Origin of the sequence: Mesorhizobium sp. M1399 (genome assembly GCF_040317735.1) — a bacterium.
In the GTDB taxonomy this organism is placed as follows: Bacteria; Pseudomonadota; Alphaproteobacteria; order Rhizobiales; family Rhizobiaceae; genus Mesorhizobium.
The window spans coordinates 394761-451196 of record NZ_JAMYKZ010000003.1 but is presented as its reverse complement, the minus strand read 5'-3'; the positions used below and the strand labels follow the sequence as shown (position 1 = coordinate 451196).

55 protein-coding genes and 2 tRNA genes (2 of these 57 running past the window's edge) are annotated in these 56436 nt (G+C 61.9%); 27 read left to right on the top strand and 30 right to left on the bottom strand.

What is annotated here, in order from left to right; translation table 11 throughout:
• From NKH05_RS07035 to hflX, 7 genes are all read left to right on the top strand, one after another.
• A protein-coding gene (locus tag NKH05_RS07035) for a two-component system sensor histidine kinase NtrB (protein WP_352496544.1) crosses the window boundary here: on the top strand, window positions 1–333 show its 3' end. Its footprint begins 807 nt before the window's first position; the window shows 333 of its 1140 coding nt (coding positions 808–1140); the start codon falls outside the window, past its left edge; it ends in the stop codon at window positions 331–333.
• On the top strand, window positions 330–1790 hold the full coding sequence (gene ntrC, locus NKH05_RS07030) for a nitrogen regulation protein NR(I) (protein ID WP_023717576.1): 1461 nt from the start codon (window positions 330–332) through the stop codon (window positions 1788–1790). Before NKH05_RS07035 ends, ntrC begins: the two co-directional genes overlap by 4 nt.
• A 127-nt stretch (window positions 1791–1917) precedes the next feature.
• Window positions 1918–4203 carry a sensor histidine kinase NtrY-like gene (locus NKH05_RS07025; RefSeq protein WP_352587533.1) on the top strand — a complete coding sequence of 762 codons (2286 nt, stop codon included), beginning with the start codon at window positions 1918–1920 and terminating at the stop codon, window positions 4201–4203.
• Window positions 4193–5554 carry a nitrogen assimilation response regulator NtrX gene (gene ntrX / locus NKH05_RS07020; RefSeq protein WP_352482545.1) on the top strand — a complete coding sequence of 454 codons (1362 nt, stop codon included), beginning with the start codon at window positions 4193–4195 and terminating at the stop codon, window positions 5552–5554. The genes NKH05_RS07025 and ntrX overlap by 11 nt, the downstream gene beginning before the upstream one ends.
• A gap of 188 nt (window positions 5555–5742) precedes the next feature.
• The gene (locus NKH05_RS07015; RefSeq protein WP_023717579.1) at window positions 5743–6606 is read left to right on the top strand and encodes a D-amino-acid transaminase; all 864 of its coding nucleotides are present in this window, start codon (window positions 5743–5745) and stop codon (window positions 6604–6606) included.
• Window positions 6607–6751: 145 nt separating this feature from the next.
• A complete protein-coding gene (gene hfq, locus NKH05_RS07010) occupies window positions 6752–6997 on the top strand; it encodes an RNA chaperone Hfq (RefSeq protein WP_006202172.1) in 246 nt (81 codons plus the stop codon).
• Entirely contained in the window at window positions 6998–8389 is a 1392-nt protein-coding gene (hflX, locus tag NKH05_RS07005; protein WP_023717580.1) for a GTPase HflX, read from the top strand.
• A 5-nt stretch (window positions 8390–8394) separates the two neighbouring features.
• On the opposite strand, the gene mazG is transcribed toward hflX, so the two are convergent.
• Window positions 8395–9219, bottom strand: a complete 825-nt coding sequence (mazG, locus tag NKH05_RS07000) for a nucleoside triphosphate pyrophosphohydrolase (RefSeq protein WP_023717581.1) — start codon at window positions 9217–9219, stop codon at window positions 8395–8397.
• Window positions 9220–9354: 135 nt separating this feature from the next.
• Complete coding sequence (locus NKH05_RS06995) at window positions 9355–10539, bottom strand: amino acid aminotransferase (protein ID WP_352587530.1); 1185 nt, start codon at window positions 10537–10539, stop codon at window positions 9355–9357.
• A gap of 215 nt (window positions 10540–10754) precedes the next feature.
• Here NKH05_RS06995 and NKH05_RS06990 point away from each other — a divergent pair, with 215 nt between their 5' ends.
• The 4 genes from NKH05_RS06990 to NKH05_RS06975 are packed head-to-tail and all read left to right on the top strand — an operon-like array spanning window position 10755 to window position 13379.
• A complete protein-coding gene (locus NKH05_RS06990; protein ID WP_023717583.1) occupies window positions 10755–11288 on the top strand; it encodes a sigma-70 family RNA polymerase sigma factor in 534 nt (177 codons plus the stop codon).
• Window positions 11285–12058, top strand: coding sequence for an anti-sigma factor family protein (locus tag NKH05_RS06985; RefSeq protein WP_023717584.1), 774 nt, complete (start codon window positions 11285–11287; stop codon window positions 12056–12058). The genes NKH05_RS06990 and NKH05_RS06985 overlap by 4 nt, the downstream gene beginning before the upstream one ends.
• A gap of 27 nt (window positions 12059–12085) precedes the next feature.
• Complete coding sequence (locus tag NKH05_RS06980; protein WP_023717585.1) at window positions 12086–12793, top strand: Bax inhibitor-1/YccA family protein; 708 nt, start codon at window positions 12086–12088, stop codon at window positions 12791–12793.
• Window positions 12794–12824: 31 nt separating this feature from the next.
• Window positions 12825–13379 (top strand): DUF2076 domain-containing protein, encoded by a 555-nt coding sequence (locus NKH05_RS06975; protein WP_352587527.1) that lies wholly within the window; start codon window positions 12825–12827, stop codon window positions 13377–13379.
• A 90-nt stretch (window positions 13380–13469) separates the two neighbouring features.
• Here the strand turns inward: NKH05_RS06975 and NKH05_RS06970 are convergent, their stop codons facing one another.
• From NKH05_RS06970 to NKH05_RS06930, 9 genes are all read right to left on the bottom strand, one after another.
• Window positions 13470–14054, bottom strand: a complete 585-nt coding sequence (locus NKH05_RS06970; protein WP_352587524.1) for a hypothetical protein — start codon at window positions 14052–14054, stop codon at window positions 13470–13472.
• 206 nt (window positions 14055–14260) lie between these two features.
• A complete protein-coding gene (locus NKH05_RS06965; protein WP_023717587.1) occupies window positions 14261–15079 on the bottom strand; it encodes an MBL fold metallo-hydrolase in 819 nt (272 codons plus the stop codon).
• Between the two features lie 3 nt (window positions 15080–15082).
• Complete coding sequence (locus tag NKH05_RS06960; RefSeq protein WP_352494666.1) at window positions 15083–15877, bottom strand: TatD family hydrolase; 795 nt, start codon at window positions 15875–15877, stop codon at window positions 15083–15085.
• Window positions 15877–17463, bottom strand: a complete 1587-nt coding sequence (metG, locus tag NKH05_RS06955) for a methionine--tRNA ligase (protein ID WP_352856001.1) — start codon at window positions 17461–17463, stop codon at window positions 15877–15879. The genes NKH05_RS06960 and metG overlap by 1 nt, the downstream gene beginning before the upstream one ends.
• Window positions 17464–17583: 120 nt before the next feature.
• Window positions 17584–18639 (bottom strand): DNA polymerase III subunit delta', encoded by a 1056-nt coding sequence (locus tag NKH05_RS06950; protein WP_352855989.1) that lies wholly within the window; start codon window positions 18637–18639, stop codon window positions 17584–17586.
• On the bottom strand, window positions 18636–19310 hold the full coding sequence (tmk, locus tag NKH05_RS06945) for a dTMP kinase (protein ID WP_352482558.1): 675 nt from the start codon (window positions 19308–19310) through the stop codon (window positions 18636–18638). Before tmk ends, NKH05_RS06950 begins: the two co-directional genes overlap by 4 nt.
• A gap of 64 nt (window positions 19311–19374) precedes the next feature.
• A complete protein-coding gene (locus tag NKH05_RS06940) occupies window positions 19375–20505 on the bottom strand; it encodes a D-alanyl-D-alanine carboxypeptidase family protein (RefSeq protein ID WP_036244342.1) in 1131 nt (376 codons plus the stop codon).
• Between the two features lie 132 nt (window positions 20506–20637).
• Window positions 20638–21855, bottom strand: a complete 1218-nt coding sequence (locus tag NKH05_RS06935; protein ID WP_352789988.1) for a septal ring lytic transglycosylase RlpA family protein — start codon at window positions 21853–21855, stop codon at window positions 20638–20640.
• 275 nt (window positions 21856–22130) lie between these two features.
• Entirely contained in the window at window positions 22131–22877 is a 747-nt protein-coding gene (locus NKH05_RS06930) for a hypothetical protein (RefSeq protein ID WP_353025184.1), read from the bottom strand.
• A 447-nt stretch (window positions 22878–23324) separates the two neighbouring features.
• On the opposite strand from NKH05_RS06930, the gene NKH05_RS06925 reads away from it, so the two are divergent.
• The 4 genes from NKH05_RS06925 (at window position 23325) to rimO (ending at window position 26225) form a co-directional block, all read left to right on the top strand.
• Window positions 23325–23414: transfer RNA gene (locus NKH05_RS06925), tRNA-Ser, on the top strand.
• Between the two features lie 90 nt (window positions 23415–23504).
• Window positions 23505–23912, top strand: coding sequence for a DUF930 domain-containing protein (locus NKH05_RS06920; RefSeq protein WP_352482561.1), 408 nt, complete (start codon window positions 23505–23507; stop codon window positions 23910–23912).
• A 193-nt stretch (window positions 23913–24105) separates the two neighbouring features.
• Complete coding sequence (locus NKH05_RS06915) at window positions 24106–24765, top strand: TerC family protein (protein WP_023717595.1); 660 nt, start codon at window positions 24106–24108, stop codon at window positions 24763–24765.
• Between the two features lie 146 nt (window positions 24766–24911).
• Entirely contained in the window at window positions 24912–26225 is a 1314-nt protein-coding gene (gene rimO / locus NKH05_RS06910; RefSeq protein ID WP_352641841.1) for a 30S ribosomal protein S12 methylthiotransferase RimO, read from the top strand.
• Window positions 26226–26291: 66 nt separating this feature from the next.
• On the opposite strand, the gene NKH05_RS06905 is transcribed toward rimO, so the two are convergent.
• The 8 genes from NKH05_RS06905 to NKH05_RS06870 form a co-directional block, all read right to left on the bottom strand.
• Complete coding sequence (locus NKH05_RS06905; protein ID WP_352482565.1) at window positions 26292–27359, bottom strand: BMP family ABC transporter substrate-binding protein; 1068 nt, start codon at window positions 27357–27359, stop codon at window positions 26292–26294.
• A gap of 47 nt (window positions 27360–27406) precedes the next feature.
• Window positions 27407–28327: an ABC transporter permease gene (locus tag NKH05_RS06900; RefSeq protein WP_352482567.1), complete on the bottom strand. Its 921-nt coding sequence runs from the start codon at window positions 28325–28327 to the stop codon at window positions 27407–27409.
• On the bottom strand, window positions 28327–29439 hold the full coding sequence (locus tag NKH05_RS06895; RefSeq protein ID WP_352855986.1) for an ABC transporter permease: 1113 nt from the start codon (window positions 29437–29439) through the stop codon (window positions 28327–28329). The genes NKH05_RS06900 and NKH05_RS06895 overlap by 1 nt, the downstream gene beginning before the upstream one ends.
• Window positions 29436–31001: an ABC transporter ATP-binding protein gene (locus NKH05_RS06890; RefSeq protein ID WP_352494661.1), complete on the bottom strand. Its 1566-nt coding sequence runs from the start codon at window positions 30999–31001 to the stop codon at window positions 29436–29438. The genes NKH05_RS06895 and NKH05_RS06890 overlap by 4 nt, the downstream gene beginning before the upstream one ends.
• Window positions 31002–31180: 179 nt before the next feature.
• The gene (locus NKH05_RS06885) at window positions 31181–32158 is read right to left on the bottom strand and encodes a quinone oxidoreductase family protein (RefSeq protein WP_352494660.1); all 978 of its coding nucleotides are present in this window, start codon (window positions 32156–32158) and stop codon (window positions 31181–31183) included.
• A gap of 18 nt (window positions 32159–32176) precedes the next feature.
• Window positions 32177–32992, bottom strand: a complete 816-nt coding sequence (pcsA, locus tag NKH05_RS06880; RefSeq protein ID WP_352716674.1) for a phosphatidylcholine synthase — start codon at window positions 32990–32992, stop codon at window positions 32177–32179.
• Complete coding sequence (locus NKH05_RS06875) at window positions 32989–33603, bottom strand: DUF1326 domain-containing protein (protein ID WP_352494658.1); 615 nt, start codon at window positions 33601–33603, stop codon at window positions 32989–32991. The genes pcsA and NKH05_RS06875 overlap by 4 nt, the downstream gene beginning before the upstream one ends.
• 13 nt (window positions 33604–33616) lie before the next feature.
• Window positions 33617–34318 (bottom strand): DUF2182 domain-containing protein, encoded by a 702-nt coding sequence (locus NKH05_RS06870; protein WP_352494657.1) that lies wholly within the window; start codon window positions 34316–34318, stop codon window positions 33617–33619.
• A gap of 299 nt (window positions 34319–34617) precedes the next feature.
• Between NKH05_RS06870 and NKH05_RS06865 the strand changes: the two genes are divergently transcribed.
• A complete protein-coding gene (locus NKH05_RS06865; RefSeq protein WP_352515827.1) occupies window positions 34618–35829 on the top strand; it encodes a UbiH/UbiF family hydroxylase in 1212 nt (403 codons plus the stop codon).
• A 220-nt stretch (window positions 35830–36049) separates the two neighbouring features.
• Entirely contained in the window at window positions 36050–36373 is a 324-nt protein-coding gene (hspQ, locus tag NKH05_RS06860; RefSeq protein WP_023717606.1) for a heat shock protein HspQ, read from the top strand.
• 123 nt (window positions 36374–36496) lie between these two features.
• Here the strand turns inward: hspQ and NKH05_RS06855 are convergent, their stop codons facing one another.
• Window positions 36497–37126, bottom strand: a complete 630-nt coding sequence (locus NKH05_RS06855) for an invasion associated locus B family protein (protein WP_353025181.1) — start codon at window positions 37124–37126, stop codon at window positions 36497–36499.
• A 230-nt stretch (window positions 37127–37356) separates the two neighbouring features.
• Between NKH05_RS06855 and NKH05_RS06850 the strand changes: the two genes are divergently transcribed.
• Both NKH05_RS06850 and NKH05_RS06845 read left to right on the top strand, forming a co-directional pair.
• Entirely contained in the window at window positions 37357–39177 is a 1821-nt protein-coding gene (locus NKH05_RS06850) for an extracellular solute-binding protein (protein WP_353025179.1), read from the top strand.
• Between the two features lie 23 nt (window positions 39178–39200).
• The gene (locus tag NKH05_RS06845) at window positions 39201–39878 is read left to right on the top strand and encodes a DsbA family oxidoreductase (RefSeq protein ID WP_352494654.1); all 678 of its coding nucleotides are present in this window, start codon (window positions 39201–39203) and stop codon (window positions 39876–39878) included.
• 6 nt (window positions 39879–39884) lie between these two features.
• On the opposite strand, the gene NKH05_RS06840 is transcribed toward NKH05_RS06845, so the two are convergent.
• Window positions 39885–40319 carry a hypothetical protein gene (locus NKH05_RS06840; RefSeq protein WP_352494653.1) on the bottom strand — a complete coding sequence of 145 codons (435 nt, stop codon included), beginning with the start codon at window positions 40317–40319 and terminating at the stop codon, window positions 39885–39887.
• A 642-nt stretch (window positions 40320–40961) separates the two neighbouring features.
• Between NKH05_RS06840 and NKH05_RS06835 the strand changes: the two genes are divergently transcribed.
• Together NKH05_RS06835 and mgtE are read left to right on the top strand one after the other, a co-directional pair.
• The gene (locus NKH05_RS06835) at window positions 40962–42851 is read left to right on the top strand and encodes an ABC transporter ATP-binding protein/permease (protein WP_353025177.1); all 1890 of its coding nucleotides are present in this window, start codon (window positions 40962–40964) and stop codon (window positions 42849–42851) included.
• Between the two features lie 272 nt (window positions 42852–43123).
• Entirely contained in the window at window positions 43124–44488 is a 1365-nt protein-coding gene (gene mgtE / locus NKH05_RS06830) for a magnesium transporter (RefSeq protein WP_352494652.1), read from the top strand.
• Between the two features lie 57 nt (window positions 44489–44545).
• Here mgtE and gor read toward each other — a convergent pair whose 3' ends face one another.
• From gor to rpiA, 3 genes are all read right to left on the bottom strand, one after another.
• Window positions 44546–45934: a glutathione-disulfide reductase gene (gor, locus tag NKH05_RS06825; RefSeq protein ID WP_352494651.1), complete on the bottom strand. Its 1389-nt coding sequence runs from the start codon at window positions 45932–45934 to the stop codon at window positions 44546–44548.
• A gap of 118 nt (window positions 45935–46052) precedes the next feature.
• Complete coding sequence (locus tag NKH05_RS06820; protein ID WP_352494650.1) at window positions 46053–46631, bottom strand: DUF2059 domain-containing protein; 579 nt, start codon at window positions 46629–46631, stop codon at window positions 46053–46055.
• Window positions 46618–47349: a ribose-5-phosphate isomerase RpiA gene (gene rpiA, locus NKH05_RS06815; RefSeq protein WP_353025175.1), complete on the bottom strand. Its 732-nt coding sequence runs from the start codon at window positions 47347–47349 to the stop codon at window positions 46618–46620. Before rpiA ends, NKH05_RS06820 begins: the two co-directional genes overlap by 14 nt.
• 144 nt (window positions 47350–47493) lie before the next feature.
• On the opposite strand from rpiA, the gene NKH05_RS06810 reads away from it, so the two are divergent.
• Both NKH05_RS06810 and NKH05_RS06805 read left to right on the top strand, forming a co-directional pair.
• Window positions 47494–48177, top strand: a complete 684-nt coding sequence (locus tag NKH05_RS06810) for a phosphoglycolate phosphatase (protein WP_352482587.1) — start codon at window positions 47494–47496, stop codon at window positions 48175–48177.
• Window positions 48178–48279: 102 nt separating this feature from the next.
• Window positions 48280–48354: transfer RNA gene (locus NKH05_RS06805), tRNA-Val, on the top strand.
• A 278-nt stretch (window positions 48355–48632) separates the two neighbouring features.
• Here the strand turns inward: NKH05_RS06805 and NKH05_RS06800 are convergent.
• Together NKH05_RS06800 and NKH05_RS06795 are read right to left on the bottom strand one after the other, a co-directional pair.
• Entirely contained in the window at window positions 48633–49298 is a 666-nt protein-coding gene (locus NKH05_RS06800; protein ID WP_156948025.1) for a hypothetical protein, read from the bottom strand.
• 175 nt (window positions 49299–49473) lie between these two features.
• Window positions 49474–49746 carry a hypothetical protein gene (locus NKH05_RS06795; protein WP_051409612.1) on the bottom strand — a complete coding sequence of 91 codons (273 nt, stop codon included), beginning with the start codon at window positions 49744–49746 and terminating at the stop codon, window positions 49474–49476.
• A 198-nt stretch (window positions 49747–49944) separates the two neighbouring features.
• On the opposite strand from NKH05_RS06795, the gene NKH05_RS06790 reads away from it, so the two are divergent.
• Window positions 49945–50196, top strand: coding sequence for a PepSY domain-containing protein (locus NKH05_RS06790; protein WP_023717619.1), 252 nt, complete (start codon window positions 49945–49947; stop codon window positions 50194–50196).
• A gap of 127 nt (window positions 50197–50323) precedes the next feature.
• The gene (locus NKH05_RS06785) at window positions 50324–50800 is read left to right on the top strand and encodes a hypothetical protein (RefSeq protein ID WP_023717620.1); all 477 of its coding nucleotides are present in this window, start codon (window positions 50324–50326) and stop codon (window positions 50798–50800) included.
• A gap of 11 nt (window positions 50801–50811) precedes the next feature.
• Here NKH05_RS06785 and NKH05_RS06780 read toward each other — a convergent pair whose 3' ends face one another.
• Together NKH05_RS06780 and NKH05_RS06775 are read right to left on the bottom strand one after the other, a co-directional pair.
• Entirely contained in the window at window positions 50812–52713 is a 1902-nt protein-coding gene (locus tag NKH05_RS06780) for a L,D-transpeptidase family protein (protein ID WP_353025173.1), read from the bottom strand.
• 221 nt (window positions 52714–52934) lie between these two features.
• Entirely contained in the window at window positions 52935–53681 is a 747-nt protein-coding gene (locus NKH05_RS06775) for a 3-oxoacyl-ACP reductase family protein (protein WP_352494645.1), read from the bottom strand.
• A gap of 98 nt (window positions 53682–53779) precedes the next feature.
• Between NKH05_RS06775 and NKH05_RS06770 the strand changes: the two genes are divergently transcribed.
• The gene (locus NKH05_RS06770; RefSeq protein ID WP_352494644.1) at window positions 53780–54394 is read left to right on the top strand and encodes a TetR/AcrR family transcriptional regulator; all 615 of its coding nucleotides are present in this window, start codon (window positions 53780–53782) and stop codon (window positions 54392–54394) included.
• Window positions 54395–54429: 35 nt separating this feature from the next.
• On the opposite strand, the gene NKH05_RS06765 is transcribed toward NKH05_RS06770, so the two are convergent.
• Entirely contained in the window at window positions 54430–55338 is a 909-nt protein-coding gene (locus NKH05_RS06765) for an alpha/beta hydrolase (RefSeq protein ID WP_352494643.1), read from the bottom strand.
• A gap of 47 nt (window positions 55339–55385) precedes the next feature.
• On the opposite strand from NKH05_RS06765, the gene NKH05_RS06760 reads away from it, so the two are divergent.
• Complete coding sequence (locus tag NKH05_RS06760; RefSeq protein ID WP_352790025.1) at window positions 55386–55838, top strand: MarR family winged helix-turn-helix transcriptional regulator; 453 nt, start codon at window positions 55386–55388, stop codon at window positions 55836–55838.
• Between the two features lie 44 nt (window positions 55839–55882).
• Here NKH05_RS06760 and NKH05_RS06755 read toward each other — a convergent pair whose 3' ends face one another.
• Window positions 55883–56436 carry the 3' portion of a pyridoxamine 5'-phosphate oxidase family protein gene (locus tag NKH05_RS06755; RefSeq protein ID WP_352640841.1) on the bottom strand. 58 nt of this gene lie beyond the right edge of the window, so the window shows 554 of its 612 coding nt (coding positions 59–612); its start codon lies beyond the right edge, outside the window; its stop codon occupies window positions 55883–55885.

Genomic DNA, 56436 nt, shown 5'->3' with positions numbered 1-56436 from the left:
GGCGAGATCATGCTGTCGACTGCCTTCCGCCCGGGCATCCGTGTTTCCGTGCCCGGAACGCAGGACCGGGTGTCGCTGCCATTGGAATTCTGCGTGCGCGACAACGGTTCGGGTGTCTCCGAGGATATCCTGCCGATCCTGTTCGATCCCTTCATCACCACCAAGCCGAACGGCTCCGGTCTCGGTCTGGCGCTGGTCGCAAAGATCGTCGGCGAGCATGGCGGCATCATTGAATGCGAATCGACGCCGCGCGGGACCACCTTCCGCATCCTGATGCCGGCGTGGAAAGAAACCCAGTTTGCCGACGACGACGGTGAAGGAGACCGCAAATGACCATTCGCGGCAATATTCTCGTCGCCGACGACGATGCGGCCATCCGCACTGTCCTCAACCAGGCGCTTTCGCGCGTCGGTCACGACGTGCGCGTCACCTCCAATGCCTCGACGCTGTGGCGCTGGGTGGCCGCGGGCGAGGGGGATCTGGTCATCACCGACGTTGTCATGCCTGACGAGAACGCCTTCGACATGCTGCCGCGCATCAAGAAGGCGCGACCGGAACTGCCGGTCATCGTCATGAGTGCGCAGAACACGTTCATGACGGCGATCCGGGCCTCCGAAACCGGAGCCTATGAATATCTGCCAAAACCGTTCGACCTGACGGAGCTGCTCAACATCGTCAATCGGGCGCTTTCCGAGCCGCGGCGGCCCAAGATCGATACGCGTGCCGACGAGCCGCCTGAAACGATGCCGCTGGTCGGCCGCTCGGCGGCCATGCAGGACATCTACCGCATGCTGGCGCGGATGATGCAGACCGACCTGACGGTGATGATCTCAGGCGAATCGGGTACCGGCAAGGAACTGGTGGCGCGCGCGCTGCATGAATATGGCCGCCGCCGAGGCGGTCCTTTCGTCGCCATCAACATGGCGGCGATCCCGCGCGACCTGATCGAATCGGAACTATTCGGGCACGAGAAGGGCGCCTTTACCGGCGCACAGAGCCGCTCCACTGGCCGTTTCGAGCAGGCCGAAGGCGGCACGCTGTTCCTCGACGAGATCGGCGATATGCCGATGGAAGCGCAGACGCGGCTTCTGCGTGTGTTGCAGCAGGGCGAATACACCACGGTCGGCGGCCGCACGCCGATCAAGACCGACGTGCGCATCGTCGCTGCCACCAACAAGGACCTGCGCACGCTGATCAATCAGGGGCTTTTCCGCGAGGACCTGTTCTACCGCTTGAACGTTGTGCCGCTCAGGCTGCCGGCGCTGCGCGAGCGATCGGAGGACATTCCGGACCTCGTCCGGCACTTCTTCAAGCTCGGCGCCAGTGAAGGCCTGCAGACCAAGCGCATTTCCACCGGCGGCATCGAGCTGATGAAGCGCTACCCATGGCCTGGCAACGTGCGCGAACTCGAAAACCTCATCCGCAGGCTGGCTGCACTGTATTCGCAGGACGAGATATCCGCCGAGATCATCGAGGCGGAGTTGAAGACTGGCGAAAGGCCTGTCGTTCCAGGTGGCGGCAACCTCATTCCCGACGACCTTTCCATCGGCCAGGCGGTGGAGCATTTCCTGCAGCGCTATTTTGCCTCGTTTGCCGGCGACTTGCCGCCGGCCGGCCTCTATCAGCGAATCCTCTCCGAGGTCGAGTATCCACTGGTCCTCGCCTCGATGACCGCAACGCGCGGTAACCAGATCAAGGCCGCCGAATTGCTAGGACTCAACCGCAACACGCTGCGCAAGAAGATTCGCGAACTCGGCGTCAACGTCTACAAGTCCTCCAGGCAGGTCTAGACGAACCCCTTACGAGCGCTTTCCAGGGGATCGATCGCCGAAAGATTTCCGTCTCGGCCACACTTGTTGCATAATCGCCACAATGCGTTGCATACATCCGACGCAATCACTGGCTCTAGACGGCGACATGGCTCTGCACGCACCGACACTGAGCAAACCGCATTTCAGCACTACCGGCGCGCGAGACGGTCGCCGGCTGCTTGCGCTGCCCGGCGTGGTCGCCATTGCCGGTGCGCTGGTGACGGCGGCGATCTCCTTCGCCATTCTGGTTGGCGCCACGCCGATCACGCCCGACGCGCGGACGACGCTGGCGCTGATCGCGCTTAACGCCGCGTTCGTCCTGTTTCTGATCTTGCTGGTCGGCCGCGAAGTGCATCGCATCCTGATGGCACGCCGGCACGGCAAGGCTGCGTCGCGCCTGCATGTGCGCATCGTGGCGATGTTTGCGCTGGTCGCCGCCATCCCCGCGATCATGGTGGCGATCATCGCGTCGATCACGCTCGACATCGGCCTCGACCGCTGGTTCGAGATCCGCACCAAGACGATCGTCAATTCGTCGTTGTCGATCGCCGACGCCTATGTGCAGGAAAACGCACGAAATCTTCAGGGCACGACGTTGTCGATGGCTTACGACCTCGACGCTTCGCGCACGCTTTACGGCCTCGATCGGACCGGCTTCCTTGACCTCATGAACAAGGAGGCGGTTGGACGCTCCCTGGCACACGCAGCACTCATCAAGCCCGATGGTTCCTTCGTCATGAGCGCCAAGACCGACGCGGACTTTGCCATGCCGGAGCCGCCGGAGGGCGCTGTGGCAAGCGCTGCCAACGGCAAGCCGGTGCTGATCGAGCCGCGCACCCGTAACATCATGGGGGCCATCGTCAAGCTGCGCGAGATCGACGGGCTCTATCTCTACACCATTCGCCTCGTCGATCCCGAGGTGATCAAGGCACGACAGATCGTCAAATCCAACACCGCAGAATATCGCGGTCTCGAAGACAATCGCCGCACCTCGCAAGTGGCTTTCGCGCTTCCCTATCTGTCGCTGACGCTGATCATCATCCTGTCCGCCATCTGGACCGGCATTGCGGTGGCCGACCGCCTGGTGCGGCCGATTCGTCAGCTCATCGGCGCGGCCGACGAGGTCGCTACCGGCAATCTCGATGTGGCCGTGCCAGTCCGCCCCTCCGATGGCGACGTCGCCTCGCTCGGCGACACCTTCAACAAGATGCTGATGGAGCTGAAATCGCAGCGCAACGAGATCCTGTCGGCCAAGGATCTGATCGACGAGCGGCGGCGCTTTTCGGAGGCTGTGCTTGCCGGCGTCACCGCCGGGGTCATCGGCGTCGATCCATATGGCATCGTCACCATCGTCAATCGTTCCGCCGAAACGATGCTGGCCATATCCGCCACCGCGGCGCTTGGGCAGAACCTTTCCGCCGTGCTACCGCATGTCGGCCGCGTCTTCGAGATCGGCCGCAAGTCGGGCAAGCCGGTCTATCGCGAACAGGTCACCTTCTATCGTGCCGGCACCGAACGGACCTTCAACGTGCAGATCACGATTGAAGCCGGCGACGACGGTTCGGAGGATAAATCCTACGTCGTGACAGTCGACGACATTACCGATCTGGTCCAGGCACAGCGTTCCTCTGCATGGGCCGACGTGGCGCGGCGCATCGCCCACGAGATCAAGAACCCGCTGACGCCGATCCAGCTTTCGGCCGAGCGTATCAAGCGCCGTTACGGCAAGGTCATCACCGAGGACCGTGAGGTTTTCGATCAATGCACCGACACCATCATCCGGCAAGTGGAGGACATCGGCCGCATGGTCGACGAGTTCTCAGCGTTCGCCCGCATGCCGAAACCAGAAATGAAGGCCATCGATCTGCGCGATTCGTTGCGGGAGGCCTCGTTCCTGGTCGAAGTGAGCCGCGCCGACATCATCTTCGAGCGCGTCTTCGGCAATGAGCCGCTCAAAGGCACGTTCGACAGCCGCCTGATGGCGCAGGCTTTCGGCAACGTCATCAAGAATGCTGCCGAAGCTATCGACGGACTTGATGCAGAGGATCGTCCGCACGGCATAATCCGGATTCAAGCCGGGCGTCAGAATGGCGCGATTCGAATTGACGTCATCGACAACGGCAGGGGCTTGCCGCGCGAAAACCGGCAGCGCTTGCTCGAGCCTTACATGACGACACGCGAGAAAGGCACCGGGCTTGGCCTCGCTATCGTCAAGAAGATCGTGGAGGACCATGGCGGGCGACTCGAATTGCACGATGCACCAGCGGAATTCCACGATGGGCGGGGTGCGATGATCAGCATCATCCTGCCGGTTGCCGCCACCGTTCCGATACGCGGCGAAAGCAAGACGGAACACGAAAAAGAAACTGAAAAGGTCGGTAATGGCGTCTGATATTCTCATCGTCGACGACGAGGAAGACATCCGCGAACTCGTCGCCGGTATCCTGAGCGACGAAGGTCACGAAACCCGCACGGCGTTTGACGCCGACAGCGCGCTGGCGGTGGTTGCCGACCGGGCACCCAGGCTGATCTTCCTCGACATCTGGCTGCAGGGTTCGCGGCTCGATGGCCTCGCTTTGCTGGACGAGATCAAGACGATGCACCCGAACCTGCCGGTGGTGATGATCTCGGGCCACGGCAATATCGAAACGGCAGTCTCGGCCATCCGCCGCGGCGCCTATGATTTTATCGAAAAGCCGTTCAAGGCCGACAGGCTGATCCTTATTGCCGAACGGGCGCTTGAAACGTCCAAATTGAGACGCGAGGTTTCGGATCTCAAGCTGCGCAGCGGCGAGACTTTTGACCTCATCGGCATGTCGTCGGCAATGAGCCAATTGCGCCAGACCATCGAGCGCGTCGCGCCGACCAACAGCCGCGTCATGATTATCGGCCCCTCCGGCTCGGGCAAGGAACTGGCGGCGCGCGCCATCCACGCACTGTCGGCGCGCAAGAGTGCACCGTTTGTGACGCTGAGTGCCGCCAACATCACGCCTGAGCGTATGGAGATCGAGTTGTTCGGCACCGAATCGAACGGCGTCGAACGCAAGGTCGGTGCGCTGGAGGAGGCCCATCGCGGCATTCTCTACATCGATGAAGTGGCCGACATGCCGCGTGAGACGCAAAACAAGATCCTGCGCGTGCTGGTCGAACAGCAGTTCGAGCGGGTAGGGGGCACCAAGCGGGTCAAGGTCGACGTACGCATCATCTCGTCGACCTCGCAGAACCTGGAAGCCATGATCGCCGACGGCCGTTTCCGTGAGGACCTTTATCATCGCCTGGCCGTGGTTCCGGTCATGGTGCCGGGACTGGCCGAGCGTCGCGAGGACATTCCTTATCTGGTCGACAATTTCATGAAGCAGATCGCTCGCCAGGCCGGCATCAAGCCGCGCCGCATCGGCGACGACGCGCTGGCGGTGCTGCAGGCGCACAACTGGCCGGGCAACGTTCGGCAGTTGCGCAACAATGTCGAGCGCCTGATGATCCTGGCGCGCGGCGACGATGTCGATGCGCCGATCACCGCCGACCTCCTGCCAGCCGAGATCGGCGACGTCATGCCGCGCACTCCAACCAAGTCCGATCAGCACATAATGGCACTGCCGCTGCGTGAAGCACGCGAACAATTCGAGAAGGACTATCTGATCGCCCAGATCAACCGTTTTGGCGGCAACATCTCGAAGACGGCAGAGTTTATCGGCATGGAACGCTCTGCACTGCACCGCAAGCTGAAGTCGCTGGGCGTCTGAGAGCCAAACCAGCCGTGGCCCACGCAATTACCGGTTACGGCGGTCGTGGAATCGCATAAGAGCACTGCAGCGCCGCGCGTCTTTGGGACGCACAAAGGAGGCTGTAGCATTTTGATTTTTGCGCATGATCCTTTCCGAAATCGATTCCGATTTTCGGGCTCATGCGCTGACTTCTCCAAGGGTTATCCATGCCGCGCATTGCCTATGTGAACGGACGCTATGTCGCTCACGCCGAAGCTTCCGTGCACATCGAGGACCGTGGCTATCAATTCGCCGACGGCGTCTACGAGGTCTGCGAGGTGGCGCGGGGCTTCATCGTCGACATGCCGCGCCATCTCGCCCGATTGAACCGCTCGCTCACCGAACTCTCGATCGACTGGCCGATCACGCGCGGCGTGCTGCCGCTCGTCATGGGTGAGGTGGTGCGCCGCAACCATGTCGTCGACGGCCTGGTCTATGTCCAGGTGACACGCGGTGTCGCCAGCCGTGAGTTTTTCTTCCCGCCGGCGGGCACGAAGCCGTCGCTGGTGGTGACCGCCAAAAAAGCCGATCCTGCAGCTGCCGCGAAGCGGGCCGAGAGCGGGATCCGGGTTATCACGGTGCCGGAGAACCGGTGGGATCGGGTCGATATCAAGTCGGTCGGCCTGTTGCCGAACGTGCTGGCCAAACAGAAAGCCAAGGAAGCAGGCGCCCAGGAGGCGTGGTTCGTCGATGTTGACGGCACCGTCAAGGAAGGTGGATCGTCGAACGCCTGGATCATCACCAGGGACGGCGTGCTGGTGACGCGGCCGGCCGAGCATGGCATCCTGCGCGGTATCACCCGCACGACACTGTTCGATGTCGCCGCCAAGCTCGGCCTGAAGATCGAGGAGCGCGGCTTTTCGGTTGCCGAGGCCAAGGCCGCGCGCGAGGTTTTCATCAGCTCCGCGACCACGATCGCCATGCCGGTGGTGGCAATCGATGGCGCTCCCGTCGCCAACGGCCACCCGGGCTCGATAACAGTTTCACTACGGCGGGCCTTTTTTGACGTTGCGGAAAAAAGTCCAGCCTGATAACCGCACAGATGGAATGAACATCAATATATCTCGTTCTGCTTGTCGTTACTGACGGCAAGATGGTGTTTGCGTGCTTGACATGTGCCAGCTAATTTGGCGCATTGGCTTGCAAACCGAAGGGGATCGGCGAAAGACAAGAACAATGGCGGAACGATCGCAAAATCTTCAGGACCTGTTCCTGAATTCAGTTCGCAAGAGCAAAAACCCACTCACCATCTTTCTCATCAACGGCGTGAAGCTGACCGGCGTGGTCACTTCGTTCGACAATTTCTGCGTTCTGCTGCGTCGCGACGGCCATTCCCAGCTCGTCTACAAGCACGCCATTTCCACGATCATGCCGAGCCAGCCGGTTCAGATGTTCGATGGTGAGGAAAGCCAGGGCGCCTGATTGGCACGTGAGAAAGACGCGGACCGCAGCGTTCGCGGAAAACCAGCACATCAGACCGGGACAGAGGCCAACGGTCCGACCCGGGCGGTGGTCATCGTGCCGGTGCTTACCCGGCAGCCGCGTGGCAACGACGACACCAATCGCCCGCGCCTGACCCGTTCCGCCGAGGCCCGTCGCGACGAGGCGGTCGGCCTCGCCAGCGCCATCGACCTTGACCTGGTCCACACGGCAGTGGTGACCGTCAACGATCCACGCCCGGCGACCTTGCTCGGCAGCGGCAAGGTCGCGGAGTTCGCCGAGATCGTCAAAGAGGGGCACGCGGAAGTGGTCATTGTCGATCATCCGCTGACACCGGTACAGCAGCGCAATCTCGAAAAAGAGTTGAACGCCAAGGTGCTCGACCGCACCGGGCTGATCCTGGAGATTTTCGGCGAGCGCGCCCGCACCAAGGAAGGCACGCTGCAGGTCGACCTTGCCCATCTCAACTACCAGAAGGGCCGCCTTGTGCGGAGCTGGACCCACCTTGAGCGCCAGCGCGGCGGCGCCGGCTTTCTCGGCGGCCCTGGCGAGACGCAGATCGAGTCGGATCGGCGTGTGTTGCAGGACAAGATCACCAAGCTGAAGCATGAGCTCGAAACGGTGCGCCGCACCCGCGACCTGCACCGCGCCAAGCGCAAGAAGGTGCCGTTTCCGGTGGTGGCGATCGTCGGCTACACCAATGCCGGCAAGTCGACGCTGTTCAACCGGCTGACCGGAGCAGGGGTGCTGGCGGAAGACATGCTGTTTGCCACGCTCGACCCGACGCTGCGCCGCGTGCGCCTGCGGCACGGAACGCCGGTCATCCTTTCCGATACGGTCGGCTTCATTTCCGACCTGCCAACGCATCTGGTCGCGGCCTTCAGGGCGACACTGGAGGAAGTGGTCGAGGCAGACCTCGTCATTCATCTGCGCGATATCTCCGACCCCGATACGGCCGCACAGGCCGAAGATGTCGAGCGCATCCTTGCCGATCTCGGCGTTGATGCCCGCGATAGCAAGCGCGTCATCGAAGTGTGGAACAAGATCGACCGGCTCGACGAGGGCAACCGCGCGCGGCTGCTTGCCGATGGTGCTGACGGCAGGAAGGCGCCGCCTATCGCCATATCGGCGGTTACCGGCGAAGGCATCGATGCGCTGAAGGCGATCATCGAGACGATGATGTCGGGCGAACTGGAGACGTTCACGGTCACGCTCAAGGCCGACCAACTCGGCGTCGTCGACTGGCTTTACCGCAACGGCGACATCGTCTCGCGTGATGACAATGAGGATGGCAGCGTGACTATCGCGCTCAAGGCCACACACAGTGCTCGACAAGAGATAGAAAGCCGATTGCGACGTCAAAACAATGGGTAGGGCGTTTATTTCGCGCTTTTTGCCTGCTGCCAGAGCGCTTCCATCTCGTCCAGCGTCGCCTCTTCGAGGTTGTTTCCCGACGCTTGCAGCGCCTGCTCGACATGGTGGAAGCGCGACCGGAATTTTTCGTTGGTGCCGCTGAGTGCCGCTTCGGAATCGATTTTGAGGTGCCGGCCGAGATTGACGATCGCAAACAGCATGTCGCCGAACTCGTCCTTGATCGGTGCGCTGTCGCCTTTGGCCAGCGCTTCGCGTAATTCGCCGATCTCCTCCTCGATCTTTTCGAGGATCGGTGCCGCCTCGCTCCAGTCGAAGCCGACGCGGGCGGCCTTTTCCTGCAGTTTGAGGGCCCGGGTCAGCGCGGGCAGGGCGACCGGCACGCTGTCGAGAAAGCCCTTGCCATGGTCCTCGGGGTCGAGCCCTCGGACGAGGCGGGCGCTGCGCTTCTCCGCTTTTTCCTCCGCTTTGATCTTTTCCCACATGCCCTTCGCCATGCCGGCGCTGCGCGCCTTTTCGTCGCCGAAAACATGCGGGTGGCGGCGGATCATTTTTGTGGTGATGGCCTCGACCACATCGCCGAATGAGAATTCGCCGGCCTCCTCGGCCATTTGCGCGTGGTAGACCACTTGCAACAGGAGATCGCCGAGTTCATCGCGCAGATCGTCCAGGTCGCCCCGCGCGATGGCGTCCGCCACTTCGTAGGCTTCCTCTACCGTGTATGGCGCGATTGTCGAAAAGTCCTGCTCGATATCCCACGGGCAGCCGGTTTCCGGCGCCCGCAGCGCTGCCATGATCTCGATCAGCCGGGAAATGTCTTTCGAGGGTTTCATCTGGGAAACGCTATCCTGTACACGGCTGTGCGGCCAACGGCTTCAGCCGGTGAGGGCGCCTTGTCCACAGATCGGCGGCCAGACCATGATCGTGGAAGCCGGTTTTCGGAAAAGATCATGGTCAAGCAAAAAGTATCAGTCGAGCACGGAGACAATCGCCTTGGCGAGCGCGTCCATGCCGTCCTCGGGCAGGCCGGCAACGTTGATGCGGCTGTCGCCGACCATGTAGATGCCATGCTCGGCGCGCAGCCGCTCGACTTGCGCTTCCGACAGGCCAAGCCGGGAAAACATGCCGCGATGGCTGGCGACGAAATCGAAACGGTCGGAGTTGGACTGCCGCCGCAGCGCTTCGGCGAACTGGACGCGCAGCCGCAGCATGCGCAGGCGCATCTCTTCAAGCTCTGCTTCCCAGTCGGCCCGCAGCGTAGCGTCCTCGAGCACCATGCGCACCGCAGCCGCGCCATGGTCCGGCGGCATCGAATACATGGCGCGCGCCGCCGACAGCATCTGGCCCATCGCCATATCCGCCTGCGCACCGTCTTTCGCCATGATCAGCGCTGCACCAACGCGGTCGCGATAGACGGCAAAGTTCTTCGAGCAGCTCGAGGCAACGACCATTTCCGGAACTTTCGCCGCCAGCAGGCGCAAGCCGGCGGCATCCGCATCAAGCCCCTCGCCAAAGCCTTGATAGGCGATGTCGACAAAGGGCAGCAGACCACGCTCAACGACGAGATCGGCAACGGCAGCCCATTGCGAGATGTCTAGATTGGCGCCCGTCGGGTTATGGCAACAGCCATGCAACAGCACGACGTCGCCGGGATTCGCGGTTCTCAACGCATCCAGCATGTCGTCGAAGCGAACCGCACCAGAAGCAACGTCGAAATAGGGGTACTCGCGTATCTGCAGGCCAGCGGCGCGCATCACCGGCATGTGGTTCGGCCATGTCGGATCCGATAGCCAGACCGTCGCGTCGGCGCGGGTCCTTTTCAGCAGCTCTGCCACCAGCCGCAGCGCGCCGGAGCCGCCGGGCGCCTGTGCCGCACGAATGCGCGTCATGTCGGCGGTTGGGCCGAACACCAACCTAGCCATTGCCGCGTTGAAGGCGGTATCGCCGGCAAGGCCGAGATAGGTCTTGGTGTCCTGGCCTCGCAGCAGCCGCTTTTCGGCTTCGCGCACCGCGCGCATCACCGGCGTCTTGCCGTCGCGATCCTTATAGACGCCGACCCCAAGATCGACCTTGTCGGGACGCGGGTCGGCGCGATAGAGCCCGATCAAGGCAAGGATCTTGTCGGCGGGCGCGGGCTGGAGATTTTCGAACATCGATAAGGTTCCGTTGGCGGCGGAGTGATACGCAAACCGGCCGTGCTTTGCCAGCGGTTTCATATGCGCCAACTCGGCGCCGGTTTGCCTCGAGGGCGGCCGATACTATCTGCCGGGCGAGGGCAGGCCCGAGATCTCCCAGGACGAGAGCGCGGCGAGCCGAAAAAATTCGGGGAGAGCGGGATTAAAACCCCGACCTGCTCCGTAAACAGGACATGAAACGGCCGATGCCACGCTTCGATATTCTGGGACAGCTCGGTTCGCTGCGCCGCTACGCACGCTCGCTGACGCGCGACAGCGCCGATGCAGAGGATCTGGTGCATGATGCGCTGGTGCGTGCCTATGAGCGACGCGGCAGCTTCCGCTCAGGCGGAAATCTTCGCGTATGGCTGCTGTCAATCGTCCACAATGCGTTCATCGACGGCTTGCGATCCCGCAAATCCGAAGCGGTGCGCATCGAACAGGCCGGCCATCTCACCGAGGCCAGCGTCCAGGCTCCGCAGGAACATTCCGTCCGGCTGGCACAGGTGCGCGACGCTTTTTTCACATTGCCGGAAGAGCAACGTTGCGCGCTGCATCTCGTCGCCATCGAGGGGCTTAGCTACAGCGAGGCGGCCGAGGTTAGCGGCGTGCCGCTTGGCACGCTGATGTCGCGCATCGGCAGGGCGCGTGCGGCACTCCGCGAGATGGAGGACGCGGCACCGGCACGCACGAAAAGCCATCTGAAGATCGTCGGAGGTGGATCATGAACCAACTGCGCGATCCCGTCACCGACACCGATCTCGACGCCTATGTCGACGATCAGCTGGACGTTGCTCGTCGCATCGAGGTCGAGGCGTTCCTTTCGGCTCGCCCGGAAGCGGCCGCGCGGGTGATGACTGATCTGAGGACGCGTGACGAGCTGCGCGTGGCGCTTGCCGGATCGAAAGGCATGGCGCGGCCGGCGACGGCTGATGCGGCACGGCGGCTGGAGCGGGGGTTAGCGCGCGGCCGTGTCCTTGGTGCTTTGCAGCGCGCGGCGGCTGTCGCTGTTTTCGTCGCCGCCGGCTGGCTTGCGAACGGGCTCATCGGACCGATATCGGTGACGGAAGTCGTCGCTTCGACCCATCCGCCCGCCTATGTGGAGGACGCAGTCCGGGCGCATCGGACGACGCTCGTGCGCGAGGCGATGTCGTCACAACTCGAGGCGCCCGGCTACAATGCCGACGAAATCCGCGCCGCCACGGCGATCGTCATGCCATCGCTGCCAACGGACTGGACGGTCCGTGACGTGCAGATCTACCCATCGCAGTTCGGCCCGAGCGTCGAGATGGCTGTCGAGACAAAAGAGATGGGGCTGCTCTCGCTGTTCGCCATCCGGCCCGGAACATTCGACGTCGTCAAGCCGACTGTCGTTCCGTCGGGCGAGGTTTCCTCGGCCTATTTCCAGATCGGCGAGGTCGCCTACGCAGTCGTCGCACGTAGCGATGTCCGCGGCCTCGATCGCACGGCCGAAGCGCTCGCCAAAACACTCTACTGATCGACTACCTCTAAGAAGGAGAACCAAATGAACAATCTGGGATACATTGGGACCAGAGCCCGAGCCGGAGCCGTCTACGACGAAGGCCTGCGCCGGCACATGCTGCGCGTCTATAACTACATGGGCCTTGGCCTCGTCGTTACGGGCGTGATCGCCCTCGTGGTGGCCTCCACGCCCGCCCTTTACGTGCCGATCTTCTCCACCCCGCTGAAATGGGTGGTGATGCTGGCGCCGCTGGCCTTTGTGCTGCTGTTCTCGTTCCGTATGCAGACGATGTCGGCGGCCGGGGCCCAGGCAATGTTCTGGGCGTTCTGCGCGGTCATGGGTCTGTCGCTGGCTTCCGTGTTCCTGGTCTTTACCGGCACCAGCATCGCCCGCACCTTCTTCATCGCCGCCACCATGTTCGGCGCCACCAGCCTTTATGGCTATACAACCAGTCGCGACCTGACGCAGTTCTCGTCCTTCCTGATCATGGGCCTGATCGGCGTGGTGATCGCCAGCATCGTCAATATCTTCCTGGGTTCGACAGCGCTGCAGTTTGCGATCTCGGTGATCGGAATCGCCGTCTTCGTCGGGCTCACGGCCTGGGACACGCAGACGATCAAGGAGCAGTACGCCGAAAACTTCGGCGCCGAAACACAGCAAAAGCTCGCCGTTTTTGGTGCATTCTCGCTCTATCTGAACTTCGTCAACATCTTCCAGCTGTTGCTGAACTTCACCGGCGAGCGCGAATAGCCGCGTCGGACCGAGACCGGAATAGTACATCATGGACAGAAACGACCAGCAGGCGATCGGACAGCTCTTCGAGAAGCTCGCAAATGTCGAGCGCCAGGCGCCGCCGCGCGATGCCGAAGCGGAACGCTTGATCCAGGACCAGATCACCCAGCAGCCTGGGGCGCCATACTACATGGCACAGACGATCGTGGTGCAGGAGCGGGCCCTGAACGCAGCGCAGGCGCGCATCGAAGAGCTGGAGGAGCAGGCGCGGCAGCCTGCCGGCGGTGGACCGCTCAGTGGCTTCTTCGGCCGCAGCGGCGGCAGGCGCTCAGGCTCGGTTCCGCGGATAGCGCGCACCGCCTCTGCTGCCGCGGAGGAGCCACAAGACCAGTCACAGCGGGCCGGCGGCGGGTTCCTTGCCGGCGCCGCGCAGACCGCGATGGGGGTGGCAGGCGGCGTGCTGCTCGGCAATGCGATCGCCGGCATGTTTGGCGGCAGCGAAGCGCAGGCAGCCGAACGGCCGGCACCGCAGCCGGACGAAGCCGACCAGGCAGACGATGCCAGCTCCGATAATGGCGGTGACTTCGGGGATATGGAATTCTGACGAGCGACCCAGCCTGTGCCGGCGCTCGTGACGATTGCCGGTCACCGGGTAGGCGGAGGCAGCATCCGGCAAGCGAGCCCTCGCCGGCGGCTAATCGCCCAAGCGCTTCAATTCAGCCTTGACCGCCCTGATCGTCTTGAAACGGAAACGCTTCGTCGTGCCGTCGCGCCATCCGCAGTCGCAGGTGGCGTCGAACTTTTGGCTCACTTTCAATTGCGTCAGCGCCTTCTGGCCCGGTTTGGGGGCGTCGAAGATGCGAACTTCGTAGAGCGTCCCCGAAACGTCGTAGTGCGAAACAGGCCAGGCAAGTATGACAGTCAGTTCCTTTGCCGGATCGTGATCGGCGTTGACGAGGCCGAGCGCTGTAATCTCTGGCGTGCCGCCTTCGTGTTCGCCAAGCGTGACCTGGATTGTACGGTACCCGTCGGGTTGCTGCTGTAGTGCGACGAGTGGGCGTTCCGGATATTCCTCAGTGGTCTGGTAATCGACGAACAGTGTCTGGAGGCCGTTCCAGGTCACGGCTGTGGTGTGCGGATCAGCGTTGTCCGCGAACCCAACCACACGTTTCGCGAAAGCCAGGTCATTCTCGCCTGGCGCACGATCAAAGTCCTGCGCTCGCGCGTCAGTGAATGCGCAGGCGAGGGTGAGGGCAAGACTTGCAAGCAGTGTGTTCATGATTCGCAACCTAGCACGCCGTTGCCCCACAAATGCTGTCTCGCTGCCAACGGACGCTACAGGCTTCAGTGGACGCTACAGGCTTCAGTCGCATAAGATAGATTATGGAACTGACATGGCCGATAGGACGTGGCGAAGATAGCATAAGCGAGCCGCTGGGCGGTTTGGAGCGAACTCTGTAACCCAGCTATGAAAACCTTGGTCCTTTACGCTGATTTGTAAGGGATTTCGATCGTCATGCCGTCATAGGCAGGCTCGACGTTGGCCGGCGTCTCGGCCATTACCGTGGCGTAGTCGAGCGGCACATGCATATGCGTCAGCACCGCGTTCTTCGGCGCCAGTCTTTCGATCCAGCCGAGCGCCTGGCCAAGCGACAGATGGCTCGGATGGAAGGTGTATTGCAGCGCGTCGATGACCAGCATGTCCAGCCCGCGCATACGCTCGGCTGTCGCTCCCGGAAAGTCGCTGATGTCAGGGCAATAAGCGAGATTGCCGATACGAAAACCCAGCGAGATGATGTCGCCGTGGATTTGCGGCAGCGGTTCGATGGTGAGGGCGCCGCCCTCGCCTTCGATCACCACCGGCCTGTTGTGGTCGATGATATGGGCGTTGACGATCGGCGGATACGAACTGCCTTTCGGTGTTTCGAAACAGTAGCGGAACGCTTCCCTCAGCCGCAGCATGGTAACCTGATCGGCATGGATGTCGATCCGGTGGCGCTGCTCGAGCACGAAGCCGCGCAAATCGTCGATGCCGTGGATGTGGTCGGCATGCGGATGCGTATAGACGACCGCATCGATGCGCCTGACCGATGCCAGCAGCATCTGCTCGCGAAAATCCGGGCCGGTGTCGATGACGACCGTGGTCCTGGCGCCATTCGCCGCGATCCGCTCGACGAGCGCTGCGGTGCGCATGCGCCGGTTCTTTGGGTTGGTCGGATCACAATTGCCCCAGTCGCCGGTGATGCGTGGCGTGCCCGGCGATGAGCCGCAGCCGAGGACGGTAAGACGCAACCGATCGCTCATGCGTCAGGCGCCCGGCGCGCTCGGGCGCGGCATTTTCCTGAACAACCGGAAGAAATTGTCGGTGGTGATGGCAGCGATCTCGGCCTCGCTGACGCCGATCGTGTCGGCCAGCACCTTGGCTGTATGCGCGACATAGGCAGGCTCGTTGCGCTTGCCGCGAAACGGGATCGGCGCAAGGTATGGCGCGTCGGTTTCGACCAGCAGACGGTCGCGCGGCACATCGGCGGCGACGGCGCGCAGCTCGGCGGAGTTCTTGAAAGTCAGGATGCCGGAAAACGAAACGTAGCCGCCGAGCGCCACGCCGATCTCGGCCAGCCGGCGCCCCGATGAAAAACAGTGCAAGATGAAGGGGAAGGCGCCCTTCCCTGTTTCTTCTTCGAGGATATCAGCCATGTTGTCGTCGGCGTCGCGTGAATGGATGACCAGCGGCAGACCGGTCTCACGAGCCGCGGCGATGTGGGTGCGAAAGCCCTGCGCCTGTGCATCGCGCGGCGCATGATCGTAGAAATAATCGAGCCCGGCCTCGCCGATCGCCACCACCTTGTGATGATCGGACAGCCGCACCAGATCCTCGACAGTCACATCAAGCTCTTCGGCCGCATTGTGCGGATGGGTACCGACCGAGCAATAGACCTCATCGAAAGTCTCCGCAATCTCAAGCACTTGTTGAAACCGCTTCACCCGCGTCGAGATCGTCACCATGCGGCCGACACCGGCCGCAAGGGCGCGGGCGACGATGGCCGCCCGCTCCTCGGCGAAATCCGGAAAGTCGAGATGGCAGTGACTGTCGACCAGCATCAGGCGCTTGTATCCGTTTGCTCGACATAGCGTGGAAATACCGGTTCCGGCGCCGGCAGTGCCGTGCCGGATACAAGCGCGTGAGCCTCGGCGACATTCGCGAAATCGCGGCTGTCCGCCGGCACCGCCAAAAGGTCGAGCAGCTTTGCCGCCGACTTCGGAATGAAGGGCTGGCACAGCAGCCCGACACGCCGGATCACTTCAGCCGTCGTCCACAGCACCGTTTCCATGCGTGCCGGATCGGTCTTCTTCAGCGCCCATGGCTCCTGGCCGGCGAAATAGCGGTTGGCTTCCGCCACCACGCCAAAGATCGCCGCCAGCGCCAGATGGATGCCCTGGTCGGCCATCGTCCTGCGCGCCGTGACAAGGGCGGCATTGGCCTGATCGAGGATCGCCTTGTCGGCATTGCTCAATTGGCCGCGCTTAGGCACCACGCCGCCGCAGTTCTTGGCGATCATCGACAGCGAGCGCTGCGCCAGATTGCCGAGATCGTTGGCAAGATCGGCATTGGTGCGGTTGACGATGGCATCGTGACTGTAGCTGCCGTCCTGGCCAAACGGCACTTCGCGCATGAAGAAATAGCGCACCTGGTCAAGGCCGTAGTGCTCGATCATCGCGAACGGATCGACGACATTGCCGACCGACTTCGACATTTTCTCGCCACGGTTGAACAGAAAACCATGCGCGAACACGCGCTTCGGCAATTCGATGCCAGCCGACATCAGGAATGCCGGCCAGTAGACCGCGTGGAAGCGGATGATGTCCTTGCCGATGACGTGGGCGTTTGCCGGCCAGAAAGACCATCTCTCATTGGCCGGATCCGGATAGCCGGCGGCGGTGATGTAGTTGGTTAGTGCATCGACCCAGACATACATCACATGCTTCTCATCGCCGGGCACCGGCACGCCCCATTTGAATGTGGTGCGCGAGATCGACAGATCCTTCAGGCCGGATTTGACAAAGCTGATGATTTCGTTGCGCCGCTCCGCCGGTCCAACGAATTCGGGGCTGTTCTCGTAGAGCGCGAGCAGTCTGTCCTGATAGGCGGAAAGGCGGAAGAAATAGCTCTCTTCCTCGGTCCATTCGACGGGCGAGCCGAGTGGTTCGCGGCGCACGCCGTCGTCACCGACCTTGGTTTCGGCCTCGTCGAAATAGGCTTCCTGCCGCACCGAATACCAGCCGCTGTAGCGGTCGAGGTAGATGTCGCCATTCTCAGCCATGCGCGTCCAGATCGCCTGGCAGGCCTTGTAATGACGCTCCTCGGTGGTGCGGATGAAAACGTCGTTCGAGCAACCGGTCGCTTCGAGCATCGAGCGGAAGATCGCCGAGTTGCGATCGGCAAGCGCTTTCGGCGCTAAGCCTTCGGCGTCCGCCGTCTGCTGCATCTTCAAACCGTGCTCGTCGGTTCCCGAGACGAAGAAGACGTCCTTGCCGTCGAGCCGCTGGAAGCGGGCCAGCGTGTCGCTGGCGATGACATTGTAGGCATGGCCGATATGCGGCTTGCCGTTCGGATAGAAAATCGGCGTCGTGACGTAGTATTTTTCGCGTGCCATGGATGAGCCGTCATGAATGTCTGAATGAAAGATGTCGCGGTGAGATATCGCATCGAAACGGCAATTGCCATCCGACGCCAATGTGGTGGCTTCGAAGTTCCTGCGATTGATTGGGATCAAAACTCAGGGGCTTCAAAGCCACGCCAGCGGCCGTCACATTCGCATTGCAGAATTCAGGCGGTCGATCATGGTTAGGGCGTGCTGCTTCTTGTCGAGGTTGTAGGTCTCGGTTTCAGATATAGCGTTCAAAGCCTCGTGCCAAGTATCCGACAGCGTTTTGGCCCGCGCCAGATCGCCGGCCAGCGCGGCTTGGCTGGCGCCCTCCGACAGCAGGTCGAGCGCACGGCGATTGAAGATGTCGAACTGGATCGCCTGGTCGCGGCCGGCGACCGCATCGGCAAGACGGTAGGCGCCGGCGACATCTGTCTTTTTGGCCATCACCAGGGCGTCAAGGGTGGCGGCGATTTCCAGCCCGCCATATTGCGTCAGCAGGATCGCATTGCGGGCGCTGCCCCCTGCCCGTTCCGCCAGCGCCGCGCGCGCCGCAGGATCCTCCGGTGGCGGTGGCTCGATGCCCTCCAGAACCGTCATCAAGCTCTCGGCATCGAGCGGCGCCAACCGCACCATCTGGCAGCGCGACCGGATCGTCGGCAGCAGGCTGCCCGGCGCATGGACGATGAGGATGAACAAGGTGCGCGCCGGTGGTTCTTCAAGATTCTTCAGCAAGGCATTGGCAGCATTGGTGTTCATGTCGTCGGCGGGATCGACGATAACCACCCGGTAGCTGCCGTCATGCGAGGTCAGCGACAGAAAGCGGCTGACCTTGCGGATCTCGTCGACGGTGACCACGGTCTTGAAGCTCTTGGTCTTGTCGTTTGCGGGGCGCGCAAGATGCAGCACCGAAGGATGCGCGCCGGTGGCGATCTGACGAAACAGCGACGATGCCGGATCGGGAACGGCAAGGCTTTCCGGCGCCTGCCCGAAGGCTGGGTGCTTCAACAGGTGATGCGCCAGGTGAAAGGCCAGCGTCGCCTTGCCGATGCCGACCGGCCCGGCAAAGATCAGCGCGTGCGGCAGCTTTCCCGAGCGATAGGCGGCGGCAAGCATATCGGCGGCCTGAAGATGTCCGACGAGACGCGGCGTCTCGGATGGCTCCGGCACCCCGTCCAGCGTATCGTGCTGTTCGGGTGCGATGCGTTCGAAAATCATGCCGGCGCCGCCTGTCTGCTTTGCGCCGGCATCATCTTCTCGAGAGCCGCGAAGACGGTGGCGGTAACGACATCCTCCACCGTGTCCGGGTCTGCTGATGCATCGACGACGACGCAGCGTTCGGGTTCAGCCGCGGCGATGGTCAGAAACGCCTCGCGGCGGCGCTGGTGGATGGCCAATGTTTCCTTCTCGAAGCGGTCCGGGCCGTCACTGCTGCCCCGTCGGGCGGTAGCGCGCCTCAGTCCCTCGGCGGGGTCGATGTCGAAGATCAGCGTCATGTCCGGCACCATGCCGTTGATGGCGACCTTCTCCAACGCGTCCATGAATGCCGGGTCGAGGCCTCCGGTGACGCCCTGGTAGACGCGAGAGGAATCCATGAAGCGGTCGCAAAGCACGACCGAGCCGCGCTCGACTGCCGGCCGGATGACCTGTTCGACATGGTCGGAACGCGCGGCGGCGAAAAGCAGCGCTTCCATCTTGGGGCCGAACGGCTCGGCTGCGCCTGAAAGCAGGACATGCCTGACCGCCTCCGCGCCCGGCGAGCCACCCGGCTCACGCGTCACCAGTACATCGTATTTCTTGGCGCGCATCTTCTTTGCCAGCCGCCCGATCTGCGTCGACTTGCCTGCTCCTTCGCCGCCTTCAAAAGTGATGAAAAATCCGCGCGCCAAAGCCTTTGTCCATACTTCGGGGACCGTATAGTCCCGGCGGGAAAAAAGGTCCACCGCGACGGTGCTAACGCAGCCAGCCGACGGCCAGTTCCTTGGCGGCATCGAGCGCGCGTTGCGGCAACGAACCGACACCGATCGACTCGGCGGCAAAAAGCGGCGTCTCCTGGCTCAGCGTATCGCCGATCCAGACGCGCAGCGTACCCACCGGCTGCCCCTCCTCCACCGGCGCTGCCACGGGTCCGTCATAGACAATCCTGGCGGTGAGCTTGTCGCGGTTGGCGATCGGTAGGAAGATCTCCACGGGTCCATTGGCCTTTAACGCGACGCCGGATTTGGAGCCGCCAAAGACCTGGGCTTCGCCAACCACTTCGTCCTTGGCGAATATCTCCGTCTTCTCGAACGAGCGAACGCCCCAGTCGAGCAGCTTTCGCGCTTCCTCGGCGCGCTCGCGGTCGTTTGCCAGTCCGCTCATTGCCGCAATCATCCTTGTTCCATTGTGGCTGACCGAGCCGACTATGCCGAATCCGGATTGCTCGCTGGCGCCGACTGCAAGGCCGTCGGCGCCTATATCCATGGCCAGCAACGGGTTGCGGTTCCTCTGGGAAATCTTGTTCCAGCTAAAATCCTTCTGGCCATAATAGCGGTAGAGATCCGGGTAGTTGCGCCAGATATGCAGGGCCAGAAGCGCAAGCTCGCGAACGCTCGTTTGCTGCCCGTCGGCCGGCAGACCGGTGGAATTGACGAAGGTCGATTTCTGCAAGCCGATCTGGCGGGCGCGCTCGGTCATCTGCGCCGCGAAATTCGCTTCGGACCCGGCCATTCCTTCAGCGATGACGATACAGCCGTCATTGGCCGCCTGCACGGTCACGCCCTGGATCAGGTCCTCCAGCCGGATCGTCGACTTGAGTTTCGCGAACATGGTCGATGTCCCCGAAGGAGCGCCGCCCTTGCGCCAGGCGTTCTCGCTGACCACGAAAGTGTCGTCGAGCGTCATGCGCCCTGATTTGATGGCGTCGAAGACCACTTCCATCGTCATCAGCTTGGCCAGCGAGGCCGGCGGGATCAACCTGTCCGCATCCTTGGAAAACAGCACGGTGCCGGTTTCGGCGTCGATCATGAAGGCCTGCGCGGCCTTGGTCTCGAAAAGCTGTGCTGAGACCGGCACAAGCGAGAGCAGCAGCAGGCCGAGCGTCATGAGCCCGGTGGAAGGACGGAAAAATTTCATCGGGTTCGACCAGTCAGCCGGCGCTCTTTTGCAAGTTGGCCGAAGCTAGCAGGCTTTTCCGCGGCGGATCAATCGCGCACGAGAAAGCCAGGCGACCCGCCATCAGTTGCGTACGGCAAGCGCATCCGGCGCACCATGCGACCACGCGGCCAGCAGCATCTCGTCCAGGCTGCCATGGCCGTCGGCATAGAGGTTGACCGAGTACCAGCCTTTGCCGTCGAGTTCGGAGCGCTGGATCTCGGTCTTGCCGAAGCTGGAAAGTTTGGCCGCCACCCGCTCGGCTTCGGCGGCATCCTCGAACGAACCCGCCGCGACATAGTCCGTGGGCGACCCGGCTGGAGGAGCTTGCCGTTTCCAGGATTGAAGAATCTCGGCGGGCGACATGCCGACGCCATCCAGCGCGGCGAAGGCGTTGGAGGCGCGCTGCACGCGCTCATTGGCATAGGACAGCGACGCCACAGTGAATGGCGATTGCGCCGGCAGGTTGATTTCCGGACGCTCCGGCACGATCGGTCCAAATTCGGGCAGCGTCACATCGCCGGAGGCCAGTGCCTGCGTCGCAACGACAGCTTCCGATGCCTGCCCGGAATTCGTCAGCTGACCGGGGAACGGCACCACCGCGGCGCTTACCGGCAGGCTCGGCGACGGCCCATTCATGGCGACCATGACACCGCTGGGCAGACCGTCCGATGGATCCGGTGCCCTGTTGCCGGGATGGTACGAGGCCATCAGATATTGACCGTCATTGCCTTCGAGCGGCGCACGGCCGACATATTCGACCTTCACCTCGGCCGTACCGATATTGGCATAATCGAGCATTTCAGCAGCGCGCTTAGACACATCGATGATGCGTCCATCATGATAGGGTCCGCGATCGTTGACGCGCACGATCACCGAGCTGCCGGTCTTCATGTTGGTGACACGCGCATAGCTCGGCAGCGGCATGGTTGGATGCGCCGCCGTCAGATCTGCCATGTCGTAGACTTCGCCGTTGGCGGTCAACCGGCCGTGGAAGGCCTCACCATACCAGGATGCGAGGCCAACCTTGGCGTAACGCTTGTCTTCCTTTGGATAGTACCACTTGCCGCGCACCTGATAGGGTCTGCCGAGCTGATCGCGTCCGCGAGACGTCTTGAACGTCACGCGCGGGCTGGCTTTCACACCGTATTCGGCTTCGGAAAAATATTCCTTGGAGCGTGGTTTCTTGTTGACCATCGCCTTTTGCTGCGGCCCGGCACATGCCGCAAGAAAGGCTGCCGACAAGGCAAACAGCGCGAAAGCGGAAGCGCGACGAAGACGCGGGCGCGCCGTAGTCTGCATTTTCGATTGTCCCCTACAGTCTCGACGAAGGCACCGCAGCTTTAACGTTGGCGGTGCCAAAGCACCCACTCCAGAAACGCCGGCGACTCCCAACCCCAATCCTTTTGTGCGCAGGAATTGTTTATCACCGTATTAACCGATTGTGGTCGGAACCGGGCGAGATTGTGGCACGACCGTCTCGCCGATCGGCATGAAAATCATCGCGTATCGATCACCAGCGCCATTCGTGCCCGCACGCTTTGCTGCCCGGCGTTGGCATGTCTCCGAGCGCAGATTCAGGGACCGAATATCACAAGCTCGGTGAACGTCAGATCTCCAAGTGCGGGTGGTCTGGGGCCCTTGAAGTATTTCAGCCCCTTGTTGGCGCGGTACCACCCCAACAAACCTGGAATCGGCTCCTTGGCGTCGACAAAGCAAACCAGGATTCCCCTTCGCAAGAGAAAGCGCCCCACGGCACCGGCGCACCGGCTTAAATCCGCGAGCGAGCGGCAATAGATGATCTGATGGCATCGGATAAGACCGTGCAACATTCGGCGCGGCATCAACACCAAGGGAAACGCTGCTCCGTCGCAAATGCAGATCAACGACAGGCAGCCCAGCGTGGAGTGTTCAGAGAGTATGTATCTCTCACTCTCGGACAGCATCGCCAATTCCGGAAGATCGGGACGCGCTTCGAGCACGCGACATGACCGCTGCGCCGAACTTAAAGCCGGCACGAAGGTAAATTGTCCGCTGGAGAAGAGCCGAAAGCCGAGCGCCCGGTTGGCTTTCAATGTCGCTTGTGCCGGCGAAATGTTCGTGTAGGTCACATCCCTTCGCTTGAGAACCGCCGCAACCAACATGGCGCCGTAGGGACGGAATTCTGCGTCGACTGACCAGCTTGAAAGATTGCAGCGGATTTCGTCGCCCTCCGACCCCTGGTAGCGAGCATAAAGGGTGAGCACAACGCCGACGATCCGACCGACATGCTCCAAAACAAAGCCATATTGTGGGAACTCGGCAACTGCGGGCCGCTGCGACAAACGGGTCAGAGCCTGTATCCAGTAACTCCGGTTACGCGCCGGAAAGCCCCTGCACAGACAGTCGACCACTCCCTCCCAGTCGGTTTCTCGAATTGGTCTACAGCGAAGACCGGGCGGGAGAGCGCCAAGTACGGCCAAAATCAACTCCGGAATACGATTTACTTACATGTGTTTAATGCGCCCAACATATCGGCGCACAACGATTAATAGTCTGTGCGGGTTTTAAAAACGATTTTCCACACTCAGCACAAAACACAGGTCGCCATGCCGGGCTGCTCACCGTCCTGAATCGCGCCCAAAGGTGCGGTCGCCATGGTTGACTTGGTGTTGAATGCGGCTTTACAGGAATGAAGCGCGAACCGGTTGGGGAACGTCCTGGTGCCAATCCGGTACCGACTGCTCGAACCCGCCCTCTCGCGATATCCTAAGTGATTGAAAAATCACCTTGGAGGGATGGCCGAGCGGTTTAAGGCACCGGTCTTGAAAACCGGCGTGGGTGCAAGCCCACCGTGGGTTCGAATCCCACTCCCTCCGCCATTTGAAGCCTTGTCCCGAAAGCAATCTCCTGGGCTTGCGTCGAGATGACCGGGAAGTGACCCCCGATCGGGTTGATTTCTCCGTCCGAATATGATGCTTCTCCCGCCTATGAATAAACTATTTTCTGCGGTTTTCGCATGGACGATAGTGGCTTGGCCGGCCACCGCGATGGACAGCGCATTGCGCGCCGGCCTGCTTAAACTCGACCCGCAAACCCGGCTGGAGCAGCGATGCGACGCCGAAATTCTCGACCGGATTACCCGCGACGACCACAAATACAGAGCCGATCGCGTCGTCGCTTACGCCTTTGCGACGCCCGAAATGGGCGCCGATGCGATCAGGAGCCCGGGCGCTGCGTTTCGCAGCAAGGGACAATGGTACCGGCTGAAATTTAAATGCGAGACAGCGCCGGACCATATGGAGGTCCTGCAGCTCCGCTACCGGATTGGCGACGAAATTCCCGAAAGCGACTGGCCCAAATACAATCTCTACAACTAGGCATTCGCGACCTCTGGCCGCATTTTCGCCGGTGTTTCGGGCCGATCGTCGCAAACTCTGTATGTTGCCGCCGTGACGAGCGGTTTGCCGACCTTGTTCCAACCAGTCCCTTGACGTGCGGGAACCATACACGTTAGGGCCTCCAGGCATTCGACGCGAACGGCCGGCCAACCAGCAAGGGAACTCCCAGTCGATGGAAATTTTCACCGCCGCGGGCTTCTCTGCCCTGCTCCAGGTCATCGCCATCGATCTCGTGCTTGCAGGCGATAACGCCATTGTCATCGGCCTTGCCGCTGCCGGCCTGCCGGTCGAGCAGCGCAAGAGAGCGATCCTTATCGGCGTGGTGGCGGCGACGGTGCTGCGCATCGGTTTTGCAGCTATCACTGTCACTCTGCTCCAGATTGTCGGCCTGCTGCTGGCCGGCGGCATCCTGCTGCTGTGGGTGTGCTGGAAGATGTATCGCGAACTGCGCACCTCCCATGCCGACGAAGTGGAGGCGACCGAGGCGTTGTCCAATTCCGATATCAACAGCGATAATATGGTGGCCGGGAAGGCGCGTAAGAAGACCCTGGGTCAGGCTGCATTGCAGATCGTCATCGCCGACGTCTCTATGTCGCTCGACAACGTGCTGGCAGTCGCCGGCGCAGCGCGCGATCACTTCCAGGTGCTGGTGATCGGCCTGGTCCTGTCGATCGCGCTGATGGGCCTTGCCGCGAGCTTCATCGCCAAGCTGCTGCACCGCCATCGCTGGATCGCCTATATCGGCCTTTTGATCATCTTCTATGTCGCACTCGATATGATCTATCGAGGCGCGGTGGAAGTCTTGCCGCATGTCAGCAGTGCGGTGAGCTGACGCATCGACTCGAATTCGCATCGGCCGGCACTTCGACTTCGGCCAGCCTTCGGGGGCGCTTGCGTTTCGCTGCAGCCGCTGCCCATACCAATGCGGCAACAACTGTGGTACTGCGCCGCCAATCCTGAAAATCCGGAAAAGCTTTGATGTCCGCCCCTCGTGTCAGCTTCGTCAGTCTTGGATGCCCGAAAGCCCTTGTGGATTCGGAACGCATCATCACGCGCCTGCGCGCCGAAGGCTACGAGATCGCCCGCAAGCACGACGGCGCCGACCTGGTCGTCGTCAACACCTGTGGCTTCCTCGATTCGGCCCGCGACGAATCGCTCAACGCCATCGGCTCGGCACTTTCGGAGAATGGCAAGGTCATCGTCACCGGCTGCCTCGGCGCCGAACCGGACGTCATCCGTGAAAGACATCCCAACGTCCTCGCCATCACCGGCCCGCAAGCTTATGAAAGCGTGATGGCGGCAGTGCATGAGGCCGCTCCCCCGAGCCACGATCCCTATATCGACCTTTTGCCGCCGCAGGGCGTCAAGCTCACGCCGCGCCACTATGCCTATCTCAAGATTTCGGAAGGCTGCAACAACCGCTGCACCTTCTGCATCATCCCGGCGCTGCGCGGCGATCTCGTATCGCGGCCGGCCGCCGACGTGTTGCGCGAGGCCGAGAAGCTGGCCAAGGCCGGGGTCAAGGAGATCCTCGTCATCTCGCAGGACACCAGCGCCTACGGCATCGACATCAAATACCAGACCAGCATGTTCGGCGATCGCGAAGTGCGGGCGAAATTCCTCGATCTGTCGGAAGAGCTGGGTAAGCTCGGTGTCTGGGTGCGCATGCACTATGTCTATCCCTATCCGCATGTCGCCGACGTCATCCCACTGATGGCCGAAGGCACTATCCTTCCTTATCTCGATATCCCGTTCCAGCACGCCTCGCCGCAGGTGCTGAAGAACATGCGCCGGCCCGCCCATGGCGAGAAGACGCTCGAGCGCATTCGCGGCTGGCGCGAGATCTGTCCGGATCTCGCCATTCGCTCCACCTTCATCGTCGGTTTCCCCGGCGAGACGGACGACGATTTCGAGATGCTGCTCGACTGGCTGGACGAGGCCAGGATCGATCGTGCCGGCTGCTTCAAATACGAGCCGGTCAGAGGCGCCCGTTCCAACGAGCTCGGCCTCAAGCAAGTGCCGCAGGAGGTCAAGGAAGCCCGCTGGCACCGCTTTATGCAGCGCCAGCAGAAGATTTCGGCAACGCAGCTCGCCAAGAAAATCGGCAAGCGCCTGCCGGTACTGATCGACGAAGCACATGGCAATTCGGCCAAGGGCCGGACCAAATACGATGCGCCCGAAATCGACGGTGCGGTGCATATCCAATCGCGGCGGCCGTTGCGCGCCGGCGACATCGTCACGGTCAAGATCGATCGTGCCGACGCTTACGACCTCTACGGCTCGGCGGTCTGATATCACTCAATCCAAAACAAAAAGGGCGCCGCGTGGCGCCCTTTCGTTCGATGTGTTTCCGGTTGCTTACTGTGGCAGCTTGTCGTCGACGCCCTTCACGTAGAAATTCATCCCAAGCAGCGTGCCGTCGTCAGCGACCTCGCCGTCCTTCAGCCATGGTGTGCCGTCCTGCTTGGCGATCGGCCCGGTGAAGGGATTCCAGCCGTCGGCTATCTTCTTGGTGGTGGCCTCGGCCATCGCCTTGACGTCGTCGGGCATATTGGTGAACGGCGCCAGCTTGACGGCGCCGTCCTTGATGCCGAGCCAGACATTGTCGGGCTTCCAGGTGCCGTCGAGCGCCGCCTGGACCCGGCTGATGTAGTACGGCCCCCACTCGTCGGTCAGCGAGGTCAGCTGCGCGTGCGGCGCGAACTTGATCATGTCGGAGGACTGGCCGAAGCCGTGCAGCTTGCGCTCCTCCGCCACCTGCAAAGCAGCGGTCGAGTCGGTGTGCTGGACGATGATGTCGGCGCCTTGATCGAACAATGCCTTGGCTGCGTCGGCTTCCTTGCCCGGATCGAACCAGGAGTTCACCCAGACGATCTTCGCCTTGAAGTTCGGGTTGATCGACTGCGCGCCGAGCATGAAGGAATTTATGCCCATCACCACTTCCGGGATCGGGAAGGAAACGATGTAGCCGGCGACGCCCGACTTCGATTGTTTGGCGGCGATCTGGCCAAGCACGTAGCGGCCCTCATAGAAACGCGCATTGTAGATGCCGAGATTTTCGGCCGTCTTGTAGCCGGTGGCGTGCTCGAACATCACCTTGGGGAATTTCTTGGCGATCTTCACTTCCGGGTCCATGAAGCCGAAGGATGTGCCGAAAATGATCTTGCAGCCCTCGCGTGCCAGGCGTTCGAAGGCGCGGTCGGCATCGGGGCCTTCGGAGACGTTCTCGAGATAGGCGGTCTCGACCTTGTCGCCGAGTGCCTTTTCCACCTCGAGGCGGCCTTGGTCGTGCTGGTAGGAGTAGCCGAAATCGCCGATCGGGCCGGTATAGACCCAGCAGGCCTTCAGCTTGTCCGCCGCCTCGGCTGAGGCCGCCAGCGACAATGCGGCCGTCGTCGCCATCAGGGCAATAAGCAGTTTTTTCATTGTGTTACCTCTCTGAGTTAAGCCTTGGAGCTTCCGTCTTTTTGTTGTCAACGATCCGGAACGAATGGCTGCCCCAGGGAAGCCGGCGTGTTCATCATCGTCAGACGCTTGTTGCGGGAGATTAGAACGAGAACCACGACGGTTGCCAGATAGGGCAGCGAAGAAAGCAGTTGCGAGGGGACCGGAATGCCAAATGCCTGTGCATGAAGCTGGCCGATCCAGACCGCGCCGAAGATATAGGCGCCGGCCAACACCCGCCATGGCCGCCAGGAGGCGAAGACGACCAGAGCCAGCGCGATCCAGCCGCGGCCGGCGGTCATGTTCTCCACCCATTGCGGTGTGTAGACCAGCGATAGATGACCGCCGGCGAGGCCGGCACAAGCGCCGCCGAAAATTACTGAGAGATAGCGGTAACGGATGACGTGGATGCCAAGCGCATGGGCGGATGCATGGCTGTCGCCGATCGAACGCAGAGTGAGCCCGGTGCGGGTCTTGAACAGGAACCACATGACGGCGGCGGTCAGCGCGATCGAGATGTAGAAGATCGGATCCTGACCGAACAGCAGCCTGCCGACGATGGGGATTGCGGTCAGGCCGGGAATATCGAGGTTGGGCAATCTCTCACCGGGCTGGCCGACAAAATTCGTCCCCATCATGCCGGAAAGGCCGAGGCCAAGCAGCGTCAGCGACAGGCCGGTGGCCACCTGATTGGTGGCCAGCGACAGGGTCATGAGGGCGAACAGAAGCGAGAACACTGCCCCCATGGCAATTGCCGCCAACAGCCCTATCCACGGCGAGCCGGTCAGATAGCCGGCGCCGAAGCCGCCGACCGCACCCATGATCATCATTCCTTCGACGCCGAGATTGAGCACGCCGGAACGTTCGACCACCAGTTCGCCGATCGCCGCTATCAGCAGCGGCGTCGCCGCCGTCGCGATGGTCAAGAGGATGTTGACGGTGATGTCCATCAGCGGGCTTCCTCCAGCTTCGGTGCTGCCTCGAGTTTCGGCGCGGAAAGGCCGGTCAGGCGGATGCGATAGTGAATGAGCGTGTCGCAGCCGAGCACGAAGAACAAAAGCATCCCCTGGAACACGCGCGCCACCTTGTCGGAGATGCCGAGCGCGCTTTGCACCGCCTCGCCGCCGAGATAGGTCAGCGCCAGCACAAGGCCGGCGGCAACGATGCCCAGCGGATTGAGCCGGCCGAGGAATGCCACGATGATGGCGGTAAATCCGTAGCCGGGCGAGATCACCGGCTGCAGCTGGCCGATGGCGCCAGAGACCTCCGAAATGCCGGCAAGTCCGGCCAGCGCGCCCGACAGCAGAAAGGCAAAGAAAACCATGCGGCTCAGGCCGAAACCGGCGAAGCGCCCTGCCCTCGGGCTCGAGCCGAGCACGCGGACCTCAAAGCCTTTCAGCATCCGGCTCATCAGGATCCAGATCAGTACTGCCGCGATCAGCGCGAAGACAAATCCCCAGTTCGCCCTGCCGGATTCCGGGAGGAGTTCCGGAAGGATAGCCGAGTCGTTGAACTGGATGGTCTGCGGGAAACCATGACCCTGCGGATCGCGCCACGGCCCGCGCACCAGCCAATCGAGGAAGAGCTGGGCGACATAGACCAGCATCAGGCTGGTCAGGATCTCGTTGGTGTTGAAGCGCGTCTTCAGCAGTGCCGGAATTGCGGCATAGGCGGCCCCGCCGACCATGCCGAGCAGAAGCATCAGCGGCAGCACCAATGGACCTTCGAACTGCGGAAACAGCACGGGAATGATCGAGCCGACAATGCCGCCCAGGATGAACTGGCCTTCGGCGCCGATGTTCCAGATGTTTGCCTTGTAGCAGACCGACAGCCCGACCGCGATCAGGATCAGGGGGGCGGCCTTGATCGCCAGCTCATGCAACTGCCAGACTTGGCTGATCGGTTCAATGAAGTAGATGCGGAACGCCGTCAACGGGTTGACGCCGAGCAGCGCGAACATGATAGCACCAGCAATGATCGTCAAAACGAAAGCGATGAACGGCGAGAGTGCCGAAAACAGCATCGAGCGCTGCGGGCGTTTTACAAGTTCGAGGCGCATCAAGCCGTCTCCAACGTATGTTCGGCATGCCCGGGTTCTGAGCCGCCCATCAGCAGCCCGATCTTCTCGAATGTCGCTTCAGTTATCGGCAGCGGCCTCGACAGTTCGCCATTGTGCATGACCGTGATCGCATCGGAAATCTCGAACAGCTCGTCGAGGTCCTGGCTGATCACCAGCACCGCCGAGCCGCTGCGCGCTAGCTCGATCAGCGCCTGCCGGATGTGAGCCGCCGCACCCGCGTCGACCCCCCAGGTCGGCTGATTGACCACCAGGACGCTTGGCCGGCGGTCGAGTTCGCGGCCGACGATGAATTTCTGCAGATTGCCGCCCGAAAGAGCCGCAGCCTCCGGATCCGGCGCGCTCTTGCGCACGTCCATCGCCTTTATGATGCGCTGGGCAGCGGAATAGATTGCATCGCTCTTGACCATTCCACCGGCGCCGACAAACATCTTGCCATCGGTGGCGTGGCGCGACAGAAGCAGGTTCTCCGAAAGCTTCATGCGCGGTGCTGCGCCGTGGCCGAGCCGCTCTTCCGGGACGAAGGCAGCGCCCATCAGGCGCCTGCCGGTGATCGTGAGGCCGCCGGCATCTTTGCCGCGGATGCGGACCGAGCCGGCATCCTGCTGCAGCACCTCGCCGGAAACGGACTCGAAGAATTCGCCCTGGCCGTTGCCGGCGACACCGGCAATGCCGATCACCTCGCCGGCGCGGACTTCAAGATTGATGTTCCTGAGCGGGATGGAGAACGGAGTCGCCGGCTTGCGGGTGAGTTCGCGGACTTGAAGCAGCACCGGCGCGGTCTCGATACCTTCGGCCGGCGCCCGCACCACAGCCTGAACCTCGTTGCCCACCATCATCCGCGCCAACGAAGACGCGGTTTCCTGGCGCGGATTGCAATGGCCGACCACCTTGCCGTGACGCAGCACGGTGGCGCGGTCGCAGATGCGTTTGACCTCTTCCAGCCGGTGCGAAATGTAGAGGATGGACTTTCCTTCCGAACGCAACCGCTCGAGCGTCTCGAACAGCTTATCGGCTTCCTGCGGCGTCAGCACCGAAGTCGGCTCGTCGAGGATGATGAGTTGCGGCGTCTGCAACAGGCAGCGGATGATTTCGATACGCTGACGCTCGCCGACCGACAGATCACCGACCAGCGATAGCGGATCGAGAGGCAGGCCATAACTGTAGGAGAGCGCCCTCGCCTTGGCCGCGATCGTGCTGATCGGCGAGCCGTCATCCAGCGACAGCGCGATGTTCTCCGCCGCCGTCAGCGCCTCGAACAGCGAAAAATGCTGGAAAACCATGCCGATGCCGAGCTTTTTTGCGGTGCCGGGGCTGGTGATCCGGACTGCCTGGCCATTCCAGAAAATCTCGCCTGAATTCGGTTCCAGTGATCCAAACAGCATTTTCACCAGCGTCGACTTGCCGGCGCCGTTCTCGCCAAGCAACGCGTGGATCTCGCCCTTGGCGATGTTGAGATCGACATGGTCGCACGCCGTCAGCGTGCCGAATATCTTGGTGAGGCCGCGAACCTCCAGCAGGTTTGCGCCGTCTTGATCTGCACTCACAGTGCCTCCATCTGGTTTGCCAGATATGTTCTGTGTTCCCGCAAGCATCGTATGCGCGCCCTGCTCTCGACGGTAAGCGCCTCACGACTTGAAAGAGCTTCAAGAATTTCAGCGGAAACTCAAGCGGTAAAGCGCAGTTCGCAAGAACCGCGGCGTCGGCGGGCCGAAACTGCGGGCGCTCAAGGGATAAGTATCGTTGTCCCGGTCGTCCTGCGCCCTTCGAGATCGGAATGCGCCTTGCCGGCATCGCTGAGCGCGTAACGCTGATTGATCTTGATCTTGACGGCACCGCTGAGCACGACATCGAACAAGGCGGCGGCGGAAGCCTCGAGGTCCTCGCGCTTGGCATTATAGACGAACAGCGTCGGCCGCGTTGCGAACAACGAGCCCTTCTGCGCCAGCAATGAGATGCTGAAGGGCGGGATCGGCCCAGATGATTGACCGAAGCTGACGAACGTGCCGAGCGGCCGCAGGCAATCGAGCGAGGCCGGGAACGTATCGTTGCCGACCGAATCGTAGACCACGTCGCATTTCTTGCCACCGGTGATGGCGGCAACACCGGCGACGAAATCCTGCTCGCGATAGTTGATCACGTGGTCGAAGCCGTGCGCCTTGGCGAGTTCGATCTTGTCGGTCGAACTTGCGGTGCCGATCACCGTCGCGCCGAGATGCTTGGCCCATTGGCCGAGGATCAGGCCAACACCGCCGGCCGCCGCATGAAACAGGATCGTATCGCCCGCCTTCACTTTGAACGTACGGCGCAACAGGTACTCGGCGGTCATGCCCTTCAGCATCATAGCCGCGGCCTGTTCGTCGCTGATGCCGTCGGGCACCTTCACCACGCGGTCGGCGGCGATCACGCGCTGCCCGGCATAGGCGCCGGTGGTCACCGCATAGGCGACGCGATCCCCGGGCGTCAGCCAGTCGACATCTGTGCCGACCTCCAAAACCACGCCGGCCGCCTCACCGCCGGGGATCAGCGGAAATCCGCCCTGCGGCGGATAAAGGCCCGAGCGATAATAGACGTCGATGAAATTGAGACCGATCGCGGTGTGCCTGACCAGAATCTGCCCCGAGCCCGGCTGCCCGGGATCGGTATCCTCATAGGTCAGGACCTCCGGACCGCCATTGGCGTGGATGCGGATCGCTTTGGACATTTTCCAGCTCTCTTGGGATCAGGCTTTCTTGTCCGGCTTGGCGCCGAGATTTGGAAAGAACTGCATGATAGCGCCGATGCAAGCTAGGTAAAGCCCGGTGACCGTAATTCCGATCTTGATGAAATCGCTGACCTGCTCGCCCAGCACGCCGATCTTGTCATAGAAGGAGGCAAGCGCGGCCTGCGCCAGCGCCAGCGCGCCGAAAGCACACCAAAGCAGCGTCATGCCGAGATTGACTGGCCGCAGCCGCTTCACCCGCACCGGATGGATGAAATGGATCGGCACGAAGGTGAGAATGCCGGCCACCACGACCACGGCGAAGGAAACCCATTGTCCGGGTTCGATGACGAACAGCGTGAACACCACCATGTTCCAGACGACTGGAAAGCCCTTGAAGAAATTCTCCTTCGTCTTCATGCCGGTATCGGCATAGTAGATTGCGCTCGACACCACGATGATCGCCGCCGACAGGAACGACAGGCGCTCGCCCATGAAGCCGCGCTGATAGAGCGCGAAGGCTGGAATCAGCACGTAGGTCACGTAGTCGATGATGTTGTCGAGGAGTTCGCCCGACCATGTCGGCAGGATTTCCTTGACGTCGAGCTTCCTGGCGATCGGCCCGTCGATGCCGTCGACGAACAGCGCCAGCCCTAGCCACCAGAACATCGCCGTCCAGCGCTGCTCGCTTGCTGCGACCAGCGACAGAAACGCCAGGAATGAGCCCGACGCGGTCAAGAGATGGACCGAGAACGCCCGCGCCTGCGGCCATGTGACTTTCTTCTTCGGCCGCGGAATCCGGTCGGCGATTTTCCTGGCCGTCGTCTTCTTGCTCACGGTCCCCGCCAGTCCAGCTTGCTGATTTCGGCCGAGCGGCCGGCAAAGTTCCAGTTGCGGCCAAAGGCCCGCATTTTGCTCCTGTCGGATTTGGCGACGATGATCTCCGGCGCGATCCAGTATTCCGAATTGGTGATGACCGTATCCTTGTCGCGATCCTTGCCGGTGATCGGCGTCACCGCGCCATCGATGATCTTCGGTATCTGAAAGATGCGCGTTTTCTCACGCGTCTCGTAGGTGATCGGCACCTGCTCGGCGCCGAGGAACTGTCCGACCAGGATCGAGAGCAGCGATGTGGTTCCGCCGGCCTTGCCGGTGAATATCTTCGTCAGTGCCTTCACAGCGTAGACCGAGGCGCGCTTGTCGATGAACAGGCCGGCAGTCCAATTGCCGCGGCTCATATAGCCGGGGATTTCCATGACCAGCCCAAGATTGAGACCAGACAGGTCGACCTCGCCGAAATGGCCGGCATCGATGCGGAATCCGGCCCAGGTCTGGCAATAGCCTTCTGTCGGCCGATGATTGCCGAGCGACAGCACGCAAGGGCAAAAAACCGTGCAATTGCAGGAGAGGACGAGCTCTCCCTTCATTGCCCAGTTTTGGTCTGTCATCGAATTCTCCCCCTCATGTCGAGACTACTAGCAGCGTGGCTGCCCAGACAAGCAGTATCGCGCCGGCCAGCCGCGTCGGCAGATTGCCTGCCGTCTGTTTTTCGACCAGGCTAAACAGGCCGATGAGCGCCATCCAGAACACGTTCATCACGCCGACGGCAAACATTACCAGCATCAGCGCCCAGCAGCATCCAAGGCACCACAGGCCCTGCTCCATGCCGAGCCGGAAAATGCGAATGGGCCTGGCGCTCCAGTTGGCGAACAGGACCGAGAACGGATTTCTGCACTTCTCCAGACAGGCTTCCTTCAGCCAGCTGAACTGATAGCGACCAGCGATCGACAGCGCGGCTGCTCCGGCAATTCCAACCGCCGGATCGAGCATCTGCCCGGGTGACGCGAATGCATCGACTGCTAGCGTCAGGGCTGCGAACATTGCCGAGACGGCAAGCCAGACGCTTAAATATCCAGCGACGAGGACCAACGGATGGGCGACCGGCTCCCTCTTGATCCTGGCGGTATCTGCGATCTCGCAATAGGTCCGGATCATCGGCGCCGCGGAGGGCAGCATGGTCGCGATGGCCATCAACAGCCACATCGCGGTGAGTGCCCCGCCTTGCGCGCCTAGGCTTGCGTGAAGCGGCGCCGGCGCAAGGCAGAGGGCGAAGAAACGCGCAAGGAAATCCGGCAGCGGCAGTTGCGGCAGATATCTCAGCATAGTGTCACCGGGTGCATCGGTGCCCGGGAGCCGGCTTTACGGCACCACGAACTGCAATTGCGCCGAGAAGGAGCCATGCAAGGGCGATGCCCATGCCAGCAACAACGCTCACCGTCAGTCGAGGGCTGCGCGCAACGCTCGCCATCGCACGGCCGATACCGTCCAGGTGGCTGAAATCGTCTTGTTGGCCGGTCATGGCAACCGAATGGGCCGAATCGCCGCGTTGATCAAGCGACATCACCTGACCTATATGGACCGGCAGGTCGGATAGGCCTCACCTCGCAATCGGGAAGCCGAATTTGGATCATCGGGAAACAGCACGGATACTCGTTGCCGGCAGCGGCCCCGCAGGGCTGATCGCGGCGCTTGGCTTTGCCGAGACCGGCTTTCCGGTGACGCTCGTCGGACCCGAGGCAGCCGGCCCCGATGCCCGGACGACAGCCTTGATGAACCCTGCCCTGAAGATGTTAGAACGGCTCGGGATCCTGGATAGAATCAGGCCGCACGCAGCGCCGCTCAAGGTGATGCGCATCGTCGATGCAACAAGCCGGCTGATCCGCGGCCCGACAGTGACCTTTCGCGCCAGCGAGATCGACGAAGAGCAATTCGGACTGAACGTGCCCAACAGCGTTCTCAACCGCGCGCTAGCCGAGGCTGTCGGCGCGCATGCGGGCATCGAGTGGCGAAAGTCGATGGTGGAGGCATGGCGCCTCGATGCCGACCATGCCCATGCCGTTCTCGCCGACGGCAGCGAGATTGAGGCGTCGTTGGCGGTTGCCGCCGATGGCCGTCAGTCGCCGGCCCGCGAGGCAGCCGGCATCCGGACATCGGTCCGATCCTATCCGCAGGCGGCGCTGGTGCTCAATTTCGGTCACCGCAGCGACCATGCCTTTACTTCGACCGAATTCCACACCGAGACCGGTCCGTTCACACAGGTTCCCCTGCCCGGCAACCGGTCCAGCCTTGTCTGGGTGCTCGAGCCCGATACCGCCAGGGACCTTGCAGCACTTGACGACGCCGAGCTTTCGACGCGGGTCGAACAGCGGATGCAATCGATGCTGGGCCGCGTGTCGGTTGAGCCCGGCCGACAGGTCTACCCCCTTTCAGCGGTGAGCCCGTGGCGGTTTGCGCAGCACCGCGTGGCGCTTGTCGGCGAAGCCGCCCATGTGTTTCCCCCAATCGGCGCGCAAGGCCTTAATCTCGGCATCAGGGACATCGACGACCTGATTGGTACCGCAAGCAGAAATCGCTCGGACCCGGGCGCCGCCAAGGCGCTTGCGACCTATGATTTCAAGCGGCGGCCGGACATCCTGGCGCGCAGCAGCGCGGTCAACCTGCTCAACATGTCGTTGCTTTCCGACATGCTGCCGGCCCAGTTGGCGCGCAGCGCTGGTCTTGGCGTGCTTGAAGGGTTGGCGCCGTTGCGGGCGTTTTTTATGCGCGAGGGTCTGCGACCCGGCAGCGGTTTTGCGGCATTTTTTGGTGGATTGCGAAAACCGGCTGAGCGCTAGCGATCTTGGGTACCGCCCTTGCTCCGCATCTTGCGAACTCAACCCGGCGTCACGCGCTTCGGGATTGAATTGACGCAGAGTCTGCGCCAAATAACGAACATGTCGACGGCAAGGTCTGGACCAATCTTTGCCGGACCGATGCGTTAGAGTCTAAAGTCTTGGAGCGTTCCTTGCGTGTTCCAGGATGCGTGGCGTCCAAGAAGTTCAAGTGGTGAGTGCGATGAAGACAGCCAAATTCTCGATCGGACAGGTGGTTCGCCACCGGCTGTTTCCGTTCCGCGGCGTCATTTTCGATGTCGACCCGCAATTCGCCAACACCGACGAATGGTACGAGGCGATCCCCGCTGACGTGCGACCGCGCAAGGACCAGCCCTTCTATCATCTGCTCGCCGAGAATTCGGAAACGGAATACATCGCCTATGTGTCCGAGCAGAATTTGCTCGAGGACCGGTCGGGCGAACCGGTCCGGCATCCACAGATAGGTGAGATGTTCGAGAAGAGGCCGGACGGGCGCTACGAACCGAAGCACCAATTGAGACATTGACTTAGTCGGGATCTGGCTGGGAGCTGGGACAGGCTTGAGACATGGCTGGACCCGACAAACGGCCGGTCCAAACAAAAAAAGCGGGGCATGAACCCCGCTTTTTTTGGTTCGAAAACCCGTCGATCAGTTTGCGGCCTTCGCCTTTTCCTGCTCTTCCTTGAGCTTCTTGGCAAAATCCTGGTTGTTCTTGGCGACGAACTCCTGGAGCTTCTTCTGCCGGTCCTCGATGTCCGACTGCTGCAGCGGCGGGCCGTCGAAGGCGCCGCTGAAGCCGGTCAGCGCAATCTTGATCGGATTCGGCTGGTTCTGGAAATTGATCGAGGTCAGTGTCAGCGCCGATCCCTTCTTGAAGGATGCGACGAGCTGATCGGTCAGCGGCACTTCCGCCACGCAGCGGTCCGGGAAGCAGATCACATAGTCGAGCTTCTGCGCCTTGCCGCCGTCGATCTGGAGGCCGATGCCGGGAGGAACCAGCCGGCCGGTCGGAACCGTCACCTGGAACACCTTGCGGTTCACCTTGCCCTTCAATTCGATCAGGCTGACGCCGGTGATGAGCTGGCCGTTGCCGGCGGTGGTGATGTTCTGGACATTGCAGATGTCGACGTCTTCCTGCTTGGTGCAGGCCTTGAACCAGCCTTGCGGAATCTGCTGTTGCTGCTGCGCGGAAGCAGCGGGAATCCCGGCGTCGAGAATGCCGACCACGCCAGCGGCCATGACCGACAGGCGGTACGCGTTGCTGTTCAGGCTGGTCATGTCGTGCATTCCTCTCAAATGATCCCGGAACCGGCTTTTTCGCGCCGTGTGGTCCAGCTACCTGTTGCCGAAATGAGGCAACAGAATGACTTCGGACGGCGTGTTACACTGCAAGCGATGCCGAATCCAGCCCGAGCCTCGCGAATCTTGGCCGAAGGATTGGCTCAGGGGGTTGGCCGGTGCACGACCGGCTCATGTATGCTGCGCATCGAATCGGGAAGGAGACGGTCATGGGCCGCGTTGTCATTTGGCTGATCGCCACAATGTTGTTTGTCGGCCTTTCCCTGCAACCGACCCTGTCGGAACCGAAGCACGCGCTTGCCATGCAGGGCGAGCCGGCGCTGCCGGCCGACTACAAGCATTTCAACTACGTCAACCCCGACGCGCCGAAGGGCGGCAGCAATACCTATTGCGGCGGCGGCAGCTTCGACAATCTGAATCCATTCATCCTGAAAAGCCTGCGCACGACGGCGCGCGGCATGATGGATCAAGCCTTTGGCAATCTCGTCTTCGAGCCGTTGATGCAGCGCAACTACGACGAGGCCTTCAGTCTCTACGGCCTGCTAGCCGATACCGCCGACATGGATCCCGAGCGCAAGGGCATCGAATTCCACCTCGATCCCAGGGCCAAATGGTCGGACGGCGAACCGGTGACGCCGGAAGACGTGTTGTTCACCTATGACGTCTTCACCGAGAAGGGCCGGCCACCTTACAGCCAGCGGATGAAAGCGATTGCCAAGCTCGAAAAGACCGGCGACCGCAGCGTGCGCTTCACCTTCAACGACAAGGCCGACCGCGAATTTCCGCTGATCATTGCGCTGACGCCGATCATCCCGAAACACGCTTTCAACAAGGACACATTCGACAGGACCACGCTGAAGCCGGTGGTCGGCAGCGGCCCTTACACGGTGGCGCAAGTCGTGCCTGGCCAGCGCATCGTGTTCAAGCGCAATCCGGACTATTGGGGCAAGGACGTTTCGTCCAAGCGCGGCTTCGACAATTACGACCAGATCACCATCGAATATTTCCTCAACGCCAACGCCAAGCAGGAAGCGTTCAAGAAAGGCATCTGCGCCATCGACGACGACAGCGACCCGGTCAAACGCGAGCGCGATCTCGACTTTCCGGCCTTCCACCGGGGCGAGGTCATCGCCGAAACTTTCGACACCGGCATTCCGCCGGTGGTCAACGGTTTTCTGTTCAACACGCGGCTGCCGAAATTTTCCAATCCGGTCGTGCGGCGTGCGCTCGGCATGCTCTACGATTTCGAATGGGCCAACAAGAATCTATTCGGCGGCAAATACACGCGAACGATGAGCTTTTGGCAGAATTCCGAACTCTCCGCGCTCGGCCACCCGGCCAGCGAAAAGGAAAAGGCCCTGCTGGCCCCCTACCCCGGCCGCGTGCCTGCAGATGTCATGGACGGCACCTACAGGCCGTCTGTCACCGACGGCTCTGGCCAGGACCGCAAGGTGCTGAAGGCCGCATTCAAGCTGCTGAAGAGCGCAGGCTATACGGTGCAGGACGGCGCGATGCTCGATCCCGAGGGAAAGCCGTTCGGTTTCGAGATCCTGACCGCCTCGCAGGACGAAGAGCGACTTGCCGCTATCTATCAGCGCACGCTTGAGAAGCTCGGCATCGATGTCGGTATCCGCAGCCTCGACGGTGATCAGATCCAGTCGCGCAAGCAGCGTTTCGATTTCGAGGTGCTGGTCGGCTCGACCGGTTTCAACAACTCGCTGTCGCCCGGTATCGAGCAAACCGGGCGCTGGGGATCCGCTGCCGCCAACGCCGAAGGCTCGTTCAACCTCGCCGGCGTCGCCGATCCGGCGGTGGACGCGGCGATCGAGGCGATGTTGAGAGCTCGCTCGAAGGAGGACTATGTCGCCGCCGTCCGCGTCCTCGACCGGCTGTTGATCTCCGGTAACTACATGGTGCCGACGCAGCACAACAACCGGCAATGGCTCGCTTATTGGAACTATCTGGAACATCCGCAAAAGACGCCCATATACGGTTATCAGTTGCCGACCTGGTGGCGCAAACCGAAGTGACCTCTTCAGAACAGGAGATCAAGATGAACGACGAGAGTTCGATTACCGTCGATGTGGTCTCCGACGTCGTCTGCCCCTGGTGCTTTATCGGCCAGAAGCGGCTCGACAAGGCGATTGCCGCCGTCGATATCGACGTTCACATACGCTGGCGGCCCTTCCAACTCGACCCGACGATTCCGCCCGAAGGCAAGAACCGCCGCGACTACATGGTGGCGAAATTCGGCAGCGAGCAACGCATCCGCGAAATCCATGCCCGGATCGAGCCGTTGGGCGAGGCTGAAGGGATTTCCTTTGCCTTCGACGCCATCAAGGTCGCGCCCAATACGCTGGATGCGCACCGGCTCATTCGCTGGGCCGGGACGGCCGGCGAGGCCGTTCAGAACCGGCTGGTGCGCCGGCTGTTCCAGCTGAATTTCGAGGAAGGCGCCAATCTCGGCGATCATGCCGTGCTGATCGAAGCCGCCCGCGAGGCCGGCATGGATGCCTCCGTGGTCGAAACGCTGCTGCCGACCGACGCTGATGTCGAGGCGGTGGGCACCGAAATCGCCACCGCTTCGCGCATGGGCATATCGGGCGTGCCGTGCTTTCTGCTTGAGGGCAAATATGCCGTAATGGGCGCCCAGGACGCCGATACGCTTGCCGATGCGATCCGCCAGGTTGCAGCGGCCAAGGCGCGCGGCGAGCTGGAAACGGCGAACTGAGCCGGACTATTTCACCGTCACCTTGGCCTTGCTGACGAAAAAGCCATGGCCATGCTTGCCGGTGCAGGTCAATCCCTTGGTGGATGACTGGCAGGAAAACGGTCCCTTGCCCCAGCTATTGCCGTAGGCCAGCTTGGTGACGTCGCCGCAGCAGCCTTGCTCGCCCGGATTCTTGATCAGCGTCGCCGGGCCTTTCGGCCCGAGGATGATGGTGTCGTAGCTGGGCTCGACACGCGAACAGCTCAGCTCCGGTCCGCCATCCTGCGGCTCGTAGGTGCTGGTGCCGCCCTTCGGCGTATAGATGCAGCCGATATTGCCGGACGGAGTGTTGAACTCGACCTGCCCCTCGGCGTGTGCAGGAACGGTCTGGCTGCCGGCATATGTTTGCGGCAGCCAGGCAAATGTTGCGAGCATCGCGGCAAAAAAAGTCCGTGCAAGCATGAAGAACTCCCCCCGGTTCAAACGTGGATGCGCCCCGGCAGGTTCGATCCGTAGCGCATCATTGTCAAACGCAGTTTTGTTCGCGCTCTAAAAAAGCATGGTCTAATGGATGTTGGTCCGCATCCTAGACTGTGCCGGAGAAGTCATTGCTTGGCTGATTACGGGTTCGTGACAAGGCGGCTTCAACCACGAATCATACGGTCACGTTCTGGCCACCGACGAGGTCGGACCTGACCGTAAAGGCGGGCTGAAGATCGGTTCAGCTTGTGAAAATCGACTGCTGGACGGCGCTTCTATGTTCACAAAGCTGTGTGAAGACCTTCCCTAGGGGAAGGTGTCTACCTGCTCTGGGGCGGGCAAGTAACTGTTTGAAATTGCGTTGATATTCCGCCCCTCGAAACGTGACAGCTTAGCGCCGTGAGCATTCATTCTGTTGCTCCACTGCAACGGCCGGCCAGCCAATCCACCTGCGGTTGGAGAAAAGCTAATGGAAAATGATCAATTGGTGTTACTGTCCGTAACAAAAGAAAAACCGTTTGGGCGGGATTAGTGATTCGGGTCGATAGACCAACGCGACATTCAATATCGGAAAAATGGCTCCGCGGTGCCGCAAGGCAGTCGCCTCTGACGCCCGTATCGTCGATGCGCAGCTTCTGGGGACTGATGCGGGCCTACTGGTTCTCAGACCGTTGGGTGGAAGCCTGGACGCTGACACTGGTGATCGCCCTGCTCACCGCGCTCTCCAGCAAGGCAGGCGTATGGTTTGCCGTAGCATCCGGAGAGCTGGTCAACTCGATCGCCTTTTTCCACGATGCCGCAAACACCACGCCGCTTCAGACATTGCTGACCAATGCCGGGATACTTGTCCTCCTGGTCGTGCTCAAAGATGCGGGTTTTACCGGTATCCGCAGCCTGGTATCCGCAACGTTGCATCGCAAATGGCGAGGCTGGCTCGACAGCCAGTTCAACGAAGCCCTGCTTGATTCCAATCACACGCATTTCCACGCTCAGCATGGTTCGTCAGGCGCCGCCGCTCCCGACAATATCGACCAGCGCATCCAGGAATCGATCAAGGATATGACGGGCGGAGCCATCGGCCTCGCCATGGGGGTCCTGGCCGTTGCTACTTCATTGTATTTCGTCGGCCAGCAACTGCTTGCACACTCGGCGGAGGTCAAAGGGTTGGAGTTCCTCGGCAGCTATGGCAGCGCCGTCCTCGCGTTTCTGGCAGTCGCCACCTACGTGCCGTTGAACACCTGGATCGCGGTCAAGCTGGGCAGGCTGCTGGAACGGCTCAATGTCAGAATGCAGCAGGCCGAAGGCAGCTATCGCGGCGAGCTGATCACGTTCCTACGCCGCAGTTTTCATGTCGCCGCATCGCAAGGCGAGAACGTGCAGAAGACGGTGCACAGCCAGCGCTATGTCGACATCGACCGCACCTGGGCGCGGCTGAACATCGTCAACACAGGCTACAATTCGTTCGAGCTGATCTACAATTTCATCGGCGCCCGCATTGTGGCCTACGGGCCTGGGCTAGTGCCGTTCATCCACAACGGGTTCGATCTCAAGGGTTACATAACTGGCTCTGAAATGGTCAATTCACTGATCAGCCAGTGTTCATGGTTCATCCACGTCATGCCTGCCATCGCCGCGGTGCGGGCCAACAGCCAGCGAGTCACCGAACTCGCAAATGCGATCGAAAACGTCCAGCACCCGCAGGAATTCTACGGGCTGACCGGCCGCTCCGATTTTCGTTATGACCGCCAGAACTCGGTGTTCGGCCTGACCATCCAGAAGCTCGAATTGGCGCATCAGGGCGAGGACGCCACCCCGTTCCTGAGCGCTGCAAACTTGCGCTTCCGGCGTGGCGAGTGGACGTTCCTGAAGGGCGAATCCGGATGCGGCAAAACCTCGCTGATCAAGGCGATCAACGGCCTGTGGCCTTATGGCCGCGGCACCATTGTCTTCCCTGAAGGGGTCAGGAGTTTCTACGCCGCCCAGGAGGTGAAGCTGCAGCAGGTCTCGCTGAAGCAGCTTGTCTGCCTGCCCGGTTCCGAGCATGATTACGCCGACCGGCAAGTCGCATCCGCCCTGCACAAGGCCGGCCTCGGCGACTTCATCGAGCATCTGGCCGATGAGAGCCGTGAAGGAAAGATCTGGGATCAGGTTCTTTCGGGTGGGCAGAAACAGAAGCTGGTCGTCGCCCGCATCGTGCTGCAGCAGCCCGGACTGCTGTTCCTCGATGAAGCCACCGGCGCGCTCGATCCTGAAGGACGAATTGCCTTCCATCAGGCGATCAAGGACAATTGCCCCGACGCAACGGTGATCTCGATCATGCATGAGGCGACGCCGCCGAGATCGGTCGCGGGAACCGAATTCTACCACAGCGTGGTTGCGATCGCCGACGGCGTCGCGACCAAGAAGCCGCTGGTTCCGAGCTTGCCGGTCGAGCTCACCACCATCCTCACGCAGCCGACGCGGCCGGCCGAGGACAAATGGCTGCGCTTTCCCCGCCGGCTGAAGCAGAGATAGCCGCGGCACCACTGCCGGCATCCAGCCAGCCTGCCACGCAGCCCGATCACAGTCTCGCGATCCAGTCGGTTTGCCGCCGTTTTGACCCGCTCTCGCGATTGACTCGGCAAGGCGCGCTCCTATGTTGCGCCGGCTCGCAGAGATCCCAACCCGAACCCGCGAGCAGAAAGGTCACCGCGCCATGCCTGGCGACAGTCACAGTCGAACGCAACCGCCGTCCGCTTGACGTGACCTGACCGGCTCACGTCCTGCCGGACGGCAAGGAGTGAGCCATGAACGAGTTTTCCCCTGTCGCGGGCGGCGATGCTATCGCCATCGCCCGCGTGCTTGCCAACGAACACATCGCCGATATCGTCGAGGCCTTGAATCAGGAGCCCCGCGAGACAGCATCGGATCTGCTCTGCGAAGTGCCGTTCGAGCGGCTGGTCGAGATCTTCGACCAGCCTGAACTCGACGGCGCGTCCGAACTGGTCGAGGCGCTGCCCCGCAGCAGGGCAGGCAGGCTGCTTGCGGCCATGTCGGTCGACCGCGCCGCCGACATACTGCGCGATCTGAACGAACCGGCTCGTTCCGAACTGCTCGGCGGCCTGGCGCCGCCGCTGCGCGCGACGCTGCTTGCCATTCTAGGCTACCCCGAGGGCAGCGCCGCCTCGCTCATGACGACCGAATATGTCAGCGTGCCGCCGGACTGGAGCGTGGCCCGCACGCTGGATTACGTCCGCAAGGTGGAGCGGACACGCGAAACCGTCTACGCGATCTACATCGTCGATCCGAAAACGCATGTCCTGTTGCGCTCGACCAGCTTGCGCCGGCTGATTGCCGGTGAGCCGGATGAGCTGATCATGGCGGTTGCGCCGGATCGCGCGCCTATTACCGTGTCGCCGCTGACCGATAGCGAGAAGGTCGCACAGCTGATCTCGAAATACGATCTGCTCGCCGTCCCGGTCGTGGACAACGGCAAACTCCTCGGCATTGTCACCATCGACGACATCATCGACACGATGATCGAGGAAACGACCGAGGACGTGCATCGCTTCGGCGGCATGGAAGCTCTGGATGAGCCCTACATGAAGATGAGCTTTCTGGCGATGATCCAGAAGCGCGCCGGTTGGCTATGCGCGCTGTTCGTCAGTGAGATGCTGACAGCCAACGCGATGCAGAGCTACGAGGGCGAGCTGGAAAAGGCGATCGTGCTGACGCTATTCATTCCATTGATCATGAGCTCCGGCGGCAATTCCGGCTCGCAGGCGACCTCGCTGGTCATCCGGGCGCTGGCGCTGCGCGAAATCGGCCTTGGCGACTGGTGGCGGGTGGCCCTGCGCGAGCTGCCGACTGGTCTGGTGCTTGGCTCGATCCTTGGCGTAGTCGGCGTTTGCCGCATCGCGCTCTGGCAGTATCTCGGCTTCTACGACTACGGCCCCCACTGGCCGCTGATCGCAATGACGATCGGCGCCACGCTGGTTGGCATCGTCACCTTCGGCTCGCTGTCTGGATCGATGCTGCCGTTCGCCCTGAAGCGCATCGGCTTCGATCCGGCCAGCGCATCGGCTCCGTTCGTCGCCACGCTGGTCGACGTCACCGGGTTGGTGATTTATTTTTCTGTGGCGCTGGTGATCCTGCGCGGAACGCTGCTGTAAAAAAACTCACGCACTTCCATCGCGGCAATCCCGTTGCCGCGATGGGTTCTTGTCGCGTCAGACGCGCTCACCATCTCTCACCCGGTAAGTCGGCTTGTACATGGTGACGAGTTCTTCCGCCGCGGTCGGATGCACCGCCATGGTACGATCGAAATCATCCTTGGTCAGCCCGGCCTTCAGCGGTATGCCGAGAAGCTGCGCCATTTCGCCGGCATCCGGCCCGAGGATGTGGGCGCCGAGGACTCTTTTCGAGGCGCCGTCGACGACCAGCTTCATCAGCATCTTTTCATCGCGGCCGGAAAGCGTGTGCCGCATTGGCCGGAAGGTGGCGCGGTAGATTTCGAGATCCGAAAAGCGTTTTGCCGCCTCATCCTCCGACAGGCCGACCGTGCCGATCTCGGGCTGGGAAAAGACCGCGGTCGCGATCGTGTCGTGGTCGGGCGCCGTCGGCTTGTCCTTGAAGGCGGTCTCGACGAAGCACATCGCCTCGTGGATTGCCACCGGCGTCAATTGCACGCGGTGGGTGACGTCGCCGATCGCCCAGATGTTGTCGATATTGGTGCGGGAGTATCCGTCGACCTGGATTGCCCCGGTCTTGGTCATCTCGATGCCGACGCCTTCCAGGCCCATGTTCTCGGTATTGGGAACGCGGCCGATGGCGAGCATGACCTGATCGACCGTCAGCACCGTGCCGCCGGTGACAAGCGCGTCGAGCCGGCCGTCAGGCCGCTTCCTGACCCACTCTGACACGGCGTGGCAGAGGATTCTTATCCCCTTCTTTTCCATCGTCTCGTGCAGCATGCGTCTGAGGTCCATGTCGAAACGGCTGAGGATTTCCTTGCCGCGGTAGACAAGCGTCGTGTCGACGCCAAGCCCGTGAAAGATGTTGGCGAATTCGACGGCGATATAGCCGCCGCCCTCGATCATGATTGCCTTCGGCAGCTCCTTGAGGTCGAAGGCCTCGTTGGAGAAGATGCAGTGCTCATGGCCGGGCAATGCCGGGTGCGGTGCCGGACGCCCGCCGGTAGCGATCAGGATCTGGTCGGCGGTAACGGTGCGATCCTCACCGAGAAGATGCACCACATGCGGATCGACCAGCACGGCGCGTGAGTGAAAGACTTCGCCGCCGGCGCCCTGCACGTTGTTCTGGTAGATGGCCTCCAGCCGGCTGATTTCGCGATCCTTGTTGGCGACCAGCGTCTGCCAGTCGAAACGCGCCTCAGGCACCGTCCAGCCATAGCCGGCGGCGTCGGCGAAATGCTCGGGGAATTGCGAGGCATAGACATAGAGCTTTTTCGGCACACAGCCGCGGATCACACAGGTGCCGCCATAGCGGTATTCCTCGGCGATGCCGACGCGCTTGCCGAGTGCTGCCGCGACGCGCGCCGCCCTCACCCCGCCGGAGCCGCCGCCGATGACGAAAAGATCGTAGTCGTAACCGGCCATGGCTGAACTCCTTGCCCCTCAAACACCGAGACAGGTAGGCTGCCGACCATCAAAAGAAAAGCCCGGACTTGCCGGGCTTTCTGGTCCAGTGGCGGTCAGGCCGCTCGGAAGTTCGCGATCAATTCGGTGTCGCGTCCGCAGGAGCAGCGCCATCGGCTGGGGCGGCACCGTCGGCAGGTGCGGCCGGCGCCTTGGCATTCGCCGCTGCACCCAGGGTCTCGCCTACCTGTTGGGCGAGATCGCGAGCCAGGCCGTTCTGCCAGATGTCGGCAGCCTTCACCAGCTCGCGCGTCACGATCGAGCCGTTGTCGAGCAGCTTCTTGCCGGTATCGGAGTTGTAGAAGGCGGCGATTTCAGTGAGTTCCTTTTCCGAGAACACTTTTGCATAGGCAAGCGCTGCTTCCTTTTCCAGGTCGGCGCGGCGCGATGCCAGGGCCATCGCCTTCTCGTTGATCGTCTTGGCGATCAGTTCCTGCATGTCCGGGTTCTTCTGGATCAGCTGCTGCTCGAGCGCCGCGGCAGCTTGCGGCAGGATGTTGTCGAACGTATCCGTCGCATGGATCGCCGCGACCGCGGCGCGCGCCGCCTTCAAATGCGCATCAGTGACATCCTGCGAAAACGCCGGCGACGAAAACGCGAAAACGGCCGAGGCCGCCAGAATGGCAAAAAAGCGGCCAACCCGGTTATGCAACATCATGATCGGTAAAACTCCCTGGTTTTCGGGCGGCATGGACGGTTTGGATGCCGTCGCCGCCGGCTATGATGGCCGTTGATGCCAGCCCGATGAAAAGACCATGCTCGACCACGCCCGGAATGGCGTGGAGAGCATTCGAAAGCGCTCTTGTATCCGGAATGCGGCCAAAAGATGCATCGAGGATAAAATGGCCGCCGTCTGTAACAAATGGCTGGCTCCCCGTCATCCTCAGTGTAACAGGGCCGGAAAGGCCAAGGTTTGCAGCCACTGCGCCAACCGCAATTTCGGTGGCGCGCAGGCCAAACCCGTTGACTTCGATGGGCAGCGGAAAACGGCCGATCATCTCGACCATCTTGGAGCTGTCGGCGATGACGATCATGCGGGCGGAGGCCGCCGCGACGATCTTTTCGCGCAGCAGCGCGCCGCCGCCGCCCTTGACCAGTGTCAGCGCCGGATCGATCTCGTCGGCGCCGTCAATGGTGAGGTCGAGCTCGGGCGTTTCCTCGAGGGTCGACAGCGGCACACCAAGCTCGGTGCAAAGGACGGCGGTGCGCTCCGAGGTCGGCACGCCGATGACAGTCAGGCCGGTGGCGACCTTGTCGGCGAGCAGCCGCACGAACTCATCCGCTGTCGTGCCGGTGCCGATGCCGAGCCGCATGCCGTCCGTGACATGGGCAAGCGCTGCCCGCGCAGCCTCAACCTTCAATTGCCTCGCATCCATGCCGGGTCCCGAGATTTGTTTCGGCGCTCGTAGCATTTTTGCCGGGCTGGTCAAAGGACCTTGCCCGCGATGCATAAGCCGGCTTGCCTGAACGGGCCGCAGCGGTTATCGCCTGCCGGCAATCAAATCGTCACAGGACAGGCCATGACCCGACCGATCATCGTGTTCGACCTCGACGGGACGCTGATCGACACGGCGCCGGACCTGCTCGACAGCCTCAACCACAGCCTTGCCGCCAGCCAGCTCACGGCCGTCGACGAAGCCGGCTTCAAGCGCTTCGTCGGCCATGGCGGCCGGGTGATGATAGAGCGCGCCCATGCAGCGCAGCACAGGTCGCTGGCAGTGGAGGAGCACGACCGCCTGCTAAAGCTGTTTCTGGACCATTACACCGTTAACATTCCCGGCAAATCGCGCCCCTACCCGGGCGTACCGGAGGCGATCGCGCGGTTCGAGGCGGCCGGGTACCTGCTGGCCATCTGCACCAACAAATACGAGGCCAATTCGGTGGCACTGATCGAGGCGCTCGGCATGACCAGGCATTTCGCGGCGATCTGCGGCCAGGACAGTTTTCCGTTCCGCAAGCCAGACCCGCGCCATCTCACGCAGACCATCGCGCGTGCCGGCGGCGACCCGCACCGTGCACTGATGGTCGGTGATTCGCAGACCGACATCGACACGGCAAAGGCCGCCGGCATTCCGGTGGTGGCAGTCGATTTCGGCTACACCGACCGTCATGTGCGGGAGTTTGAACCGTCGGCGGTGATCTCGCATTTCGATTCGCTGACGCTCGATATGGTACAAGGGCTGATGGCCGCGGCAGAGGGCTGAAGCCGGCCATAGTCCGGACCGCCAGATGCCGACCGACAAGTGGTTGACTTCGCGGGCCGGCCTCCCTTATATCGCGGCGCGCTTGGCCTTCGGGCAACGAGCGGGCGATTAGCTCAGCGGGAGAGCACACCCTTCACACGGGTGGGGTCGCAGGTTCAATCCCTGCATCGCCCACCATCTGCTTTCCTGAATCAATTCCAAGTCAGAGCGGCTAGTTGTCAAAATCTGACGCTTGGTGCCGAAGCAGTAGGCCCGCTCTGGGTAAACCTGCCTTTCGCTCCGGCTGCTGAAGCGGCTTTATCGCGCCCACTGCAAGCATATCGCCCATTCGGCAAACTCGCGCGTCGAGGCCTTTTTCAGCGGCGCGAAGCAATCCCCGCCGCCTGGGAGCGGCTGGAGCGCCCGTCGCGGTCATCAAGCGGGTCGCTCGCTACGCTCCCGCTACGGACTCGATGTCACCCATTGTGAGGCCGCAGCCCGATCACGGTCCGCGCTAAACCCAACCCGAACCAAAGTGTCCACAGGGACATCACCAGTGATGCCACGACCCAGACGAAGCTGCCCAGGGTGACTCCGAGCCACATGCCCAGGGGCCAACCGAGGAAGGCTCCAATTCCGGCCACGACTGCGATGTACGATGCCCAGACCGGCGTGGCTCGGTGAGTGGTCTGCGCCTCGTTGCCAGCGATCACGGCAACGGCCAACGCCAAAAACATGAAGCCGTTGGCCTTTCCTTCGGAAAATGCCCACCAGGCCTCGAAAGTTGCCGTGTCCCCGGCGGCAGCAGCGGCGGAGACCACGGTGGCCTCGGCCACCGCGGTCGTCATGGTCCAGAGGGCGCCGACAGTCAGCACACCCCAGGCAGACAACGTCCACCACGCCTCGGTGAGGCGCGATCTGGCCGCCAGCACGATCAGACCTGTCAGGACGAACAGTGATAGCGCTACCGCGGAAACCCAATGGATGATCGCCCATCGGACAGGGTCGTCGGTGATGACTCCCATCTGGCGACCCATATCGGGATCGATCGGCCCATGGCCGACCAGCGCGCCTGCCAGCAGGATAGAGGCGATCGCAAGCCAAACTCCTGCTACGCGCGTTCCTTCTTCTGTGTTTGCCATAGAGACCTCGCGCAGTAATGGTCCCATGTCCCATCTAGCGCCAGATTTCAAAGGGTTGCAAGATGGCCAATGATCGGAACGGGTCAACTGACGCCGTAACATTGCCACATCTGTACGACCGGAAAGGGTCGGAACAGATAATCCGCATTGGGCACCAAGCGTCAGATTTTTACCACTAGCAGCTGCAGGTCGCCCCCTCGCCCCCAAAATTCTTTTGGGCGAAATTCAAGGCGCTGCTGTAGCTCGTGTAGCTCTGGAACTGGCAAACGTTGGAGCCGGCCCGCACCTTCATCTGCTCGATATCCCAGAACGAAACTTCGATACGGTCGTCGGCGCAATAGACCGTATAGCGTTCAGGTTCCAGCGCCTCGGCTTTCTGCACAGGCATCGAAACGGACGGGATGGAAAGTATGGAAAGTACAAATATGATGGCATGACGCATTTGCATGTAGACCCCCGAGTGACCGTCGGCACTGTTATGGCCGCGATGTTGAGGCGACGCATCATGATTTTAAGCAGTCGCCTTGTTCTTTCGGCGGCCATAGATCAGGTACGGACGGCGCCTCGTTGTAGCGCAACGCTCCGCGATCCCGGAACAAACCTGTATGGAAACGAGTTTCTGGTGATCGAGATGTGAGGGAAAGCCATGTCCAGACTTGTTTTGGCGGCCGCCGTGCTGCTTGTCGGCGGATCGGCCTTTGCGGCTGACGAAAATCCGGTGCCGGCGCAGAATGCCAAGAAGCTGTCGGAAATCATTGCCAAAGTCGAGCAGCGCGACGACTTCCGCTACATCAAGGAAATCGATTGGGACAGCGGCGCCTACACCGTCATTTATTACACGAACGACAAGGCCAAAGTCGAAATCACCTATGATCCGGTGACAGCCGCGCCGAAATGAAGCTGTCCGCCAACGGTCCAGATTCTAAAAAATGGCGCGCCTCGAAGGTCCCGGGCCTTCGGCACACCCTTGCGCAGATATGACTTTGATGGCTGACTGGGTGCTATCATTGCGCGCGGGGGTGGGCATGGCGACGGTAAAGCACGTATTGAAACGCTTTCTGATGATGCTCGCGGGTTATTTCATAGCGGTACTGGTTGGGCTGATCGCGGTGGCGGCGATCTATGGCGGGCTGAGCTCGCTGCCAAATGCGCCGAATTATTTCGACGTCATGGGTGTCAGCCCCGTTGCGGTGCTGCTGTTGCCGCCGCTCGGCATGTTCATCTATTTTCTGACGATCGTGCTGACTGCCCTGCAGACGCTGATCTTCGCACTGATTGCCGAGTTTTTCTCGCTGCGCAGTTTTTGGCTGCATATGATCTTCGGCGCCGCGGCTGCGGTTGGCGGCTTCGCCCTGATCTGGCCCAGTGTACCAGACGATACGAACCCGGAGCGCTGGGCCGATGTCGGTATTATTGCAGCGGCAGGCGTTGTCGCCGGCCTGGTTTATTGGCTGATCGCCGGGCGCGAGGCCGGCTTCCGGCGTCCGCTCTTTCAGCGCTAGACCCGCATTCCTCAGCTTGCCGGCGAACGCACCGCTTCCGTGCTGTCGAGCGCCTGCTGCAGCCTTGTGTCGCGGCCGTAGACGTCGTTGAAATATTCGACCTTGCCGGACAGGTCCGGCCATGCGGTGAAATAGGCGACATAGACCGGGATCTTGCGTGTCACGTCTTCGGTCGAATGTCCGTGCTTCAGTCTGTCCTCGATATAGTCGACCGAGGTGCCGAGCACAGCAGCCGCCATGCCGCGCGGATCCTGCAAGCGCACGCAGCCATGGCTGAGCGCGCGCATGTCGCGCTGGAAAAACGACTTCTGCGGCGTGTCATGCATGTAGATGGCGTGCTTGTTGGGGAACAATATCTTCAACTCGCCCAGCGCATTTGCCTCGCTCGGCAGCTGGCGCACGCCGTAGGGTATCTTCGCGCCATAGGCGCCCCAATTGACCGAGGAGGAGGGAATGCGCTTGCCGCGCGCATTGACCACCTCATAGCCGGCGCGGTCGAGATAGCCCGGATCCCGGCGCAGCCGCGGCAGCATCTCATTGACCAGGATCGACTGCGGCACGCCCCAATAGGGGTGGAAGTCGACCTGCTCGATCTGGTCATAGAAGAAAGCAGTCTGGTTGGTGGGCCTGCCGACGACTGCGCGGGTCTTCAGCTTCTCCTCGCCATCGTCGATATAACTCGCGGTGAAAGCCGGCTGGTTGATGAAGACGCGCGGGCTGCCGAGGTCGGAAGGCAGCCAGCGCAACTCTTCGAGCGCAACCCGAACCTTCTGAACCTTATCGGCCTTGGACGTTCCGGCCAACGATGCAACGGTACGTGGGCCAATGACGCCGTCGCCTTTCATGCCGGCCCGTTTCTGCACCGCCTTGATCACCGGCACCAGCTCCGGATCATAAACCTCGCTGGTGGCGAGCCTCGCCAGGACCTCGCCATAGGCGCCGCCCATCTCGTCATCGAGATTGCGCGCGATCTTTGTCAAAAGCTTCGGCAGCTCGGGGCTGGTCTGCCCCGGCTTCAGCAGCAGATTGGGATCGATGGTGATTTCGTCTTCGGCGCTGGCCTGGAGCGCTTCCAGTTCGACGCGCAGCGCCTGATACTCGGCGTTCTGTGGATGCCGCGATTCGAGGTAGGTGCGAGCTTGCTGGGTATGGGCCAGCGTCTTCAGCACCCCTTCCATGTCGAGCGGCTTCGGCGGAAAATCGTAGTAGCCGGTCATGCGGTTGGGATCGACGCGGCCGCTTTGTGCGTCACGGGCGTAGCGCAGGACGCGTGCCGACAGCGCCATCTCGAAGCGGACCAGCTCTTTCAGGCGTTCATCGGCATCGCCCGCCGATGTGCCTGCTGCCGGAATTTCGACGGTGTAGTCGGCGGGCGTCAGGCCGTAGCTCGCGGCTTCGCCCAGCACCCGCACCGCATCCTGCGCACGGCTGCTGGGACTGGTTCCCGTCACCCAGATGAAATCCGGATTGGCTGAGTAGTAGGCGATCAGCGCCTTGGCGATGTCCTTCTCGGCATAGAGGTCATAGCCGTCGAGCCCGGCAATGGCTTCGCGGAATGCAGCCCCGGTGGCCGCCGGCTCGAACGCAGCATCCTGCGGCGTTGCCGGTTCAGGCGCTGCCGACAGTGCCGAAAAATCGACGCGCACCAGCGGATCGCTCTTGTAGGTGTAATAGGACGGGCTGCTGATTTGCGCACCACCACCGCCACCACCGGAAGCGGCCGGCGCCTTGGGCCTCGGCTTGTATTTTGACGGTGGCGGGGGAAAGTTACCTTTCGGCGGTGCGTGTTTGACGCCGCCGCCGAAAAGCATGTCGAAGAACCCTTGTGCTTCAGCCTGCGGCGCGCCGAAGGCCAGCATTGCCGCGGCCACCGCAAACGGCAGCACGGTGGCTTTGTTTTCAAGGAGTTTCATGGATCACCCGCTCCGGTTGAACCCGGATCCCGTTCCGCACCGCTTTCACGGTCTCGCCCACCGCATGGCGGATGTAAGGCGTGACTATACTGATTCATACTGATTTCGTTAAGCTTCGATAAATTTCGGAACGTCTGTTGCAGAACGGTTTCACAACATCGTGACGGGTCAAGCCAATCCGCCTTCGCCCCCGACCAATGGTAGTGCCCGCGAGCCAAGCCTCAAGCGTTGGCGCCGCCGTCGATGGTCAATGCCGCGCCTGTCACGAAGCGCCCTTCGGGGCCGGCAAGCCAGGCGACCATGCCGGCGATCTCGTCGGCCGTGCCGAAGCGAGGCGTCGCCATCTTCTGGCGCTGATGCTCGGCGTGCGGGCCGCCTGCTGGATTCATGTCGGTATCCGTCGACCCCGGATGGACGACATTGGCGGTGATGCCGCGCGGACCGAGATCGCGTGCAAAGGCCTTGGTCAGGCCAACCAAGGCAGCCTTGCTGGCCGAATAGGCGCTCAGGCCGGCATCGGTGGCACGCTCGGCCAGGTTGCTGCCGATCGAGATGATCCGGCCACCCTCGCCCATATGCGCTGCTGCCGCCTTGGCGGCGACGAACGGGGCTCTGAGGTTGACCTCCATTGTCTCATCGAAGTCGGCAAGCGACAGGGCATGGATCGGCGCAGCGCGCCAGATGCCGGCACTGTTGACGAGGATGTCGAGCCGTCCGAAGGCTTCTACCGCCTCATCGACTGCCGCCTCGATCGCGGCAGCATCGCGATTGTCGGCCTTGATGGCGAAGGCCCGACCGCCGGCCGCCTCGATTGCCCCGACCACCGAACGCGCCCGTTCCTCGCCATTCACATAGGTGATCGCCACGCCCGCGCCGTCGGCCGCGAGCCTTCGTGCGATCGCCGCACCGATGCCGCGGCTGCCGCCGGTGACGAGGGCGGCCTTGCCGTGCAAGCTCCTGGATGACATTTGCTTCTCCATTTTGTAGTGATTGATACATAAATATCTGCCAGCCTTGCTGAACCGCGTCAACTGAATTATGTATCGATCAACACAGAAAGCGCACCATGCCGGAACGAGGCCGCCCCCGCACCTTCGATCGAACCGCCGCCTTGCGGCGGGCAATGGAGGTGTTTTGGGCCAAGGGTTATGAGGGCGCGTCGATAAGCGACCTGACCGCTGCAATGGGGATCAACTCACCCAGCCTCTACGCAGCCTTTGGCAGCAAGGAAGCGCTGTTCCTCGAGGCGACCGAGCTTTACACGCAGGTGGAAGGCACCGAGATCTGGTCTGCGCTGGAAAAGGCGCCGACCGCTCGCCAGGCGGTCGAGCGGTTCCTGCGGCAGACGGCCAGGGCCTATTCGCAGACCGGCCGTCCACAAGGCTGCCTTATCGCGCTCGGCGCATTGCACCAGGACTCGAGCCGCGGCGCCATCTGCGATGATCTGCGCCGTCGCCGTGCCGAAAACCGCGAAGCCTTGCTGAGACGCCTCGAGCGTGGCGTGGCCGAGGGGGAGTTGCCGGCCGATTTCGACTGCGGTACGGCCGCGACCTTCTATGCGACCGTACAGCACGGCATGTCGATCCAGGCGCGCGACGGCGCGTCGCGCTCGGCTCTTCTGGAGACGGTGGCCGGAGCAATGGCGGCTTGGATAGCGATGGCCAGCACCGGGGCGGCGTGACGGTCGAACCCGGCAGACAAGAACAGACATTCAGGTCACTGCAGAGACGGCTCCAGCCTGCCGGCAACGAAACCAACGGCACGCTCCACCACACCCTTGTCCGCGAGAATGCGGCGGTGGCCGAGCCCGTCGGCCCAGTACAGCCGCACATGGTCGCCGGCACGCGCGTAGAGCCTTGCATGATCGGCGGACACTTCGCGGTCGTCCGGCGCGTGGATCACCAGCGTCGGCAGCGGCGTGCTTGCCAGTTGGCGGTCACCGGTGAATTCGTGCAGCGGCCGGCCGGCGATGCGCTCGACCCGGTCGGCCATGGCGACCTGCGAGCGCGAGCCGACATTCAGCATGCGGCTGAAGTCGGCAAAGATCGCAGGAAGCGAGCTCGGCGCAGCGATTAGCACCAGCCGCCCGGCCGTCAACGGCGGGATATTTCTGATTGAACCGGCGACGGCATTGGCGGCGACGGCACCACCAAAGGAATGGCCGGCGATGGCGGCAAATGGGCCGAACCATTCGCCGGCAACCCGTGCTGCATCGACCGCACTGACAAGGGTCAGCCGGCGGCCCTGCGACTGGCCGTGGCCCGGCAAATCGAGCGAGACCACCTTGTAGCCGGCATCGCGATAGGCTTCGATCAATGTGCGCATGTATTCGGTACGCGAACGCCAGCCATGGATGACGAGCACGGTGCCTGCAGCCGCCCTGCCCGGCTCGGGCCGGAATTCATGCACCATGACGCAGCCGGTTCTGGTCTTTAGCCGGTGATGGCGCGCTTCGGTCATGAAATCGGCGGCGCGATCGATTGCGCGGCGCTCACCATGGCTCAAGCTCTTTTCGTGCGGCGTGCGGCAGAACAGCTCGAATGCAGCGCGCCCGGTGAGTCGCGGCGCCACATGCTCGGCCACGCCGAACGTGCCGCGGATGACCTTCAGTCCAAATGATGCCATAGTGGCGATCCATCCATTGGTTCAAGCATGAACATAATAGTTCAAACATGAACATTAAGCAAGACCTGCCCTGGGACAACCCGCGTTTTCGCAACTGGGTTGCGGTGGCGCGCGCCTGCCACGTGGTGGAACGCACCTTGGCGGTGAAGCTGGCGCCGCTCGACCTGAAGCCGGCGCAGCTCGACGTGCTGATGAACCTCTACCGCCATCCCGGCATGTCGCAGCACGACCTCGCTCGCCGCCTGCTGGTCGGCCGCTCCAACATCACCATGCTTTTGCCGCAGCTGGAGACCCGCGACCTGCTGCGCCGCGAGAGCGACGAGAAGGACAAGCGCGTGCTGCGGCTGACGTTGACTGAGGCAGGCGAGGCACTGCTTATGCAGGCGCTGAAGGTCCACATGACGCTGATCGAAAAGGCGATGAGCCAGTCGACGCCGGAACAATGCGACATGATCGGCGAACAGATGCGCAAGGTTGCCGAGGTGTTGAAGACCGCCTGACGGCCCAGTGCCTCACCACCAAATTCCCTCACCACCAAATTTCTTCACCACATGGATTTTTTCGCGCGCTCCGGCCATTCCCTGTCGTAGACCTCGCCGTCGATGTTCTTGCGGCTGGTGATCTCCAGGATCTGTCCGGGGGTCGGCAGCGATCTTGGGTCGACATGCCTTGCCGGATTCCACAGATCCGACCGGTGGATGGCGCGGGCGCACTGGAAATAGACCGCATCGACCTCGACGACCGTCACCGAGCGCGCCGGCTTGCCCTCGACTGCGAACGAGGCGCAGAGCGCGGGATCGGTGGTGATGTGGGCGCGTCCATTGACGCGCAGCGTCGTGCCGGAACCCGGCACCAGGAACAGAAGCGCGACGCGCGGATCGCGAAGGATGTTCCTTAGCGAATCGGCACGGTTGTTACCGCGCCGGTCCGGCATCATCAGCGTTTTCGGATCGTGGATGCGGACGAAGCCGGCGAGATCGCCGCGCGGCGAGCAGTCCAGCCCTTCAGGCCCGCAGGTTGCGAGCGCAGCAAACGGCGAAGCTTCGATGAAAGCAGCGTATTCAGGAATCAGCTGGTCGAGTTCCTTGACCACCGACG

Coding starts and splice junctions, on each gene's coding strand:
- ntrX (WP_352482545.1), top strand. CDS start 4,193: ATGGCGTCTGATATTCTCATCGTCGACGACGAGGAAGACATCCGCGAA.
- NKH05_RS06980 (WP_023717585.1), top strand. CDS start 12,086: ATGAACAATCTGGGATACATTGGGACCAGAGCCCGAGCCGGAGCCGTC.
- NKH05_RS06915 (WP_023717595.1), top strand. CDS start 24,106: ATGGAAATTTTCACCGCCGCGGGCTTCTCTGCCCTGCTCCAGGTCATC.
- hfq (WP_006202172.1), top strand. CDS start 6,752: ATGGCGGAACGATCGCAAAATCTTCAGGACCTGTTCCTGAATTCAGTT.
- NKH05_RS06920 (WP_352482561.1), top strand. CDS start 23,505: ATGATGCTTCTCCCGCCTATGAATAAACTATTTTCTGCGGTTTTCGCA.
- gor (WP_352494651.1), bottom strand. CDS start 45,934: ATGGCCGGTTACGACTACGATCTTTTCGTCATCGGCGGCGGCTCCGGC.
- NKH05_RS06970 (WP_352587524.1), bottom strand. CDS start 14,054: ATGAACACACTGCTTGCAAGTCTTGCCCTCACCCTCGCCTGCGCATTC.
- NKH05_RS06990 (WP_023717583.1), top strand. CDS start 10,755: ATGAAACGGCCGATGCCACGCTTCGATATTCTGGGACAGCTCGGTTCG.
- NKH05_RS06940 (WP_036244342.1), bottom strand. CDS start 20,505: ATGACGCTCGGCCTGCTGCTGCTCTCGCTTGTGCCGGTCTCAGCACAG.
- NKH05_RS06760 (WP_352790025.1), top strand. CDS start 55,386: ATGAACATTAAGCAAGACCTGCCCTGGGACAACCCGCGTTTTCGCAAC.
- NKH05_RS06850 (WP_353025179.1), top strand. CDS start 37,357: ATGGGCCGCGTTGTCATTTGGCTGATCGCCACAATGTTGTTTGTCGGC.
- NKH05_RS06885 (WP_352494660.1), bottom strand. CDS start 32,158: ATGTCCAAAGCGATCCGCATCCACGCCAATGGCGGTCCGGAGGTCCTG.
- NKH05_RS06820 (WP_352494650.1), bottom strand. CDS start 46,631: ATGATGTTGCATAACCGGGTTGGCCGCTTTTTTGCCATTCTGGCGGCC.
- NKH05_RS06905 (WP_352482565.1), bottom strand. CDS start 27,359: ATGAAAAAACTGCTTATTGCCCTGATGGCGACGACGGCCGCATTGTCG.
- NKH05_RS06995 (WP_352587530.1), bottom strand. CDS start 10,539: ATGTTCGAAAATCTCCAGCCCGCGCCCGCCGACAAGATCCTTGCCTTG.
- NKH05_RS06900 (WP_352482567.1), bottom strand. CDS start 28,327: ATGGACATCACCGTCAACATCCTCTTGACCATCGCGACGGCGGCGACG.
- NKH05_RS06975 (WP_352587527.1), top strand. CDS start 12,825: ATGGACAGAAACGACCAGCAGGCGATCGGACAGCTCTTCGAGAAGCTC.
- NKH05_RS06845 (WP_352494654.1), top strand. CDS start 39,201: ATGAACGACGAGAGTTCGATTACCGTCGATGTGGTCTCCGACGTCGTC.
- NKH05_RS07025 (WP_352587533.1), top strand. CDS start 1,918: ATGGCTCTGCACGCACCGACACTGAGCAAACCGCATTTCAGCACTACC.
- NKH05_RS06985 (WP_023717584.1), top strand. CDS start 11,285: ATGAACCAACTGCGCGATCCCGTCACCGACACCGATCTCGACGCCTAT.
- NKH05_RS06810 (WP_352482587.1), top strand. CDS start 47,494: ATGACCCGACCGATCATCGTGTTCGACCTCGACGGGACGCTGATCGAC.
- NKH05_RS06870 (WP_352494657.1), bottom strand. CDS start 34,318: ATGCTGAGATATCTGCCGCAACTGCCGCTGCCGGATTTCCTTGCGCGT.
- mgtE (WP_352494652.1), top strand. CDS start 43,124: ATGAACGAGTTTTCCCCTGTCGCGGGCGGCGATGCTATCGCCATCGCC.
- hspQ (WP_023717606.1), top strand. CDS start 36,050: ATGAAGACAGCCAAATTCTCGATCGGACAGGTGGTTCGCCACCGGCTG.
- NKH05_RS06785 (WP_023717620.1), top strand. CDS start 50,324: ATGGCGACGGTAAAGCACGTATTGAAACGCTTTCTGATGATGCTCGCG.
- rpiA (WP_353025175.1), bottom strand. CDS start 47,349: ATGGATGCGAGGCAATTGAAGGTTGAGGCTGCGCGGGCAGCGCTTGCC.
- NKH05_RS07015 (WP_023717579.1), top strand. CDS start 5,743: ATGCCGCGCATTGCCTATGTGAACGGACGCTATGTCGCTCACGCCGAA.
- NKH05_RS06840 (WP_352494653.1), bottom strand. CDS start 40,319: ATGCTTGCACGGACTTTTTTTGCCGCGATGCTCGCAACATTTGCCTGG.
- mazG (WP_023717581.1), bottom strand. CDS start 9,219: ATGAAACCCTCGAAAGACATTTCCCGGCTGATCGAGATCATGGCAGCG.
- NKH05_RS06800 (WP_156948025.1), bottom strand. CDS start 49,298: ATGGCAAACACAGAAGAAGGAACGCGCGTAGCAGGAGTTTGGCTTGCG.
- NKH05_RS06965 (WP_023717587.1), bottom strand. CDS start 15,079: ATGAGCGATCGGTTGCGTCTTACCGTCCTCGGCTGCGGCTCATCGCCG.
- NKH05_RS06775 (WP_352494645.1), bottom strand. CDS start 53,681: ATGTCATCCAGGAGCTTGCACGGCAAGGCCGCCCTCGTCACCGGCGGC.
- NKH05_RS06770 (WP_352494644.1), top strand. CDS start 53,780: ATGCCGGAACGAGGCCGCCCCCGCACCTTCGATCGAACCGCCGCCTTG.
- NKH05_RS06960 (WP_352494666.1), bottom strand. CDS start 15,877: ATGCTGGTCGACAGTCACTGCCATCTCGACTTTCCGGATTTCGCCGAG.
- NKH05_RS06935 (WP_352789988.1), bottom strand. CDS start 21,855: ATGCAGACTACGGCGCGCCCGCGTCTTCGTCGCGCTTCCGCTTTCGCG.
- ntrC (WP_023717576.1), top strand. CDS start 330: ATGACCATTCGCGGCAATATTCTCGTCGCCGACGACGATGCGGCCATC.
- rimO (WP_352641841.1), top strand. CDS start 24,912: ATGTCCGCCCCTCGTGTCAGCTTCGTCAGTCTTGGATGCCCGAAAGCC.
- NKH05_RS06950 (WP_352855989.1), bottom strand. CDS start 18,639: ATGATTTTCGAACGCATCGCACCCGAACAGCACGATACGCTGGACGGG.
- NKH05_RS06835 (WP_353025177.1), top strand. CDS start 40,962: ATGCGCAGCTTCTGGGGACTGATGCGGGCCTACTGGTTCTCAGACCGT.
- NKH05_RS06795 (WP_051409612.1), bottom strand. CDS start 49,746: ATGCAAATGCGTCATGCCATCATATTTGTACTTTCCATACTTTCCATC.
- NKH05_RS06790 (WP_023717619.1), top strand. CDS start 49,945: ATGTCCAGACTTGTTTTGGCGGCCGCCGTGCTGCTTGTCGGCGGATCG.
- NKH05_RS06855 (WP_353025181.1), bottom strand. CDS start 37,126: ATGACCAGCCTGAACAGCAACGCGTACCGCCTGTCGGTCATGGCCGCT.
- NKH05_RS06765 (WP_352494643.1), bottom strand. CDS start 55,338: ATGGCATCATTTGGACTGAAGGTCATCCGCGGCACGTTCGGCGTGGCC.
- NKH05_RS06875 (WP_352494658.1), bottom strand. CDS start 33,603: ATGACAGACCAAAACTGGGCAATGAAGGGAGAGCTCGTCCTCTCCTGC.
- NKH05_RS06780 (WP_353025173.1), bottom strand. CDS start 52,713: ATGAAACTCCTTGAAAACAAAGCCACCGTGCTGCCGTTTGCGGTGGCC.